A 56,538-nucleotide genomic window follows, 5' to 3' on the forward strand; every position below is an offset into this window, starting at 1 on the left:
GTGTCAAGCGCGCGGATCGCGCAAGAAAGCGCGAACAGTCTGAAGGGATTTCGCCAGCCGTTACAGTGAACGAAAAGGCTGGCTACTGAGTGGGGCGTCAAGGAGTCTGGTTTTTGTCCGGAGCCGTGAGGCCGGCCTGGATGCGCTGGTAAATCTCCTCGCGATGCACGGCAACGTCCTTGGGGGCGTTGATGCCGATTCGTACTTGCTGGCCGCTGACGCCCAGGATGGTGATCGTAATGTCATCACCGATGTTTATGCTTTCACCAACTTTTCGGGTGAGTATCAGCATGGACTTCTCCTTGATTACTTTTAAGGGCACATGTTTCAGACAGGGCACGTGTCGGATGTGTGTAGCTTACTGCTAAGCGCTTCCCTGTGACTGCCTCTTTTAGGACGCATAGAGGCGACATTAATTCCCATGGCGGCATCATACAGGTCTGCGGTACATCATTCGCATTGTTTAAGCCAACGTTTATGACGGCCAGAATAGACAGTGAATGATAAAGTTGCCTCTTTATCCTTAAAGGAGCAGGGCAGTGCGTAAAGTAGCGATGGCAATTGCGGTGTTGGCATTGGCCGGTTGCGGTGAAGGTAAACCGGTCGACGCCCCCAAGGCCAAGCCTGCCGTGACCGAGAGCCAGCCTCAAACCGGAGTGATTGCCGCTCAGGAGTGGGACGTATGGGTAGGCCCGCCAGACCACAAACTGCAGGCGCTCACCGACTTGACCGCCTGGCTGCTGGAACATGGTTTCAATTTTTATATCGTGAAGACAGACGGTAAGGACGAGGTACTGCTGGGCCCGTTCGCCAGCAAGGCCGAAGCTGAAGCCAAGCAGGCCCTGTTGACCGAAAAACTGGCACGCGCCAAGAAAAATGATACCGAGTCGCAGGTCATCGAGCACAAGATTGCGCAGTAACCGGCAGGTTGGGCGGCAGTCCCGCCCATTTTCAGCCGCAGGCTTTCAGGTTCACCGGGCCGACAAATTCGTTACCGCGCCCCATTACACACGCCACGGTCTGGTTGCGCTGACGCTCCCAAGGTTGCACGGGGTAGGTCTTGTTCCAGGCTTCATACAGCTGGCGGTCCTGTTTTGACAGGCGCAAGCCGTATTGTTTGCTCATATAGAAATACGTTCGGGCGATCATCCCGCGAATGGACGGGCGGGGCATGACCTTCTTGGCCTTGAAATCCACTTGGGTCAGGCATGAACCGTATTGCCCGCGTTGCGCCGGCAGCCATCCAAAACTGAAGTTGTTACGGTCGCCATTGACCTCGCCGATGCTCGGCACCAGGTTGTGCAGGTCCGCCTCGGCGCGCTTGAACACGTCGTCGTAGCGCGTACAGTTTTTGCGCCCACCGGTTTGCCAACACTGGCGCTGATGCCCGATCTGCCAGGCTGGAACGATGTGTTCCCATTCGATGCGTGCAGCGCGGTTGGCATTTTTGCGTGGGATGTAACCGCAGGCTTTCAAATCCACACGGTTGCCGTTGTATTTGCAGCCGCAGTAGAACTCCGTGGATTGTGGTGCGTAGAGCTTCCAGGCGACTTTCTTGGCCTCGCCGAATGTTCGAGGCGCCTGAGCATGAGCAGTAGCGGCAAAAAACAAGCAAAAAACAGCAATAAAACGGGCACTCATTGAATCAATCTTCCTTCGGCACAACCCAGAAAATCTGCACGCCGCCATCATCCCGATAGGCGAGGGTGACGTTGTCGTTCTCCGCGATTTCTTCCAGCAAGCGCTCCCATTCTTCCTCCGGCTCGTCCGGCAAACGGAAGATCAGGGCGGCCTTGGCTTTTTGGGCGTTGGTCGAATTGATGATTTTTTGCACACGAACGGCGAGGCGTGCATAGGCGTCAGGCGGGGTTGGCGCTGCAGAAGTAGACGTTGCCACGGAGTATTCCTTAGTGTGCTGTACGTGCATACAGTGTTTAACTGTTACGAATTTCGCAACTGCTTAATATTCAGGAAGTTCGTTTGACGGTCATTCAGGCAGAGGGCTGTAGCGAGGAGAATGTGTACCGGAGGGGCGAGCGGGGAGGTAGAGGCAGGCGAGCCCGCCTCTACAGGTGTCGCTAGCAATCAATATTCCCAGAACATCCGTTGCAACTCTTTGCTGTCCTGAGTCTTGGTCAGGGCAACCATTGCCAGAATTCGGGCTTTCTGTGGGTTGAGGTCATGTGCGGCAACCCAGTCGTACTTGTCGTCAGGCTGTTCGGCGTTACGCAGAACGAACCCGCCGGCATTCACGTGGGAAGAACGAATGATTTGCACGCCTTGCTTGCGCAGTTCCTGCAGGGCAGGGACTACTTTGGAAGACACCGAACCGTTACCGGTACCGGCATAGATGATGGCTTTGGCACCGGCCTGGGCCAGGGCCTTGACGGCGGTGTCGCTCACGTTGCCGTAGCCGTAGGCGATTTCCACGTCCGGCAGGCTTTTGATGGTCTTGATGTCGAACTCGGAATCCATGGTGTGGCGCTTGGCAGGCAGGCGGAACCAATAGGATTTGCCTTCAACGACCATGCCCAACGGGCCCCACGGGCTTTTGAACGCTTCGGTCTTGATGTTGATCATTTTGCTGACGTCGCGACCCGACTGGATTTCGTCGTTCATGGTGACCAGTACGCCCTTGCCGCGAGCGTCTTTGCTGCCGGCGACAGCCACGGCGTTGTACAGGTTGAGCATGCCGTCAGCCGACATGGCGGTACCTGGACGCATTGAGCCGACGACTACGATTGGCTTGTCGGTCTTTTCCACCAGGTTCAGGAAGTAAGCGGTTTCTTCGAGGGTGTCGGTACCGTGGGTGATTACGATGCCGTCCACGTCCTTGCTGTCAGCCAGTTCGGCAACGCGGCGACCCAACTGCAGCAGGTTTTCGTTGTTGATGCTTTCGGACGCAATTTGCATCACTTGCTCGCCGCGTACATTGGCGATCTGGCTAAGCTCAGGAACACCAGCGATCAATTGCTCGATACCGACTTTGGCCGCCTGGTAGGTGGCGCTGTTGGCGGCGCTGGCGCCGGCACCTGCAATGGTGCCGCCAGTGGCGAGAATCACCACGTTGGACAGTTTGGTCTTGGTTTCAACTTCCTTTGCCTGGGCGGCAACGGGGAACAGCAGCAGTAGGGCTAGAGCGCCCGGAACGAAGGTTTTCAGTGCAGATTTCATTATTTTTCTCTCTGGTTTTTGATGAGTGCGGTAGCAGGTTCATCTAGAACACCCGGGCGATTCTGAATGCCGCGAGGTGCTGAGAAAGAGCAGGATTTGTACCAGGCTGATGGTGGCCGAACATATAAATTAACGTGTTGATTTAAAACAACTTAAATTGATTTTTTAGAGGGGGATGAGGAGCGGTTGTCCGGCTTTCCGAACAGTGAGGGGCTATTGCGTTCGGTTGTCCGAAAACCATGATGGAATATTCATGGAGGCGTGTATGACGGTGGCGTCACTGCCTGTCGTTTTGGAGAGCGGTCGGGCAAAGGCAATGTTTAATCACATCAGCGGTACGATGAAAGGCCCGGGCCAGATGAAAGGCAGATTTCCGTCGTTGACAAATCTCGGCAAGGTTCTCATAGTTTGACTAACGCAAACGTTTGCGAGATGTTTCACGCAGCGCTCCCTGAGTATCGTGAAAGCTCGTATCAGCCACCCGGGTGGGAGGGCTGCCGAAGCGTTCTTCGGTGCAAGCGTTGCTTACAATAATCATAAGATCGGAGTGAACCCATGAAGCTGCCATTTGCTGGACGTCTTCTTGCTGTCGCTGTGCTTGCTGCCGCATCCGCTGCTCTACCTCTCTCCTCTGCATTCGCTGATGACGCCGCCGCCAAACCCAAGGTCGGCCTGGTGATGAAATCCCTTGCCAACGAATTTTTCGTGACCATGCAGGACGGCGCCAAGGAATACCAGAAGGCGCATTCCGCTGATTTCGACATGATCACCAACGGGATCAAGAACGAAACCGATACCAGTGCGCAGATCGATATCGTCAACCAGATGATCCTCGCCAAAGTAAACGCCATCGTGATCGCCCCCGCCGACTCCAAGGCATTGGTCACTGTGCTGAAGAAAGCCTCTGATGCTGGCATCAAGGTCGTCAACATCGACAACCGCCTTGATCCGGACGTACTGAAAAGCAAAAACCTCACTATCCCGTTTGTGGGCCCGGACAACCGCAAAGGCTCCAAGCTGGTGGGTGACTACCTGGCCAAGCAACTGACCTCGGGTGACAAGGTCGGCATCATCGAAGGCGTGCCGACCACCACCAACGCCCAGCAGCGCACCGCAGGCTACAAGGATGCGATGGACGCCGCCGGCATGAAGATCGTTTCCACCCAATCGGGTAACTGGGAAATCGACCAGGGCCAGAAAGTGGCCTCCGCCATGTTGAGCGAATACCCGGACCTCAAGGCGCTGCTGGCCGGTAACGACAACATGGCACTGGGCGCAGTCTCCGCGGTACGTGCGGCAGGCAAGGCCGGCAAAGTGCTGGTGGTGGGCTACGACAACATCGAAGCCATTAAACCTATGCTGCAGGACGGCCGTGTCCTGGCGACTGCCGACCAAGCCGCTGCTCAGCAAGCTGTGTTCGGTATCCAGAACGCGCTCAAGCTGGTCAAGGGTGAGCAAGTCGATGCCAAAGACGGCGTGATCGAAACCCCGGTCGAACTCGTCCTCAAGAAGTAATCCTGGTAGCACCCAACAGCGCCCGCTCGTCCTGAGCGGGCGCCTGGAGATTTTTCTTATGTCATCTTCCGCCCCGAACGCTGTCCTCTCGGTCAGCGGTATCGGCAAGACCTATGCCCAACCGGTTCTGTCCGACATCACCCTGACGCTCAATCGCGGGGAAGTGCTGGCGCTGACTGGTGAGAACGGCGCTGGTAAAAGCACGTTGTCGAAAATTATCGGCGGGCTGGTCACGCCGACCACCGGGCACATGCAGTTCAATGGCCAGGATTACCGCCCCGGCAGTCGCACCCAGGCTGAAGAGCTGGGCGTGCGCATGGTTATGCAGGAACTCAACCTGCTGCCAACGCTGACCGTGGCCGAAAACCTGTTTCTGGATAACCTGCCCAGAAACTGTGGCTGGATCAACCGCACGCAACTGCGCAAGGCTGCGATCGAGGCGATGGCCCAAGTCGGCCTCGACGCGATCGACCCGGACACCCTCGTCGGGAGCCTGGGCATCGGCCATCAACAAATGGTCGAAATCGCTCGCAACCTGATCGGCGACTGCCATTTACTGATCCTCGACGAACCCACGGCCATGCTCACCGCCCGTGAAGTCGAGATGCTGTTTGAGCAAATCACCCGCCTGCAGGCCCGGGGCGTGGCGATCATTTATATTTCACACCGGCTCGAAGAACTGGCTCGTGTCGCGCAGCGTATTGCGGTTTTACGCGACGGCAAGCTGGTCTGCGTCGAGCCGATGGCCAATTACAACAGTGAGCAACTGGTCACCTTGATGGTCGGTCGTGAGCTGGGTGAACAGATCGACCTGGGGCCACGCACCATTGGCGGTCCGGCCCTGACGGTGAAAGGGCTGACCCGCTCGGACAAGGTCCGCGATGTGTCCTTTGAAGTGCGTGCCGGGGAGATCTATGGCATCTCCGGCCTGATCGGCGCGGGCCGTACCGAATTGTTACGCCTGATTTTCGGTGCCGACCTGGCCGACAGTGGCACGGTGGCCCTGGGGTCGCCAGCGCAGGTGGTGAGTATCCGTTCGCCGGTGGACGCGGTGGCTCATGGCATTGCTCTGATTACCGAAGACCGCAAGGGTGAAGGCCTGCTGCTGACCCAATCCATCAGCGCCAATATCGCTCTGGGCAACATGCCGGAAATTTCCGGCGGCGGCGTGGTGAACAGCCGGGACGAAACTGCCCTGGCCAAGCGCCAGATTGATGCCATGCGCATCCGCAGCTCAAGCCCCGCACAGTTGGTGTCCGAGCTGTCGGGCGGCAACCAGCAGAAGGTCGTGATCGGCCGTTGGCTGGAGCGCGATTGCGCGGTGATGCTCTTTGACGAGCCAACCCGCGGTATCGACGTCGGCGCCAAGTTCGACATTTATGCGTTGCTCGGCGAATTGACGCGCCAGGGCAAAGCGCTGGTAGTGGTGTCCAGCGACCTGCGGGAGCTGATGCTGATCTGCGACCGCATCGGCGTGCTGTCTGCCGGGCGCCTGATCGAGACCTTCGAGCGCGACAGCTGGACCCAGGACGAGTTGCTCGCCGCCGCCTTTGCCGGCTATCAAAAACGTGACGCGCTGCTGAACGACGCAGCGCTTAGGGATACCCCATGAAAACAATAAACTCCCCGGGTAAAACCGGCGGCAACTTCTACGGCCTGGGTACTTATCTGGGACTGGCCGGTGCCTTGCTCGCAATGATTGCGCTGTTCTCGGTACTCAGCGATCACTTCCTGTCCTATGACACCTTCAGCACCCTGGCCAACCAGATTCCGGACCTGATGGTGCTGGCGGTCGGCATGACGTTCATCCTGATCATCGGCGGTATCGACCTGTCGGTGGGCTCGGTGCTGGCATTGGCCGCATCGGCAGTCAGCGTGGCGATTCTCAGCTGGGGTTGGAGCGTATTGCCAGCGGCGGTGCTGGGCATGGGCTGCGCAGCATTGGCGGGTACCATCACCGGTTCGATTACCGTGGCCTGGCGCATTCCGTCATTTATCGTATCCCTCGGCGTGCTGGAAATGGCCCGTGGCGTGGCTTACCAGATGACCGGTTCGCGCACCGCCTATATCGGTGATTCGTTTGCCTGGTTGTCCAACCCGGTTGCCTTCGGTATTTCGCCATCGTTTATCATTGCTTTGCTGGTCATCGTTGCCGCTCAGTTGGTGTTGACCCGTACTGTATTCGGCCGTTACCTGATCGGTATCGGCACTAACGAAGAGGCGGTGCGCCTGGCCGGGATCAATCCCAAACCCTACAAGATCCTGGTGTTCAGCCTGATGGGGCTGTTGGCCGGCGTGGCGGCACTGTTCCAGATTTCGCGCCTGGAAGCGGCGGACCCGAATGCCGGCTCCGGCCTTGAGTTGCAGGTGATCGCGGCGGTGGTGATCGGCGGTACCAGCCTGATGGGTGGGCGCGGCTCGGTCATCAGTACGTTCTTCGGTGTGTTGATTATTTCGGTGCTGGCGGCCGGCCTTGCGCAGATCGGTGCTACAGAGCCTACCAAACGCATCATCACCGGTGCCGTGATCGTGATTGCCGTGGTCCTCGACACCTACCGCAGCCAGCGCGCCAGTCGGCGGGGCTGAACCATGGCAACGATCAAGGATGTGGCGGCGCTCGCAGGTATTTCCTACACCACCGTGTCCCATGTGGTTAACAAGACGCGGCCGGTCAGCGAGCCTGTGCGGATCAAGGTTGAAGCAGCGATCAAGCAGTTGGACTATGTGCCAAGTGCGGTTGCGCGCTCGCTCAAAGCCAAGACCACTGCCACCATTGGCCTGCTGGTGCCCAATAGCCTTAACCCGTATTTTGCCGAACTGGCCCGGGGCATCGAGGATTACTGTGAGCGTAATGGTTATTGCGTGATCCTCTGCAACTCCGACGATAACGCTGAGAAGCAGCGCAGCTACTTGCGCGTATTGCTCGAGAAGCGCATCGACGGCTTGATCGTGACCTCGGTGGGTGGTGACGACAGTGGCCTTGCTGCGGGTTTGAGTGCGGTGCGCACGCCCATGGTCATTGTCGACCGTGCGCTGGATGGCATTGATGTCGACCTGGTGCGTATCGACCACGAGGAGGGCGCTTACCTGGCGACCCGGCACTTGCTTGAACTGGGTCACCGGGACATCGCCTGCATTGGTGGCCCCGGTCACACCCGTGTGGCGCAAATGCGGCTTGCGGGCTATCACCGCGCGCTGCGTGAGGCGGGCGTGGATGTAGCGGCCAGTCGCACCCTGGAAAGTGACTTCACCAGCACCGGTGGTTATGCCGCTGCGGTACAGTTGCTGTCGGAAAACCCGCCAAGTGCGATTTTCGCCAGTAACGACATGATCGGTTTCGGTGTATTACGTGCGGCAGCCGAGCGCAATATTCGTGTGCCGGGTGAGCTGTCGGTGATCGGTTTTGACGACATTCAAATGGGCCGCTACGTTTACCCCGCGCTGACCACGGTCGGGCAGTCAATCGTGCAATTGGGCGAGACGGCCGCCGAACTCTTATTGCGACGAATTGCGACACCCCAACTGCCGATCGATCAGCGCATCGTGACGCCAAGCATTGTTTTACGTGAGTCGACGGCGCCGTTTGCGGGTGTGTTCGCCCAATACCGCTGAACCGAATTGATGAGTACTGATGTATGCCAGCAAAAGTAGTGGTAATAGGCAGCTTGAACATGGATTTGGTCACCCGCGCCAGTCGCTTGCCGCGCGCCGGTGAAACCCTGATTGGCCAAACGTTTTCCACCGTCCCGGGCGGCAAGGGCGCCAATCAGGCGGTCGCTTCGGCGCGCCTGGGTGCTGATGTGGCGATGATTGGATGCGTCGGCACGGACGCCTACGGCACTCAATTGCGCGACGCATTGCTGGTGGAGGGCATTGATTGCCAGGCCGTCAGCTCGGTCGACGGCTTAAGCGGCGTGGCATTGATTGTGGTGGATGACAGCAGCCAGAACGCGATTGTAATCGTTGCGGGAAGCAACGGTGAGCTGACGCCCGCTTCGTTGCAGCTGGCCGATTCGGTGTTGCAGGCGGCCGATGTGATCGTCTGCCAATTGGAAGTACCCATGGACACCGTGGGCCATGCTCTCAAGCGCGGTCGTGAACTGGGCAAGACGGTGATCCTGAATCCAGCACCGGCCAGTGGCCCGTTGCCCGCGCAGTGGTACGCCTCGATCGACTATCTGATTCCCAACGAAAGCGAAGCCGGTGCATTAAGTGGCGTGACGGTCGATTCCCTCGACAGCGCCAAGGTCGCTGCGACGCAGTTGATCAAGGCGGGCGCCGGCAAAGTGATCATCACTCTGGGGGCGCAGGGCGCGCTGTTTGCCGATGGCAACGGCTTTGAGCACCTGGTGGCGCCAAAGGTCAAGGCAGTGGACACCACGGCTGCCGGTGACACCTTCGTGGGTGGTTTTGCCGCCGCGCTCGCCAACGGTAAAAGCGAAGCCGAGGCTATTCGCTTTGGTCAGGTCGCCGCAGCGCTGTCGGTCACTCGCGCCGGCGCGCAACCCTCTATCCCTGTATTGCAGGACGTTCAAGGTTTTATACCCTCATGAAAAAGACACCTCTGCTCAATATCGCCCTGTCGCGCGTGATCGCGTCCCTCGGTCATGGTGACATCCTGGTGATTGGCGATGCCGGCCTGCCGGTGCCGCCGGGCGTCGAGTTGATCGACCTGGCGCTGACCCAGGGCATTCCTGATTTCATCAGTACCCTACGCATTGTGCTGAGCGAAATGCAGGTGGAAAGCCACGTGTTGGCGGAAGAAATCCTGCTCAAGCAGCCACCTGCGCTCACGGCACTCAACACCCTGACTGACCAGGCTGCCCTCGGCGAGCGCCGCCTGCTCAGCCACGAAGAATTCAAGCAGCTCAGCCGCAAGGCCCGCGCCGTAGTGCGCACTGGCGAGTGCCAGCCTTATTGCAATATCGCGCTGGTGTCCGGCGTAACCTTCTAGAGTTTTCCTACGACAAGGAGTGTTTCATGCAACGTGGTCTTCCAACCCTGAAAAACCTGTTTCGGAGTGTCCTGCTTTTGTCCGCGCTCACAGCAGCCAGCGCCCAAGCGGCGGAAAAAATCGACCTGATCATCGATACCGACCCAGGTGCCGATGACGTAGTGGCCTTGTTGTTTGCCATGGCCTCTCCGGAGGAACTGAGCATTCGTGCGCTGACCACCGTTGCCGGTAACGTGCGCCTGGACAAGACTTCCCGCAACGCACGCCTGGCTCGTGAGTGGGCAGGGCGTGAGGAAATTCCTGTGTACGCAGGCGCGCCAAAACCGATGCTGCGCACGCCGATTTACGCTGAGAATATTCACGGCAAAGAAGGTATTTCCGGTGTCACCGTACACGAGCCAAAAAACGGCCTGGCTGAAGGCAATGCTGTCGACTACCTGATCAAAACGCTCAGCACTGCCAAGCCACACAGCATTACCATCGCCATGCTCGGCCCACAAACCAACCTGGCGCTGGCGTTGACCCAGGCCCCGGAAATCACCCAAGGCATCAAGGAAGTGGTGGTGATGGGCGGTGCGCACTTCAATGGCGGCAATATCACACCGGTGGCCGAATTCAATTTGTTCGCCGACCCTATCGCCGCTGAAATCGTGCTCAAAAGTGGCGTCAAGCTGACCTACCTGCCACTGGACGTGACCCACAAGGTGCTGACCAGCGAAGCGCGCCTGAAGAAAATCGCGGCGATTAACAACAACGCGAGCAAAGTGGTTGGCGACATTCTCAATGAATACGTCAAAGGCGACATGGAGCACTACGGCATCCCGGGCGGTCCGGTACACGACGCTACCGTCATTGCCTATCTGCTCAAGCCGGCACTGTTCAGTGGGCGTGAGGTTAACGTGGTGGTAGACAGTCGCGAAGGCCCGACCTTCGGCCAGACCATCGTCGATTGGTATGACGGCTTGAAGCAGCCGAAGAACGCGTTCTGGGTTGAGAACGGCGACGCCCAAGGCTTCTTCGATCTGCTGACCGAGCGCTTGGCGCGCCTGAAGTAATGTGTTTGCCGGTCGGCGCTCGCCGGCCGGTTCTTATTCGCGCTCGGGCTTGTGTGCGCCCATGTGATCGGCCGGGTATTTCTCGAATATCTGGCCGATGAAGGCTTGCGCGGCCTGAGTACCGAGTTCCTTGACCAGCAGGTCGATTCCGATGATTGCCAACTCCTCCGGGCTTCCGGGGCTGTAGGAGCTCTGTCCTTGAGGCCACTTGGCTTTAATGTCGGCTTGGAGGGTTACAGTGGTCATGGGGGGCTCGCGGGGTTTGAAGTGCTGGGCAGTGCGCTGGCACGCGGTTTTAGTCGCGGCAGTTAACCATTTTTGCAGGGTATTTGGCACTGCTACTTAGGCATGAGGCGCTTCGGGTTGAGGCAGGCGCTGTGCGACACTGTTGCTCAATTCAATTGCCGGGGAACACCAGGTGCAGATCGATTTGAACAACCCCGATAACGTCACGCTGGAGGCTGTCCGTCAGTTGCTCGCCAGTGCCAGTGATGACGAGCATACCCAGTTACGGGTGACCAAGGCCGGTATCGCGTATATCTCCTCCGGGAAGGCCGTAGGCGGTGTCGAGATCGATGGCTTGCTGTTTCGCCTGGAAACCTGGGCGAAAGGTTCGGGTTATGTCGGTAAAGTCGCGGCCAGTGATGAAGTCTGGGTCATGCAGATTTTCAATGCGCTCACGCAGAATTGGCCAAACCCACCGTTTGACTACATCGACATCTACTGACTGCGTTCATATCTGGTGACGATTGACTTGGCGAATGCACGCCCTGAGTCAGGCAGACTTGCCGTCGGGCGATTTACGTCTTGAAACCAAACGGCCAGATCGCTGTCGCACGATCTCTGTCCATTTTTTATCATAGGAGGCTTCATGCCTTGGAAGCTCGCATCATTCGGCACTTTGTTGGCAGCACTCGCGTTGGCGGGTTGCAGCACCCCGGGTGCCTCTGAGCCAGGCAAAGACGTCGCCGTTGCTGACGCAGGCCATAGCCGTTGTGAGTCGAAGGCTGCCGAATTCGCCATCGGCCAGAAAGCTTCGCCTCAACTGCTGGATCAGGCGCGTACCCGTGCCGGCGCGCAGAACGCGCGGATCCTCAAGCCCAACGACATGATCACGCTGGAATACCGCTCCGACCGCTTGAACCTGAACACCGACGACAACCTGGTGATTACGCGGGTCAACTGCGGCTGACAGCGTCCCGGCTTTTGCAGCGCCCATAAAAAACCCCGTCACATGGACGGGGTTTTTTTTAGCTCAGCGGAGAATTACTCGCCGCGAACCTGTGCAGCTTGCATACCCTTTTGGCCTTTCTCAGCCACGAAGGAAACGGTTTGGCCTTCTTTCAGGCTTTTGAAACCGTCGCTTTCGATAGCTTTGAAGTGTACGAACAGGTCGTCACCGCCACCTTGAGGAGTGATGAAGCCGAAGCCTTTTTCATCGTTGAACCATTTAACGGTGCCGGTTTGGCGATTAGACATGGTGTATCTCCAAGAAACATATATTTTCAGTAGTGCTGTGCTGCTCAGGCCAACTGGGCACACTTGGCTATCATAGTCGAAATGTTCGACTTGGGAGCCCCCCCAAGGCATTGTTTGCTACTCAATGGCGTTGCGTTTAGTGCCTTGTTCGGCTGAAAGCCCCGATCTACGGGGCTTTGGCGCGAAATATCAGCTGTTAAAAAAAGCCGTAAAAGCTGCGTAATTTGTGAGAAATGGCAGTTTTCAGGCTTTTTTTTCCGCTAAAAGGCTGCCTGATCAGTGGTCGGTCTTACTTTTTCTTCACGACTTTGCAGGACGAAATAGCCGTAACCGCTTTGTTTTTAAGCTCCTGCTTGGCGTTCTGGTTGGTCATGAGCTCCTTGATTTCAGCGGTGCTCAATTCCGCGTTGATCTTGTCGGCGCCGCATTCGCAATGGTCTTTGGCGGTTTTGGCGTCAACGCTCTGCTGAGCGGCTGAGGTGCAGTCTTTGACAAAGTTGTCCCGGTCGCCGGCCGAAGGCCAGTTCGATGGGGCTGCAGCCTGTGCGCCGAAGGAGAGGAAGGCCAGCGATGCAGAAAGCGCGAAGGTCGAGGAAAAACGCATAGTTAAAGGCTCCTGAAGTCTTGAGGACGAACGGCGATTCTCGGTGCGTTTGAGGCCTGTCGTACAGCTCAAGTTCACTTTTGCCGCTATAAACGCTGGAATTTGTATTTCCTAAGGCCGTGTCGGCGCGACGACCGTTCATCTGTGCTAGCATCCGCAACCTGGCTGTTTACAGGCGTGCCAATTGCCGCCTTGCCATGTTCTTTTTTAGTTCACTCCAGTCACTCTGGTTCGATTATCGGTTGGCCGAAAGGCTCCTGCCGCTGTAAGGCAGGCGTTCATCACTGAACGGCCTGGTGTTGGATCTTGTACTGGCTCATCCCAACCCACGTGACCTTTGGTAGGGGTCACCACTAGGAGAGGAGGCGCCATGCCAACTATTACTCTTCCCGATGGCAGTCAACGTTCATTCGATCATTCGGTTTCCGTAGCCGAGGTCGCCGCATCCATTGGTGCCGGCCTGGCCAAGGCCACTGTGGCCGGCAAGGTCGACGGCAAGCTGGTTGACGCCAGCGACCTGATCACCGCCGATGCCAGCCTGCAAATCATCACGCCTAAGGATCAAGAGGGGCTGGAGATCATTCGCCACTCTTGTGCGCACCTGATTGGCCACGCGGTCAAGCAGCTGTACCCGACCGCGAAGATGGTCATCGGCCCGGTCATTGACGAAGGCTTCTATTACGATATCGCCTACGAGCGTCCATTCACTCCGGACGACCTGGCTGCTATCGAGGCGCGCATGCACGCGCTGATCGAAAAAGATTACGACGTCATCAAGAAAGTCACGCCGCGCGCCGAAGTGATCGACGTATTTACTGCTCGTGGTGAAGACTACAAGCTGCGTCTGGTGGAAGACATGCCGGACGAACAGGCCATGGGCCTGTATTACCACGAAGAATACGTCGACATGTGCCGTGGCCCGCACGTGCCGAACACGCGCTTCCTCAAGTCGTTCAAGCTGACCAAGCTGTCCGGTGCCTACTGGCGCGGTGATGCGAAGAACGAGCAGCTGCAGCGGATCTATGGCACTGCCTGGGCTGACAAGAAGCAGCTGGCAGCCTACATCCAGCGCATCGAAGAAGCCGAAAAACGCGACCACCGCAAGATCGGCAAGCGCCTGAACCTGTTCCACCTCCAGGAAGAAGCGCCGGGCATGGTGTTCTGGCACCCGAACGGCTGGACCCTGTATCAGGTGCTCGAGCAGTACATGCGCAAGGTTCAGCGCGATAACGGCTACCTGGAAATCAAGACTCCGCAGGTCGTTGATCGCGGCCTGTGGGAGAAATCCGGGCACTGGGCCAACTACGCTGACAACATGTTCACCACCCAGTCGGAAAACCGCGACTACGCCATCAAGCCGATGAACTGCCCGTGCCACGTGCAGGTATTCAACCAAGGCCTGAAGAGCTACCGCGAGTTGCCGATGCGTCTGGCCGAATTCGGTGCCTGCCACCGTAATGAGCCGTCGGGTGCGCTGCACGGCATCATGCGTGTGCGTGGCTTCACTCAGGATGATGCCCACATCTTCTGCACCGAAGAGCAGATGCAGTCTGAATCCGCGGCGTTCATCAAGCTGACCATGGACGTTTATCGCGATTTCGGCTTCACCGAAGTCGAAATGAAGCTGTCCACTCGTCCGGAAAAACGCGTCGGGTCCGACGAGCTGTGGGATCGCGCCGAAGCTGCACTGGCCGCCGCGCTAGACAATGCGGGCCTTGCGTACGATTTGCAGCCGGGTGAGGGCGCCTTCTACGGTCCGAAAATCGAGTTCTCGCTGAAAGATTGTCTTGGTCGTGTGTGGCAATGTGGTACTTTGCAGCTCGATTTTAACCTGCCGATCCGTTTGGGGGCTGAATACGTCTCCGAAGACAACAGCCGTAAGCACCCGGTTATGCTGCACCGGGCGATTCTCGGCTCGTTCGAACGGTTTGTCGGGATCCTGATCGAGCACTACGAGGGTGCGTTCCCCGCGTGGCTGGCTCCGACTCAGGCAGTGATCATGAATATCACTGATAAACAGGCCGATTTTGCCGCTGAAGTTGAAAAAACTCTCAACGAAAGCGGATTTCGTGCCAAGTCCGACTTGAGAAATGAAAAGATCGGCTTTAAAATCCGCGAGCATACTTTGCTCAAGGTTCCCTATCTTTTGGTTATCGGAGATCGGGAAGTCGAGATGCAGACTGTCGCTGTGCGTACTCGTGAAGGTGCTGACCTGGGCTCGATGCCCGTCGCCCAGTTCGCTGAGTTCCTCGCGCAAGCGGTTTCCCGGCGTGGTCGCCCAGATTCGGAGTAATTATTATTAAGCGTGAACCGAGACAAGATAAACGAGCTGCACCGAAAGCGCCGATCAATGAGAATATCTCGGCACGCGAGGTTCGGTTAATTGGCGCTGATGGCGAGCAGATTGGCATCGTCTCTATTGATGAAGCGCTTCGTATTGCTGAAGAGTCCAAATTGGACCTGGTGGAAATTTCCGCCGACGCAATCCCACCTGTTTGTCGGGTGATGGACTACGGCAAATCGATCTTCGAGAAGAAGAAGCAGGTTGCCGCAGCGAAGAAGAACCAGAAGCAGATTCAAGTAAAAGAAATCAAGTTTCGTCCAGGGACGGAGGAAGGGGATTACCAGGTAAAACTGCGCAACCTGGTACGTTTCCTGAGTGATGGGGACAGGGCCAAGGTATCCTTGCGATTCCGCGGCCGTGAGATGGCCCACCAGGAGCTGGGGATGGAACTCCTCAAGCGGGTTGAAGCTGACCTGTTGGAGTATGGTTCTGTCGAGCAGCATCCTAAGATGGAAGGACGCCAGCTGATTATGGTCATCGCCCCGAAAAAGAAGAAGTAATCAACAGGGCACGGCAGGCCTTCTGATTATGTTTATCAACTGAATGCGGAGTATCCGAACATGCCAAAAATGAAAACTAAAAGTGGTGCTGCTAAGCGGTTTCTGAAAACTGCTAACGGTATCAAGCACAAGCACGCTTTCAAGAGCCACATCCTGACTAAAATGTCGACCAAGCGTAAGCGTCAACTGCGCGGTAGCAGCTTGCTGGCACCGTGTGACGTGGCAAAAGTCGAGCGCATGCTGCGCCTTCGTTAATTTAGTCAAGAATAGAGGAAGTAACTCATGGCTCGTGTAAAGCGTGGCGTCATTGCCCGTAAGCGTCACAAAAAAATTCTGAAACTTGCTAAAGGCTACTACGGCGCGCGTTCACGCGTATTCCGTGTCGCCAAGCAAGCGGTAATCAAGGCAGGCCAATACGCCTACCGTGACCGTCGTCAGAAAAAACGTCAGTTCCGCGCTCTGTGGATCGCTCGTATCAATGCTGGTGCACGTGTTAACGGTCTGTCCTACAGCCGTTTCATCGCTGGCCTGAAAAAAGCGTCCATCGAAATCGACCGTAAGGTTCTGGCTGAACTGGCCGTGAACGATAAAGCGGTGTTTGCTGCGATTGTCGAGAAAGCTAAAGCCACTTTGGCTTAAGTACCCCCGACAGTCACCCTGGGTTGCTCCTGCATCCCAAGGTGGTAAACGTCATAAATAGGGGAAGAGCCTTCAAGCTCTTCCCCTATTTTGTATCTGGAGTCTGTACATGGAAAACCTGGACGCGCTCGTCGCTCAAGCTCTTGAGGCTGTGCAAAGCGCTGAAGATATCAATGCCCTGGAGCAAATCCGGGTTCACTACCTTGGCAAAAAGGGTGAATTGACTCAGGTGATGAAGACCCTGGGGAATTTGCCGGCTGAAGAGCGTCCGCAAGTTGGCGCGCTGATCAACGTCGCCAAGGAGCGTGTCACAGAAGTTCTCAATGCGCGCAAGGCGTCGCTCGAGGAGGCCGATCTTGCGGCCAAGCTCGCCGCCGAGTCCATTGACGTAACCTTGCCTGGCCGTGGCCAGGCCTCGGGCGGTCTGCATCCGATCACCCGGACTCTGGAACGTATCGAGCAGTTCTTCACCCATATCGGCTACGGCATTGCCGAAGGCCCTGAGGTCGAAGACGACTATCACAACTTCGAGGCGCTCAACATCCCAGGCCATCACCCGGCCCGGTCGATGCACGACACCTTCTATTTCAACGCGAACATGCTGTTGCGCACCCATACCTCGCCGGTACAGGTCCGCACCATGGAAGCGAACAAGCCGCCGATCCGCATCGTCTGCCCAGGCCGTGTGTACCGTAGCGACTCGGATATCACCCACTCGCCGATGTTCCATCAGGTCGAAGGCCTGCTGGTTGATCGCGACATCAATTTCGCCGACCTCAAAGGCACCATCGAAGAATTCCTGCGGGTGTTCTTCGAGAAGGAGCTGGCGGTGCGTTTCCGTCCTTCGTTCTTCCCGTTCACCGAGCCATCCGCCGAAGTTGATATGGAGTGCGTGATGTGCAGCGGTAAAGGCTGCCGCGTCTGCAAACAGACGGGCTGGCTGGAAGTGATGGGCTGCGGCATGGTGCACCCCAACGTGCTGCGCATGTCCGGGATCGACCCGGAAGAGTTCTCGGGCTTTGCCTTCGGCATGGGCGTTGAGCGTCTGGCCATGCTGCGTTACGGCGTGAACGACTTACGTCTGTTCTTCGACAACGACTTGCGGTTCCTCGCGCAATTTCGCTAGTCGTAACGAATCTTTAGGAGAGCAGGATGAAATTCAGTGAACAATGGCTGCGTGGCTGGGTAAGCCCGCAGGTAGATCGCGACGAGCTGGTTGCTCGTCTGTCGATGGCCGGCCTTGAGGTCGATAGCGTAACGCCGGCCGCCGGTGTTTTCAGCGGCGTGGTCGTGGGCGAGGTGCTGAGCACCGAGCAGCACCCTGATGCTGATAAATTGCGCGTGTGTCAGGTCAGCAATGGCTCCGAAACCTTCCAGGTCGTATGCGGAGCGCCAAACGTGCGCCCGGGCCTGAAGATTCCGTTTGCCATGATCGGCGCCGAACTGCCAGGCGACTTCAAGATCAAGAAAGCCAAGCTGCGTGGCGTTGAGTCCAACGGCATGCTCTGCTCCCAGGCTGAACTGCAAGTGGGCGAGGGCAACGACGGCCTGATGGAACTGCCGGCCGACGCGCCAACAGGCCAGGACATTCGTGTTTACCTGGAGCTGGAAGACGCCAGCATCGAGGTCGACCTGACCCCGAACCGCGGCGATTGCCTGTCCCTCGCTGGCCTGGCCCGCGAAGTAGGCGCGCTGTACAACGCGCCAGTCACTCGTCCCGTGGTTGCCGCAGTAGCTGCCGTGCACGAGGAAGTACGCCCGATCGAAGTGCTGGCGCCAAACGCTTGCCCACGCTACCTCGGCCGCGTGATCCGTAACGTCGACCTTTCCAGGCCAACCCCGCTGTGGATGGTTGAGCGCCTGCGTCGCGCCGATGTGCGCAGCATCGACGCTGCCGTCGACATCACCAACTACGTGATGCTGGAGCTGGGTCAACCGTTGCACGCTTTCGATCTCGCCGAAATCAATGGCGGCATCCGCGTACGCATGGCCGAAGAAGGCGAGAAGCTGGTATTGCTCGACGGCCAGGGAGTCAGCCTGCGCGCTGATACCCTGGTCATCGCCGACCATTCCCGCGCCCTGGCGATTGCCGGCGTGATGGGTGGCGAGCACAGCGGTGTGTCCGCGACCACTCGCGATATTTTCCTCGAAAGCGCGTTCTTTGATCAGATCGCCATCGCCGGCAAGGCCCGCTCCTACGGCCTGCACACCGATGCCTCGCATCGCTACGAGCGTGGCGTGGACTGGAAGCTGGCCCGTGAAGCCATGGAGCGCGCCACTGGCCTGCTGCTGGAAATCACGGGTGGCGAAGCTGGCCCGATCACCGAAACCGTCAACGAACAGTACCTGCCGTCCGTTGCACCTATTACGCTGCGCGCCAAAAGCGTCGAGCAAATGCTTGGCCTGGTGATCGAGCCTGCTCAGATCGAGCAATTGCTGTCGGCGCTTGGCCTTGGCATTTCCGCTGGCGAGGAAGGGCGGTGGCACGTTGACGTGCCAAGCCATCGCTTCGATATCAGCCTGGAAGTTGATCTGATCGAAGAGCTGGCCCGTCTGTATGGCTATAACCGTCTGCCGGTACGCTACCCGCAAGCGCGCCTGGCACCGCAACCCAAGGCCGAAGCGCGTGCGCACCTGCCAGAGTTGCGTCGTCTGCTGGTTGCCCGAGGCTATCAGGAAGCAGTGACGTACAGCTTCATTGATCCGAAGCAGTTCGAGCTATTCAACCCAGGCGTTGAGCCGTTGCTGTTGGCTAACCCGATCTCCAACGACATGGCCGCCATGCGCTCGTCGCTGTGGCCAGGTTTGGTCAAGGCGCTTTCCCACAACCTGAACCGTCAGCAAGATCGCGTACGCATGTTCGAAAGCGGCCTGCGTTTCGTCGGCCAACTCGACGGCCTGAAGCAAGAGCCGATGCTGGCCGGTGTGGTTTGCGGTAGCCGTCTGCCGGAAGGCTGGGCGCAGGGCCGTGACGCCGTGGACTTCTTCGACGTTAAAGCTGACGTGGAAGCGGTATTGGGCTTTGCCGGCGCACTGAACGACTTCACGTTTGTGCCAGGCAGCCATCCAGCGTTGCACCCGGGCCAGACTGCGCGTATCGAGCGCGAAGGGCGCTTGGTGGGCTTCGTCGGTGCCATACACCCCGAGCTGTCGAAAACCCTCGGTCTCGACCGTCCTGTGTTCGTTTTTGAGCTGGTGCTGGCCGAAGTGGCGTCGGGCAAAATGCCTAAATTCAGCGAGTTGTCGCGCTTCCCTGAAGTACGTCGTGACCTGGCCCTGATCGCCGACCGTGACGTGGCCGCCACTGCTGTTCTGGATGTAATCCGTGAAAATGCAGGGGAATGGCTGACAGACCTCAGGCTATTTGACGTCTATCAGGGTAAAGGCATTGATCCGCATAGAAAAAGCCTTGCAGTTGGCTTGACCTGGCAGCATCCATCGCGCACTCTTAATGACGATGAGGTGAATACCACGACACAAAATATCCTCACCTCGCTCGAACAAAGGTTGAACGCCACGTTAAGGAAGTGACGTATGGGGGCTTTGACGAAAGCTGAGATGGCGGAACGTCTGTACGAAGAGTTGGGTCTGAACAAGCGCGAGGCCAAGGAATTGGTCGAGCTGTTTTTTGAAGAAATCAGGCACGCTCTGGAAGACAACGAACAGGTCAAATTGTCCGGTTTCGGCAATTTTGACCTGCGGGACAAACGCCAGCGGCCTGGCCGCAATCCAAAAACGGGAGAAGAAATCCCGATCACGGCTCGCCGTGTGGTCACCTTTCGTCCAGGGCAGAAGTTGAAGGCCCGAGTTGAGGCTTATGCTGGAACCAAGTCATAACGACGAGCTACCCGTCATCCCAGGCAAACGCTACTTCACCATTGGTGAAGTCAGCGAGCTCTGTGCGGTCAAACCGCACGTGTTGCGCTATTGGGAGCAGGAGTTTCCTCAACTCAACCCCGTCAAACGCACCGGGAACCGTCGGTATTATCAGCGCCAGGATGTGCTGATGATCCGGCAGATCCGTGCGTTACTGTACGATCAGGGGTTCACCATCAGCGGCGCGCGCCAGCGTATGTCCGGTGATGAAGCCAAAGACGACACCACCCAATACAAGCAATTGATCCGCCAAATGATCTCCGAACTCGAAGATGTGCTGGTGGTTTTGAAGAAATAACTCAGGCTTTTAAAATACTTCCACATTTCAAAAGCTTGCGGTATATTCCTGATCGCTTCGTTGCGAAGCGAACCCAGTAACACGCCTAGTCGGGGCGTAGCGCAGTCCGGTAGCGCACTAGCATGGGGTGCTAGGGGTCGAGTGTTCGAATCACTCCGTCCCGACCATATTCTTCTTTGAAAAAGCCCAATCTGAAAAGGTTGGGCTTTTTTATGTGTCACACTTTCAGCGGGGTTCAGCCAGCCGTGCGTTCGCGCTGTTTGAGGTAGTCCACAAACGGGGTGATATCCGGGCTGCAGAGCAAATGCGCGATCGCGCACACTTCGGTTTCCGGCCAGTCCCACCAGGCGGATTGCTCAAGGATCAGGCGCGTGGGTTCGTCAAAGCGCCAGCGGATATGTTTGGCGGGGTTGCCGCCCACAATGGCGTAAGGCGCTACATCCTTGGTGACGATCGAGCCGGCGGCAACGACCGCGCCATTGCCGATGGTCACGCCTGACAGAATCTTCGCATGCGAGCTGATCCAGCAGTCATTGCCGATGGTGACGTCACCTTTGCTACCGCCGAAGTCAGTAATGTGGGCGAGGCTTTTAACCTTGGCCGGGAACGGGTAGCAGCTGAGCCAGTCAGTACGATGGTGGCCCCCCAAATACACTTCGACATTGCCGGCAATGGAGGTGTAGGCGCCTACACGCAGGGTCGTGCCCTCATGCCAGTCATGAACGTTCAAGTCTCCGTAGGTGCCGATGCCAAAACTGTAATCGGGGTAACGGTTGCGCAGTTTTTGCGTAGAGCGCTCCAGCGGGGAGAGCGCGCGTAATGCCTTGCGCGCTTGATGTTCGCGCCATTTACGCAATAGCTTCATGGGGTGAGCCTTCTTGCAGAGATTGAAATCAGGCGACATCGTGATGAATGGGTGCCGTCTATGCAAGACGAAGGTAGAGCGGTTTATTTATTGTCTGAAAATAGTCGTCGAAGCCTGTCCCTTTTTTTCACCTCGCCTGTCATTCCAGGCAAGTGAATAAAATCGAGAGCTTCCCCTAATGCCCGCAGTCTCACCCTTGCGCTTGCGCCCGTTGCTGAACCTGAGCCTGATGCTGAGCCTCAGTGCCAGCCCGCTATTCGTCCCGCTCAGCTATGCCGAAGACAGCACAGAGCGCCGCAGCTACGAAGTGCCGGCCGGCAGTTTGAGCGCCGCATTGACCCGCTTTGCCGGGCTCGCTGGCGTCAACCTGTCCGTGGACCCGGCGCTGGTCAGCGGTCACAACAGCAGTGGCTTGTCCGGCAAGTACGCGGTGGAGGAGGGGTTTGCTCGCTTGTTGCAGGGCTCCGGCCTGCAGCTGCAACCGATGGGCGAGCAGGCGTACAGGTTGGTGCCGGTGCCGGAGGGTGGCAGCCTGCAACTGGCGCCCACGTCTATCCTCGGCATCACCGGGCAGGCCGATGGGGATACTTATGCCGGTGGCCAAGTGGCGCGCCGTGGTTCTCAAGACCTGCTCGGCTCGCGCGACTTTATGGAAACGCCGTTCAGCATGACCACCAACCCGGCGGGTGGGCGCTATGAGCAATTCACGATTCGCGGGTTCAGCCTGTTCAACAGTGATGTGGCCTACAACGGCCTCTATGGCGTGCTGCCGACCTACACCATCGACATGGAAATGGCCGAGCGGGTCGACATCCTTAAAGGCCCGAGCCAGTTGATCAACGGTATCTCGCCACGCGGTAGCGTCGGCGGCGGGATCAACGTGGTGCCCAAGCGCGCTACCGACAAGCACATCACCTCGTTGACCGGCACGTGGGCATCCGGCAGCCAGGCCGGTGGCGCGGTGGATGTGGGACGGCGCTTTGGTGAGGACAACAAATTTGGCATCCGTTTCAACGGCGTGAAGCAGTCCGGCGATACCGAATGGGATCACCAGAGTGTCGACCGTGAAATGGCCGTGTTGGGCCTGGATTTTCGCGGCGAGCGTTTGCGCCTTTCCACGGATATAGGCCACACCGAGCGCGACACCGACGCGCCGCAAGAACGTGTACAAGTCGGCGCCAATGCCAGGGTGCCGAGCGCCAACGATGTGCGTCACAACTACGCACAGCCCTGGAGCAAAGCCCGCACCGATGACACCATCGGCACTGTTAACGGCGAGTTCGACCTCAGTGACAACGTGATGCTCTATGGCGGTGTGGGCGCGCGTAAAAGCAACCACGACTTCTTGCGTCACGCGGTTTCCGTCACCAACAACGCCGGGGATTTCAGCGTATTGCCACGGGATTTCACCCGCGATGAAAACGTGCGCACCGCCACAGCCGGGGTGCGCAGTTGGTTGCATACCGGACCCGTTAGCCATGAGATCAACCTGGCGGCCAGCTACTTCTACATGGACTTTGAAAACGGCGGCGCCCGGTACGCGGCGGCGCCGAGCAACCTGTACAACCCGGAAGAAACCCCAACCCCTTCACGGCCAACTCGCCTGGATTCCAGGGTCTACACCGAGAACCGCTTCAGTGGCGTGGCGCTGTCCGACACCTTGGGCTTTTTCGAGGATCGTTTATTGCTCACTCTCGGCGCGCGCTGGCAGCGGGTGAAGGTCGATGACTGGACCGACAACGTCAAGGGCGACACGGCGTATGACGAGGAAAAAGTCTCGCCATCGGGCGGCATCCTCTTCAAAGCCACCGACAAACTGTCGCTATATGCCAACTACATGGAAGGCTTGAGCCAGGGCAAAATCGCGCCTTCGACCTCGATCAACGAAGATGAAATCTTCCCGCCATTTATCAGCCGACAGGTTGAAGTAGGCGCCAAATACGACGCCGGTGCCTTTGCCGTGACCGCTGCCGTGTTTCGTATCAAGCAGCCCGCCTACGAAACCAACGCGACCACACGGGTTTTCGGCCCCAACGGCAAACGCCAGAACGACGGCGTGGAGCTGAGCGTATTCGGCGAGCCGCTCAAAGGCTTTCGTCTGCTCGGCGGCGTGATGTATATCGACAGCGAACTGACGAACACCACCCACGGCACCTTTGACGGCAATCGCGCACCGGCCACGCCCAAATACAACGTCAACCTGGGCGCAGAATGGGATGTGCCGACGCTTGAGGGCCTGACCCTGACCAGCCGGGGCCTCTATTCCAGCTCACAGTACCTCGACACGTCCAACGTCAAGCAAATCGATGCGTGGACCCGCATCGACCTGGGCGCGCGATACGCTTTCAAGGTCGACGACAAGCACATCACCTTACGAGCGAATGTCGAGAACGTCGCCGATAAACGCTACTGGAGCTCTGCCGGGGCGTCTGACGACAGCGAACCGGGTTTGACGCTGTCGACGCCGCGTACCTACTTGCTCTCGGCCACGGTGGACTTCTAAGCACAGGGGCAATATGGGGAAGGCCAATGTGGGAGCTGGTTTGCCTGCGATACAGGCACCTCGGTCTGTCAGTAAGACCCAGTCGATGCTATCGCAGGCAAGCCAGCTCCCACACAAGCCAGCTCCCACATAGCCCAGGGCACACCCCAGACTCGCAACGTTAATAAGAATGTTTTTTGATTGCATCGCCGTGATATGGAATAGTACCCGCCGTTTTCCCAGGCCTCTCCCGCCTGGGTGTGTTAACGCCGAGGTCTTTGTCATGCGAATGCTGCGCTCCATCCCGACCCTTGCCGCCTGCCTCCTGGCATTCTCCTGCAGCGTATTGAACGCGGCTCCCATCGACCTCAACGACGGCCAGCATGCGGTGCACCTGCCGGATGCGCCCAAGCGCGTGGTGGTGCTGGAGTTTTCTTTCCTCGACAGCCTGGCTGCCGTTGACGTCACGCCAGTCGGGGCCGCCGACGATGGCGATGCCAACCGTGTATTGCCGCGTGTGCGCCAGGCCATCGGCCAATGGAAGTCAGTGGGCCTGCGTTCGCAACCCAGTATCGAGGAAATCGCCCGGCTCAAGCCGGACCTGATCGTCGCTGACCTCAATCGCCACCAGGCGCTCTACAGCGACTTGGCGAGCATCGCGCCAACCTTGCTCCTGCCATCACGCGGTGAGGATTACCAGGGCAGCCTGAAATCCGCCGAACTGATCGGCAAGGCCTTGGGCAAAAGCCCGCAGATGCAAGCGCGTATTGCGCAGAATCGTGAGCACCTGAAGGCGATTGCGCAGCAGATTCCCGCCGGTGCCAGCGTGCTCTTCGGCGTTGCACGTGAGGACAGCTTTTCCGTGCACGGCCCGGACTCCTACGCCGGCAGTGTGCTGGAGGCCATCGGCTTGAAAGTGCCGTCGGTACGCGCCAAGGCTGCGCCAACCGAGTTTGTCAGCCTGGAACAATTGCTCGCCCTGGACCCGGGTTGGTTGTTGGTGGGGCACTACCGTCGCCCCAGTATCGTTGATACCTGGAGCAAGCAGCCGCTGTGGCAAGTGCTCGGTGCGGTACGCAATCACCACGTGGCGCAAGTCGATGGCGACAGCTGGGCGCGTAATCGTGGCGTATTGGCCTCGGAGCAGATCGCAGAAGACGCCCTCGCCATTCTTAAAGGCGGCCATGCCGTATTGAGCCAATAACCGTGCAGCGCAGTTTCGCGGCGACAAGCATTGTGCTGCTGGGGGCCGTGTTGTTCTGGTTCTCGCTGTACAGCTGGTCGCCGTTTGTGATCTCCCCGACGGACGCATGGAATGGGCTGGTTCACCAAGGCCACGAAGGCGGCAATATGGCCTACATCGTCGCCCAGTTGCGGGTGCCGCGAGCCGTGTGCGCGGCGTTGGTCGGTGCCTGCCTGGGGCTGGCCGGTGCGCTGATGCAGGGCATCACCCGTAACCGTTTGGCGTCGCCTTCGCTGTTTGGCGTGACGGCGGGCGCAGCGTTGGGGCTGGCGTTGTTCTCGACCGGATTGGTTGCACCGCCGTTTGCCGGTGGTGCGTTGTTGATGACGTGCCTGGGCGGCGCGCTGGCGTGGATAACGGTATTCAGCCTGGGCGGCGCCTGGTCGCCAACCACCGCGCAAGGTCGGCTGGTATTGGCCGGTGTGGCCGTGGCGGCGCTGTGCGCGGCATTGACTCGGCTCACCGTGATTCTGGTCGAGGCGCAGGCGCAAAGCGTGTTGAACTGGCTGGCCGGTTCGCTGGCGAACGTCGGGGCGGCCCAGGTGCAATTGCTCTGGCCGTGCACGTTGATCGGCGGCCTGTGGGCGCTGTGGTGCGCCCCGCGCTTGAATCTGATCAACCTCGGCGAAGACGCTGCGCGCTCGTTGGGCGTGGGTATCGCCAGCCTGCGCTTGCAGGTGTTTCTGGCCAGTTTGTTACTGGTGGGCGCCAGCGTCTGCGCGGTCGGCCCCATCGGGTTTGTCGGGCTGATCGCGCCGAATATCATTCGGCAATTTCTCGGTAACGACTACCGCTGGCTGATTCCGTTGAGTGCGGCATTGGGCGCGGTGATCGTGCTCGGCGCCGACCTGCTCAGTCGCGCCGTGGCCTTTCCGGTGGAAACCCCGGCGGGCGTGGTGACCGCGCTGATCGGCGCGCCGTTCTTTTTGTTCCTTGCCAGGCGCGCCCTATGACCCGGCCACGATTGCGCTTATGGCTGCTGCTGGGCCTGTTGCTGGTGACGCTGTTGGTGAGCCTCAGCGCCGGTACGGTGTGGCTCAAGCCCGCAACCGTGCTGGATCGCCTGCTGGCTCACGACGCCCTCGATTTTGAAGTGTGGAACCACCGCCTGCCGCGCAGCCTGATCGCCATGCTTGCCGGGTGTGCGTTCGGTCTGGCGGGGGCGATTGTGCAGGGGGTGATTCGCAACCCGCTGGCCTCGCCGGAAATTCTCGGCGTAACGCAGGGTGCAGGGCTGGCGCTGACGGTGGCGATCATCAGCTGGCCGCAACTGCCGATTGCCTGGCTGCCGCTGGTAGCCTGCCTGGGCGGGGCGGGCGGCGCCTTGCTGCTGGCGTTGTACAACACCGGCGTGAGTTTTTCCGGGGTGCGTTTTGCGCTCTCGGGCGTGGCGATTGCGGTGACCTTGTCCAGCGTCACCGAGTTTTTAATCCTGTCCCACCCGCTGGATATCAACACCGCGTTGCTCGCACTGACCGGCAGCCTGTGGAGCCGCAATTGGCACCACGTGGTGTTGGTGCTGCCGTTTCTGCTGCTGATCCCGCTGGGCCTGTGCCTGGCCAAACCGCTGAACCTGATCGCCCTCGGCGACGAAGCCGCCCACAGCCTGGGCACCGCCCTTGGCCGCACGCGCTGGCTGGCGATGGCCTGCGCGGTGGTGCTCACCAGCCTGGGTGTCGGCGTGATCGGGCCGATTGGCTTTATCGGTTTGGTCGCGCCGCATATGGCGCGGCGGCTGGTGGGCGGGCATCACCACTATTTGCTGCCCGCCGCGATGCTGATTGGCGCGCTGCTGTTCGTGCTGGCCGACACCCTCGGGCGTACGTTGATCGCACCCAGCGAAATCCCGGCGGGCATTCTCACGGCGGTGATTGGTGCGCCGTATTTTCTTTGGTTGCTGGCACGGTTCAAGGGCTGATGACATGAGTATTCTTCAGGCACAACAGCTCGACATTGGCTACGGTGCGACGCGTATCGTGCAGGGGTTGTCGTTCGCGCCGCCAGCGGGTCGCGTCACCGCGCTGATCGGCCCCAACGGCTGCGGCAAGTCCACCTTGCTCAAGGCGTTTGCGCGCATCCTTAAACCCACCCAAGGTGCATTGACCCTCGATGGCCAGCCCTACGCCAGCCTGTCCGCCCGCCAGTTGGCCCGGCAAATTGCGTTCTTGCCCCAGGTGTTGCCAGTGCCGGAGGGCGTCAGTGTGCGCCAGTTGGTCGCTTACGGTCGCAGCCCGCACAACTCGCTGTGGGGGCGCCTGAGCGGCAACGATCAATCCCATGTGACCCAAGCCATGCAACGCCTGGAACTGGACAGCCTGGCCGACCGTGCGCTGGCGGATTTGTCCGGCGGTCAGCGCCAGCGCGCCTGGCTGGCCATGGTGTTGGCGCAAAACGCGCCAGTGGTGCTGCTCGACGAACCCACCACCTACCTCGACATCAGCCATCAGGTCGAGCTGCTCGACTTGATGGGCGAACTGGCCGCCGAAGGCAAAACCGTCATCACCGTACTGCATGACATCAACCAGGCCTGCCGCTATGCCGATCATCTGGCGGTGATGCAGGGCGGCAAACTGGTCGCCGATGGCGCGCCCGCCCAGGTGATCAGTGCCGAACTGATGCGCCAGGTGTTCGATGTGCACGTGCAGGTCATGCAGGAGCCGCTGGCCGGCACGCCCATGTGCCTGGTGGAAAAAAGCACCCGTACACGTGCCTGATGTGGGCAAAAATGCGCGAAGGGCTTGCTCCCTAATCGCGTTCTGTCCTGCAAAAACATTATTTATATGAATAAAGTTATTTATAAATAATGAAAGTAGAGAATATTAGCTTATGCCCAAATAGCATTATATTTTTAAAATCCATTCCGTTATGTTTGATCGCAACAGCCTACCCCTGACCTCGGATGGTACCCAGCGTGATTCAGATTCTGCGCGCCATAACCGGGTAACAACCCCGCGGCAGAATCGTTGGAACGGAGTTCAACGTATGTTGCCATTTCAAAGCCCTCGCTCGCCCCACACCTAGTTACAGATCGCTTACACCTCCCTGAAAACCGTGCACCCCGCGCCGTCCCGACGACAGCGTGACTGCCCGACTTCGCGATCCGGAAAGTTTGGAGTGGCCATGAAGCAAGTTTTACAACCCGCCGCTGCACTGGCGCTGGCCCTGTTTGCCGGCACCGCACAGGCTCAGGACGACAGCACCCTGTCCACCGTGGTGGTCACCGGCAACCGTGGCGCCGAACAGCGCACCGTCACCAGCAGCCCGGTGCCGATCGATGTGGTCAGCGCCAAGCAACTGCAAAACACCGGCAAGCCCGGCTTGATGGAAGCCTTGAGCGCGGTGATCCCGTCGCTGACCCTGCCGGAAAAAACCGGCTGGGACGCCAGCGGCATTGCCCGCGCACCCAACCTGCGTGGCCTGAGCGCCGCCGAAGTGCTGGTGCTGGTCAATGGCAAACGTCGCCACACCAGTGCCACCCTGAACATCAACGGCATCAATACGGGCGCGGCGCCGGCCGATCTCGACTTAATTCCCATCAGCGCCATCGACCACGTGGAAGTGCTGCGCGATGGCGCCGCCGCCCAATACGGTTCGGATGCCATCGCCGGGGTGATCAATGTGATCCTCAAGGCCGACACCAGCGGCACCGCAGTGACCAATATCGGCCAGGGTTACGACGGCAAGAAACAGACCGTGCAACAGAGCCTCAACAAGGGTTTTGAAATCGGCAACGGCGGCATCGTGCAACTGGCCCTGGATGCGCGCAGCCAGAATGACGACAACAAGGCCAGCGCCAACGGCTACACCTATGAGCAAGCCTACAACCAGGCCGGCAGGGCTACCTATGGCGGTTATGGTACGCCCAAGACCAACCTGCTGACCTTGGGCTACAACGCCGAGCTGCCGATCGATGACAGTCTCAGCCTGTATTCCTTCACCACTTACTCACGACGCAAAGCCGAGCAGGGGCAGAACTACCGCCTGCCCACCATCACCAACACCATTACTACCGGGCCGAACGGCTACCCGGCCGGTTATACGCCAACCTGGTCCATCGACGAGGATGATTTCCAGGCCGCATTCGGCGGCAAAGGCACCGTCGGCGCGTGGGACTGGGACTTGTCCACCACCTACGGGCGCAACGAAGCGGAGCAGGGCACCACCCACAACCAGAACCCGTCGCTGGGCGAGTACACGCCGAACAGCTTCACCTCCGGCACCTGGATTTCCACCGAGTTGACCACCAACCTCGACTTCAAACGCGGCTTCGACGTCGGCCTGCAAAAACCGTTGGACCTGTCCTACGGCTTCGAGCATCGACGCGACACCTATGAGGTGCAGGCCGGTGACTATGCGTCTTATGCCAACGGCGGTTATTGCGTGGCGCCGGGCAACTGCGCTTCATCCGGGGCCCAGGTCACCAATGGTATTTCATCGGACGAAGCCACCAGCGCCTCGCGCAACAGCCTGGCCAGCTATGTTGATGTGGGCTTCAACCCGCTACCGGATTGGTACGTGGGCACCGCCTTTCGTTATGAGCATTACAACGAAGGTGTGGGCGCTACCCGCAGCGGCAAGTTGACCACGCGCTACGATTTCACCCCGCAATTTGCCGTGCGCGCCACGGTCAGCAATGGCTTTCGCGCGCCGTCCCTGGCCAACAGCCTGTTCAGTGCGCGCTCCACCACCTATGGCGTGGTCGACGGGGTGTACCAGTCGATCAACTACGGCGTGTTGCCGGTGGATTCGGCGGCGGCCAAGGCCCTCGGCGCCCAAGAGCTGAAACCCGAGCGCTCGACCAATTTCAGCCTGGGTTTCACCCTCACGCCCACCGACCGTTTGAACTTCACGGCCGACGCCTACGTGATCAACCTGCGCGACCGCATCACCCTGACCGGTACCTTGCTCGGGCCTGAAGTCACCCAAGTGCTGCAGAACAACGGCATCAACTCAACCTCCGGCGGCCAATACTTCATCAATGGCGCCGACACCCGCACCAAAGGTGTTGATCTGGTCAGCAACTACAACCAGGACATCGGCCAGTACGGCACCTTGAAGTGGACGGCGGCGTTCAATTGGAACCAGACCCAGATCCTCAACTACAAGGCGTCCACCAACATCCTGGGCACTTCCTATGATCTGATGGACCGCCAGGCGCGCAACCTGATCACCGGCGTCCAGCCCAGCACCAAGCTGATTCTCGGTGGCGACTGGAGCATCGACCGCTTCAACCTCAACCTGGCCCTGACACGCTATGGCACCTACAAGGAAGTCAACGTCTCTGCCGACCGCAGCCTGGACCGAATCTACAGCGCCAAATGGATCACCGACCTCGACCTTGGCTACAACCTCACCAAAGCCCTGAACATCGCCGTCGGCGCCAAGAACCTGTTTGACCTCTACCCCAAGAAACAAGGCGTGCCTAGCAGCACCATGCTCGCCAGCTACGGCACCTATTCGCCCTACGGTTTTACCGGCGGGTACTACTACACCCGGCTGACTTACGCCTTCTAAGGCCGCTACCCGCGAGGAATAGAACATGCCCATTGTCGCCAAAACCTATGACCTGATCGATGAGGTCACCGACTACCCGGTTCGCCAGCGCCGTGTCTCCACGCCGATCAAGGCTCTACACGTGGTCCCGGCCCGACACCCCTGGCGCTGGGCGGGTTCGATCTTTGCCGCGCTGGTGTTGCTCGCCATCGTGCATTCCCTGGCCACCAACCCACGCTGGGAATGGGGGGTGTTCGGTCAATGGTTCTTCTCGCCGTCGGTGCTGCGCGGCCTGGGCCAGACGCTGTTGCTGACGCTGCTCAGCACGGTGTTCAGCATCATTCTCGGCACTGCGCTGGCCCTGGCGCGGCTGTCGGGCTCGCCGCTGCTGGCGGCATTGGCCTGGGGCTATATCTGGTTTTTCCGCTCGATGCCGGCGCTGCTGGTGCTGATCATCCTGTACAACTTTGCCTATCTGTATGACCACATTGTGCTCGGCGTGCCCTTCACCCGTGTGGTGTTCGCCGAATGGTCGACGGTGGATGTACTCAGCCAATTCACCGTGGCGGTGTTGGGCTTGAGCCTGATGCAAGCGGCGTACGCGGCGGAGATCATTCGCGGCGGCCTGATCGGCGTCGACGCCGGCCAGCACGAAGCCGCGGCAGCCTTGGGGTTGCCGGCCTCGCGACGCATCTTCCGCATCATCTTGCCCCAGGCCTTGCGCTCGATCCTGCCCTCGGGTTTCAACGAAATCATTGGTCTGGTCAAGGGCACGTCGATTGTCTACGTGCTGGCGTTGCCGGAGCTGTTCTACACCGTGCAGGTCATCTACAACCGCACGCAGGCGGTCATTCCGCTGCTGATCGTCGCCACCGTCTGGTACCTGATCATCACCACCGTGCTGACCAGCGCCCAGTACTACGTCGAGCGCTATTTCGCCCGAGGCACTGCGCGCGTGCTGCCGCCGACACCGCTGCAACGCATAGGCCGCTGGCTCAAGGAGAAAACCCATGAGTGAAGCACGCGCCGGGCGCATCCAGATCCAGGGCGTGGGTAAGCGCTTTGGCAACCAGCAGGTGTTGAAAGACATCGACCTGACCATCGACCCGGGCAAGGTCACGGTGATTCTCGGCCCCTCCGGCTCGGGCAAATCCACCTTGCTGCGCACCATCAACCACCTGGAGAAAATCGACAGCGGGCATATCACCATCGACGGTGAATACGTTGGCTACCGCCGCAAGGGCGACCTGCTCTACGAGCTCAAGGAACGCGAGATTCTCAAGCGGCGTATCGACGTAGGTTTCGTGTTCCAGAACTTCAACCTGTTCCCGCACCTCACGGCCTGGGAAAACATCGCCGAAGCACCGCTGGCGCACAAGCGCTGGAGCAAGGCCGAGGCTCAAGCCAAGGCATCCGCACTGCTGGCCAAGGTCGGCCTGGCGGACAAGCTCGATGCCTACCCGCGCCAGCTTTCCGGCGGCCAGCAACAACGTGTGGCCATCGCGCGGGCCCTGGCGCTGGACCCCAAGGTGTTGCTGTTCGATGAGCCTACCTCGGCCCTCGACCCGGAGCTGGTGGGCGAGGTGCTCGACGTGATCAAGGGCCTGACCCAATTGGGCGTGACCCTGGTGATCGTCACCCACGAGATCGGGTTTGCCCGCGAGGTAGCCGACCACGTGGTGTTTCTTTGCGACGGCCAACTGATCGAAGAGGGCCCGCCCGAACAGATTTTTCGCCAACCCCGACATCCCCGCACCGTGGCCTTTCTCGGCAAGGTGCTTTAGTTCAAGGAGTGACTGCTCATGTTCATCAATACCGCCCGTGTGGCTTTGCTGACGCTTGCCGTCAGTGCCGCGCACACGGCTTTCGCCGCCACGCAACCCGTTGACCTCAGCCCTGACCGCGCACGCATTCATGTGCCACGCAACGAGGCGGCCATCGCGCAAATCCCGCCGGGCTTCAAGTTCGCCCAGCCGGGCAAATTCACGGTGGCGGTGTCCGGTGTGGCCGGGCCACCGCTGGCACTGCTGGCCAATGACGACAAGACCACTATCGGCAGTGAGGCCGACACCGCGCAGCTGGTGGCCGACAGCCTCGGGCTGCAACTCAACGTGGTGCAGACCAGTTGGGAGGATTGGCCGCTGGGCGTGAGCTCGGGCAAATACGACGCGGTGATCAGTAACGTCACCGTGACCGAGGCGCGCAAGAAGCGCTTTGACTTCGCCACCTATCGCCAGGATGTGCTCGGGTTTTACGTCAAGAGCACCAGCAAAATCACCGAGATCAAACAGGCTTCGGACATTGCCGGGCTGAAGATCATCGTCGGCTCCGGCACCAACCAGGAAAAGGTCCTGCTGGCGTGGAACGAGGCCAACGAAAAGGCCGGCATCAAGCCTGCGCTGTTGCAGTACTTCGACGACCAGGCCGCCGCGCAATTGGCGGTGCAGTCGGGGCGCAGCGATGCGCTGTTCGGGCCTAACTCGGTGTACGCCTATTCGGCGGCGATTACAGGCGGCATCAAGCGAGTCGGTACGGTGAACGGTGGCTGGCCGTTGAAGGCGGATATCGCGGTAACTACGCGCAAGGACAACGGCCTGGTCCAGCCGATCCATACCGCCCTGGAGGGCGCGATTGCCGGCGGCCAATACGAACAGGTGCTGCAGCGTTGGGGCCTGGATGTGGAGCGCGTCGACACGTCGCTGATCAACCCACCGGGCTTGCCGGACTAGGAGAATCGACATGGGACTGACACGACGTGAAGCGTTGTCGAGCATCGCCGCCGTAGGGGGTGAGAAGGCCGTCAAGGACGCACTGGCGGTATTGGGTTTGGGGCCCTCGTCACATCGGCGGCCGCAACCGCTGAAACTCAAGGACGGCCTGGGGCAGGGCACCCGCGTGTTGGTGCTGGGCGCCGGGATTGCCGGGCTAGTCACCGCCCTGGAGCTGACCCGCGCCGGGTTCAGCGTGCAAGTGCTGGAAGCCCGTGAGCGCGTGGGCGGACGCACCTGGACACTGCGCCATGGTGATCGCGTTGACTACAAGGACGGCCGCACGCAAACCGTGGCGTTTGATCCGGGCCTGTATTTCAACGCAGGTCCCGCACGCATCCCCAGCCAGCACCGCACGATTCTCGACTATTGCAGCGAACTGGGTGTGCCGCTGGAAGTGCTGGTCAACAGCAGCCATGGCGCCCAGGTGCGCCCGGACCTGCAGCAGCCGGCGTTCACCGTCGGCCAGGCGATCAACGATGCGCGTGGGCACCTCTCCGGTTTGCTGGCCAAAGCCGTGCAGCGCGATGCGCTCGATGATGTACTGAGTAGCGAAGAACGCACGCGCTTGCTGGCCTTCTTGCAGGTCTACGGCGATTTGTCGCAAGAACTGGCCTATGAGGGCAGCCTGCGCGCCGGTCATCTGGATTCGCCTGCGCACCCCGGCGCATTGCCCGCCAGCCGCAGCCCGCTGGCGCTGGATCGCTTGCTGCATCCCGAGCTGTGGGGCGCATTACTGCATACTGAATTCCCTGAGTTCTCCGCGACCATGTTTCAACCGGTCGGCGGCATGGACCGCATTACCGACGCCTTCTACCAACGCGTCAGCGAGCACGTGCAGTTGGGCGCTCAAGTCCGGCAGATCCGTCAGCTGGAAGACGGCGTGGCGGTGACTTACCACGACCAACACAGCGGCCGCGAACAGGTGGTGCGCGCCGATTATTTGGTCTCGACATTACCGCTGCCGCTGCTGGCCAGGCTCGACACCGACTTCAGCGAACCGGTCAAAGCCGCGTTGCTCAGCACCCGCAGCGATCAGGCGACCAAAGTCGCGTGGCAGTCCCCGCGCTTCTGGGAGACCGACTATCGCACCTACGGCGGCCTGTCGTGGATAGAGCACCCGGCGCGCCTGCTGTGGTACCCGAGCAATGACCTCAACACCCGCGAAGGTGTGTTGGTGGCCGGTTACGTCACCGGGGAGGGCGCCGACGTGTTTGGCGCGCAACCGTTCAACCAGCAATACGCCACCTCCAAGGAGGCCGTGGAGCTGCTGCATCCGGGTTACTCCAAACACTTGCGCAACCCGCTGGCGGTGTCCTGGGAACAGATTCCCTACAGCGAAGGCCCGTGGCTGCAACGCGAACACTTCCCGGCCGAGGCCAGCGCCTTGTTGGAACACGCCCATGGCCGCGTGTACTTCGCCGGTGACGGTTTGGTGCAAAGCGGTGTGGGCATCTGGCAGGAGTCAGCAGCCAACTCGGCCCGCTTTGTGGTCGGTCAACTGGCTGAGCGGGTTACCCAACAACGACACATTGCGGTCGTGGCCGCGTCTTAAGGAGCAACACCATGAGCGACAGCATTCAACGCACCAGCGTCGGTGATTTTCCGATCTCGCAAACTGTCTCCGTGCCGGCCTCCGCCAGTCTGGTCTTTGTCAGCGGCACCTTGCCGGACCTTGCCGACCCGAACGCACCGGCCGGGACGCCGGCGGCCTACGGCAATACCGAAGTGCAGACGGTGTCGGTGTTCAACAAGCTGCGCAAGATCCTTCAGCAGCAGGACCTGGACCTGGGCGATATCGTGCAGTTACGGGTATTCCTGGTCGGCGCCGAAGAGACCGGCGGCAAGCTCGATTTCGCCGGTTTGCAGCGTGGTTATACGCAATTCTTCGGCACGCCCGAGCAGCCGAACAAACCGGCGCGCACCGCGTTGCAAGTGGTGGCGTTGCCGTTGCCGGGGGCGTTGGTGGAGGTGGAGGCGGTTGCCGCCAGGACGGTTTAGCACTCAGCGACTGCCCAGGTGTGCGAACAGTTTCTGCGGCTGCGGGATCAGCTGCGCCTGGCTGCTGCCCCCGCAGACTTTGGCGCTTCCCCCACGTAATCGACACTCAACGCGGTGATGTACTCAGGTGGGACAGGCCGCACGGCATGCCCATGGGCGAATTCACCCAAAATCATGTCATGAATCGGTCTTAAACCGTCGTTTTCATCAGGTTTCGATGCCTTGCCAGTGGTTATGATCAGTCAGCTTGCTGCTCTCTTCTTCCAATAATAAAGGAGCACAGATCTTGGACTGGTTGCACTATCTCATCGAAAATCTGCCGTTGCTGGGGACTCGAACCATCGAGCATTTGGGGCTGATTTCCATTGCTGTCGGGTTGGCAATCGTCACCGGCGTTCCCATCGGCATCGCCATTACCCAGAACAAACGCGTGGCCGATGCAGTGCTGTACGCCGCGTCGGTCCTCGTGACCATTCCTTCTGTCGCCATGTTCGGGGTGATGATTCCTCTGCTTTCTCCCTTCGGCTATGGCATCGGTCCGGTGCCGGCAGTCATCGCTGTGCTGCTGTATTCCCAGTTACCGATCATCCGCAACACTTACACCGCCATCGGTAATGTCGATTGCGCCCTCAGGGAAGCGGCACGGGGCATGGGCTTGAGCCCGCTCCAGCGTCTGCGCCTGGTTGAGATTCCCCTGGCGATACCGCTGATCATGGCCGGCATCCGCACCGCTGTGGTGTTGAATATTGGGGTGATGGCCATCGCTGCCTACATTGGTGCTGGAGGCCTGGGGACATTTATCAGTCGCGGTATTTCGCAATCGGATTCGCGGCAACTCGTGCTGGGGGCCGCGGCAGTGAGCCTGCTGGCGATTATTGCCGACTACTTGCTGCTCTGGTTGCAGAAATGCATAACGCCACGTGGCATGGCTTTGGCGCGCTGAACACGCTTTTCCTCTTTCATATCAGGAGCCTGCCTGCATGATCCAACTCGACTGCCTGACCAAGACATTCGATACCTCCAAAGGGCTGGTCACAGCGGCGGACAATATCTGCCTGGAAGTCCCCAGCGGCGAAATCTGCATCCTGCTGGGGCCGTCGGGGTGTGGCAAAACCACCACCCTGAAAATGATCAATCGCATCATCGAACCCACCTCTGGCAAGGTCTTGATCAACGGGCAGGATACTTCCGGGCTCAACACTCAGGAACTACGCCGCAATATCGGCTACGTGATTCAGCAGATTGGCCTGTTCCCGAACATGACCGTCGAAGAAAACATCTGCCTATTGCCCAAGCTGCTTGGTTGGGACGTGAAGCGCTATCGCGAACGTGCCCGCGAGTTACTGGACATGGTGGCACTGGACCCCAACCTGTTTCTCAAGCGTTATCCCTATGAACTGTCAGGTGGGCAGCAGCAGCGTATTGGCGTGGCCCGTGCCCTGGCAGCAGATCCGCCCTTGATGCTGATGGACGAACCCTTCGGGGCGATTGATCCGATCAACCGCGCGTTGATTCAGGACGAGTTTCTGCGTATGCAGCAGGCGCTGAACAAGACCATCCTGTTCGTCAGCCACGACATTGACGAAGCGGTGAAGATGGGTGATCGCATCGCCATTTTCCGAGACGGCAGGCTGGTGCAGTGCAGCATCCCGGACGACCTGCTGGCGGCGCCAGAAAATGCCTTTGTCGAGAGTTTTCTCGGATCAGACCGCGCCTTGAAGCGCCTGAACCTGGTACGTGTCAGCCAGGTCATGCTGGCCAATACACCGGTGCTTTTCCAGCACGACAGCCTGGAGCGCGCGCTCGGCGTCATGGATGAGCATTCCTACATAGCAATGACGTTAGTCAACAGCGCGCACCAACCGATTGGCATGGTGCTGCGCTCCACCGCAGTCGCCAAGCGTGGGCGTTGCGGCGACCATTACCTTGGGCTTGATGCGGTCGTCCATGTCAACGATGACCTGCGTAAAGTCGCCTCGCTGATGTTCGCCCACGATACAACCTGGATGCCTTGCGTGGACGACGATGGCCGCTTCTGTGGCGAGATCACGCAAAAAGGCATTACCCATCATTTGGGGGCTCGCTACAGGAATAGGCCTGAGGTGACGATATGCGCATAGCCGCGACCACGGATGCAGTTTACGCGGGCCTGCTCTGTTTGGTTTTTGTAGGCGGCGCGGTGGTCGGGCACCAGGGATTGTTTAACGCTTTCTACACGTATTGGCCGGACATTCGCTACCTGAGTATGCAACACCTGCAATTGACAGCGATGTCCGGTGGCCTGGCGGTCCTGGCCGCCATTCCTCTGGGCATCTGGTTAAGTCGGCCACGCTTGCGTCGTTACTCGCAAACAGCGATGCAACTGCTCAACATCGGCGCGACCCTACCGACCTTGGCTGTGTTGGCATTGTCCGTGGGGCTTCTCGGAATTGGCACCTTGCCCGCCGCGTTTGCGCTGTTCGTCGCGACCTTGCTGCCAATCACCCGCAATACCCATACCGGTTTGCTGGACGTGCCACAGCACCTGCTCGAGGCCGCCAGTGGCATGGGCCTGTCGCCCTTTCAGAGTTTGCTCAAAGTCGAGTTGCCCAATGCACTGCCCACGATGTTCGCTGGCATTCGCACTGCCCTTGCGATCAACGTGGGTACGGTGCCCCTGGCCTTCTTGATCGGCGGAGGCGGTCTGGGTGAATTGATATTTACCGGGATCGACTTGAACGAGCCGGTCATGATGTTGGCTGGCGCCATACCGACCGCCATGCTGGCAATTGCGGTAGACGCCATCGTCGCCGCGCTGGCAACCCTGGCAATTTCGCGCGGCGTCAATTCGCATCGCGCTGTTGCAGCACAACTTAAACCTACCCGCTGAGGATCGACCGATGAAACTCAAGTTGCTTCAGGCCATCGCCGCCTTATTGCTCGGCTCCATCGGCGTGATCGCTTCGGCGAATACGCTGACGGTAGGCGGTAAGAACTTCGTTGAGCAACAGTTGCTGACTAGCCTCACCGGGCAATATCTGGAAGGGCTGGGCTATCAGGTGAAACAGCGTGCCGGCATGGGTAGCAGTGTGCTGCGCAGCGCACTGGAAAACGGCCAGATCGATCTTTATTGGGAATACACCGGTACTGCATTGGTTAACTACAACAAGGTCAAGGAGCGTCTGTCTCCCGAGGACACCTATACACGGGTGAAGACACTCGATGCTGCCAAGGGCCTGGTCTGGCTTACGCCGTCAAAAGCCAATAACACTTATGCCTTGGCCATGCGTAGTGCCGATGCGCAGGAGCGAGGTATCACCACGCTGTCGCAACTGGCGGCCTTATTGAAAGCCAGCGGCGGCAAATCGTTAAGTATTGCCATGAACGCTGAGTTCTATTCCCGTGCCGACGGTTTTAAACCCCTGTCCGAGGCCTATGGCCTGGTGATCGAGCGCGACCGGATTCGGCGCATGGATTCTGGACTGACCTACGTGGCCCTGAAGGATAAACACGTCGACGTCGCCCTGGTCATGGCCACTGACGGTCGTATACCGGCTTTCAACTTTACTGTGTTGCAGGACGATCTCAACTTCTTTCCGGACTATGCGATTATTCCCGTAGTGCGTGAAGCGACGTTGGCGAAGAACCCTCAACTGGCCGAACAGATGAACCGTCTTTCGGCTCTGTTGGATGATCAAGTCATCGCTGGACTCAATGCCCAGGTCGATATTGAAGGTGTCGCGATCGAAACCGTCGCCAGCGATTTTCTCAAGCGCAACCGCTTGATCTGAGTACCGCTGCAAACACCACCGAATGCTTGCAAGTCGTTGCCCCTGTCAATGCTTCTGCCGTAACTGCCGGGGTGTCACCCCGAACATCTCGCGGTGGCAGCGCGCAAAGTGTGACGTGGTGGAGAAGCCACAGGCCAGGGCGACCTCCAGAATAGGCAGAGATGAACTGAGCAAAAGCTCCCGAGCCCTTTCCAGGCGCAGCTTCAAGTAGTACTGCGCCGGCGTCAGTTGCAATTGCTCACTGAACAGCCGCTGCATTTGCCGGTACGACAACCCAACCATGCGGGCAATGTCTTCGCAACTGAGCAGCCCTTCCAAATGGTTCTGCATCAGCGTGATCGCGCTGATCAGTTTCGGGTTATGAATGCCCAGTCGGCTTTCCAGTGACATACGCTGCTTGTCGTGGGAGCTGCGAATGCTTGGGTGTACACACTGCTCGGCTACCTGGTGCATCAGTGCATTGCCGTGCTGAAGGCCGATCAGGTGCAACATCATGTCCAGGCCGGCGACACCACCGGAACACGTCCAGATTCGTCCGTCCTGTTCAAACAATTCGCCCGTCACGGTCGCTTCCGAGTGTTCTTCGAGAAGGCTCTGGTGGCTCTCCCAGTGAATGGTGCAGCGTTTACGGTCCAGTAAGCCTGCACGAGCCAACAACAGGCTGCCGGTGGATATCGAACCGATCAGGCGCTTGCCGTTGTTGCGTTGGCGTAACCAGCTGCGCATACCCTCCGAGTCGAGTTGATGGGCGGCGATACCCGCCACCAGGAACAACGCATCGAGCGTGTCTGCTTCACGCAGTTTGATCGTAGGGGAAAATGGCAAATTATTGCTGGCGAGGACCTCGCCATCGTCCCGACTCAACAGGCCCCATTGATAAAGCGTAGTACCACTCATGCGGTTGGCGATGCGCAATGGCTCCAGCGCTGCGGCAAACGAAAGCATGGAAAATCCGGGAAAGAGCATGAAACCAAAGGTACGCGTTTCAGGTGTCATGAATCGGTCTTTTTACGTCGTTCTTATCGTATTGAAGCGGTTTTGACTGACGCATCATAAGCCCGTCGAACCCACTTCGACAGCGATGCGGACAAACAATAAATTCGCCTACTTCGAAGGATTTTTTCCATGCAGACAGAACAAGTTCAGGTCGTGAGCGACGGCATAAAAATTGATGCTGCCTATTTCTGGGATGACCACGCACTGCGCGCCGATGCGCCGCTGGTGATCGTCTGCTCGGGCTTCACTGGCCTGAAAAACATTCATCCGGAGCGTTTCGCGCGAGCCCTGACGCCGTATGGTTATTTCTGCTTTGGGTTCGATTATCGCGGCTTTGCCGACAGTGGTGGTACCCGGGAGAAAGTGCTGATCGAAGAACAGGTTCGTGATATTGCCAACGTGGTCGCGGTGGTTGCCGAACGCGCCCGCACTGAAGGGCGCAAGCTGGTCCTGGCTGGCTGGGGCATGGGTGGGGGCCTGGTTCTGGATGCCTATCGCCAGGCCGAGGGTTTGATCGACGGTCTGATCGCGATGAATGGTTTCTTCGACGCCGTACGGGTACAAAAAGCCCTGCGCGGCGGCGAAGGCTGGAAAGCATTCCGTGACTTCATGAACGCCGAGCGCCTGCGGCTGGCCAAGGGTGGCGACGCTAAAGGCATCGACCCGTTCGCTATTTATCCACTGGATGAAAAGTCCCGTGTCTATGTCGACACTGTATTACGCAAGAACCCGGACTATGGGGTGACTTCGGATTTTGAATTTGCTGATTCACTGATTGCTTTCACTCCTGAAGCGCATATCGACGAACGTTTTGCCGGCACACCGTTGCTGATCGCTCACGGTGCCGAGAACAATCTGCACCCAGTCGAAGAGGCACGCTCGCTGTTTGCGCGCTACCCAGGTCCGAAGTCCCTGTTCCTGCTACCTGATGCCGGTCACACCGAATGGATGTTGGATGAAGATCCTAAGTTCCAGGTGTTTTCCGCTCGCATTGCCCAGTGGTTGGACGAGCATTTCGCCTGAGTCGGGAATAGGCCCGGGGCTCAAGCTTCGGGCCGTATTTTTACCTGCAACCGTGGCCGAACGAGAGGCGAGTGATGAAAGCCCCACCTGACGAAGCCAGCACGTGCGCGCCTGCCGATCTGACACCGCGCCCTCCAACGTTTACCTTGCCCGCCGGGGCCGTGGACTGCCATGCGCACGTCTTTCTTGACCCGCGCGCTTTCCCTTTTCATCAGCCGCGCAGCTACACCCCACCACCCGCCTTGCTGGAAGCCTATTGCGCCATGCATCGCACTCTCGGCATTGCCCGTGGCGTATTGGTGCAGCCGAGTGTCTACGGTGATGACAATAGCGCCCAGGCAAACGCACTGGTGTCCTTGCGCGGACAAGGGCTTGATTACAGGGGCGTTGCCGTAGTGAGGGGGAATGTGACGGATGCCGAACTCGACCGGTTGGGGCGCATTGGGTTCTGCGGTGTGCGCCTGAACTTGCTGTTCGAGGGGGGGATCGCCTGGGCCGATGTCGTGCATCTGGCGTCGCGCCTGGCCGAGCGCAACTGGCATCTGCAATGCTTGATCGACATCTCTACATTTCCTCGGCTCACCCATCGCTTGGGTAACCTGGCGGTTCCGGTAGTGATCGATCACATGGGCCATTTTAATGCCGAGAAGGGCGCCGCTCATCCGAGCTTCCAAAACCTCCTGCGTCTGCTCGACACGGGTCGGGCCTGGGTCAAGTTGTCCGGTGCCTATCGCCTTACCCGTCAGAATCATCCGCCGTACTCCGATGTTCAGCCGTTGGCCGAAGCGCTGGTGCAAGCCAACCCGCAGCGCTTGGTTTGGGGGTCGGACTGGCCACACCCCCATATTCGGGGGGCGATGCCAAACGATGGCCACTTGCTTGATCTGCTGGCTGGCTGGGCACCGGACCAGGCCACACGCCAGGCGATTCTAGTGAGCAACCCCGAGGCTTTGTATGGCTTCGCGCCTGTTGGGCAAAAAAACGGTCATTGTCGATAACTGCCCGGCTGCATCGCAGCAGTGGTGTTAAGCAAGGGTTGTGTCAGTGACTTGGGCTTAAGGGGTATGCAAACGTTGAATACAGCGTTTTGGATGATCAATAGTTCTGATAACTATAAGAGGCCTACATAACTTGAAAAACCGCCGGGTAAATCGAGCCCTGACTTGATAATGCGCTGCGCCGGAGCTACCAGCCGCAGAAGGCCGACGGTGGCAAGGACGGTGGGCCGGTAAAGTTTGGCTGGAACATCCGGCAGAACATCAAAGCCTGAGTCCCAGCCAACCCCTTACTCCTCCAGCTGCAACGCCTGCTGCTTGAGCTTGCGCTTCTGCTCAAACGGCAACTTTTCATTATCCCCATACGGCGCGCTGTACCAGTTGCCATAACTCGGATTCGGCAGCAAAAACCAGCGTTGCCCCAGCCAGCTCACATAGGGCTCCACCGCCTTGCGTTGGGCGGCGAGGGTGTTGTGTTCGGCTTGCACGAAATCCCCCAGCGAGTCACCTGCCATCAGCAATACACGGGCATGGCTGGCGACCCACTGGCGGCGGCAAGTCTTGCCGTAACCGGCGCTTTCGCAATGACCGGTGGGTGTGCTGGCGGCCAGGACTTGTTCGTCGCTGCTCACTGGGAAGCCGCGCAGGCGCAGGTTGGCGACGGTGGCTGCGACCTGGCTGTGTTCGCGATTAGTGAGGTAGTAAACCTTGATGCCTTTTTGCCGGGCGGCTTGCAGGAACGCCACCGCTCCCGGCAATGCCTGGGCCCTGGCCTGGTCGACCCAGGTGTTCCATCGGTCGTAGGAATACACTTGGTTATTGATGATGTCACGTGCATTGAGCGGCACGTTGTCCAGCAGCGTTTCGTCGATATCGACCACCACGGCCGCAGGTAGCCCGTTCAAGTTGCGTGGCGGGAAGGGCAGGGCATCCCAGGTTGGGTCCGCCAGGGCCACATCGAGCTGGCGGGTGGCGTTGGCGAACAGTTGACGGTAGATCAACTCGTGCTCAATGGAGGTTTGGGTCCAGAGCACGGCGTCGAGTTGGTCGTTGGTCGGTGGGGTCTGCTGGCAGCCCGACAGGGCAGTGGTCAGCAGGCAGACACTGGCGAATAACAGCTTACGCATGGGCAAGTCTCGAAGAGGAAGGCGCATTGGCAGCACCTTAGCCTAATCGCCCCCACAATCAAGGCGCGCACACCAGCGCCTGACGCTCATAGTTCAGCGCTTTGTTCTGCGGCGGCAGCGCATAGGTTGCGCTGCATTGCTGCTCGCCCCACTTGATGATCAACGTGCCCTGATCCTGTTCCACCAACGCCAGCGCATTCCCATTCGGATCAGCAATCGCCAGTTGCTTGCCATTGGCGTCCTCCAGCGAAGCCCCAAACGACAGCGGCTTATGCTGCGCATCAAACAACTCAAACAGCACCCGCCGTCCAGTGCTGCCACTGTAATGCGCCACTACGACGGCGCCGCGGCGCGGTACCAGTTGCTGGGTGGCGTTGGTAATTTCCACATCGCCACCCAGGTCACGGGTGTCCAGGCTGATCCAGTTCACCCGGTAAGGTTGGGCCGTTGGGATCACTGCATAGCCGTTGTAGCCGGTTTCGACGCCGCTGTAGCTGCTGATCTTCGCCCCGGCGATGCCCGGCACCTCGGCCAGAGCGAAGGTCTCACTGACGGTTTGTCCCAGGTTGACGCCGCCCGCATGGGCCACCACTGAACCGGCAAGGTTGAGGTTCTGCGAGTTGTAGCCCTGGCCCTGGCTGTAGCCAACGCTGACATCCGCCACTGAGGTGCGGCTGTTGATATTCACCGAACCGGAATCACCGCTGGTGTCGCTATGGCCCGCCTGTACCGAATAGAACGTGTCGCTGGCATCGGCGACGTAGCCGTTGATACCCGCTTGCGTCGTGGTGTCGCCATGCTGATGGCTGGTGGTGACAAACGCCCGGGGGGCGCGGGCCTGGCTGCCCAGCGGGAACGAGATGGACAGGTTCACCTGCGTGTCACTGCTGGGCTCGCCCCAGGTGACGATTTGCTTGGTGCGCGTCACGCCAACGTTGTAGCTCAGGTCGCCCCAGTTGCCGGTGTAGCCGGCGGATAGACTCTGCGACCCGCCGCGGTTCCAGTAACGCTGGTCGCTGGCATTCACATACAGGCTGCCGAGCGCATTGTTGCGCCCCAGGCTCTGGTTGATGGTCAGGTCGGTGCGGGTTTTCGAATGCCCGGTGCGCACGCGCACGTCTTCGCTCCTGTCTTCCACATGGTCGGTGAGCGTGCGGTAGCCCTCGGTGGAGTAGCGGTAGGCGGCCAGGGTGAAGTTGGTGTCGGTGCCGGCAAAGGTCTTGGCGTACAACGCACGCACGCTGCTGCCCTGGGTGGTTTGCCCTCGCGCCTTGCTGGACGAATGGGTGGTATCCAGGGAGAAGGCGCCGAACGAGGTGTTCTTGCCGGCGCCGATCGACAGGGCGCTGTAGTCGTCACTGGCTTGCAGGCCGACAATGCCGCTGAGGTTGCTGGTCAAGCCGTACGCCAGGGTGCTGCTGATAAATTGCGGGCTCGCCAGGCCATCGGCGTTGCTTTTGAAGGTGCCCGCCGAGACGCTGTATTTGACCTGGCCTTCACGGACCATGATCGGCAGGCTGGAAAATGCCTGCATCGTCACACGACGGCTGCCGTCGGCTTCGATAACGGTGATTTGCAGGTCGCCGTTGGAGCCGCTGGGGTAGATGTCGTTGATCTCGAACGGGCCGGGCGCAACGTTGGCGGTGTAGAGGATGTAGTCGTTCTGGCGGATCTCTACGGTGGCATTGGTCTGCGCCACACCACGAATTACCGGCGCGTAGCCGCGTTCGCTGTCGGCCCGCATGCCGTCATCGGAGGCGAGTTTCAGGCCGCGATAACGCACGCTGTCGAACAAGTCGGTGTCGGAGAAGATCTCACCGGCGCTGAACTGGCCCTTGATCGCGGTCACGTCATGCTGCAAGTAGGTGCGGTTGCTGGTGAAGGTGTTCGAGCGCCCGGTGCCGTTACTCATGTTCGATTCGTTGCGCAAGCGCCAGGCACCCAGGTTGATGCCGTTGCGCAGGCCGAGGTTATTGGCGATGCGGGTTTTATAGTCACCGGCCGTGCGGCTGCTGTTGAGCTGGTAGTTGATGAACGCAGCGGGTACGCCGTCGTCCCACAACTGCGGGTCAACATAACCGCGCAGGCCGCGCTGCATGGCCACTTGCGGAATGCTTGCGAGCAGGCGCAGGCGGCTGCTGTCGTAGCGCACACTGGCGTCTTCAATCATCTCGGCGAGGGCGTAGCATTCCTGTGGCTGCTGCGGGTCGAGTTTGCCTTCGGCCTGCAAACGGGTCATGTCGATACCCAACTGCTTGAGCAGGTCGAGGGTGAGACAGGCCTCGACGCGACCGTTTTTCGGGTTGCGCTTGAAATCGATATCGCGCCGGCCCACCAGTACCTCGTTGCTGTACAGATCCACCCGGTAATTACCCGGCAGTACGCTGTTGGCCGAGAGCAATTGCTGCAAGTCGACCGGCGACTGCGAGCCTTGCAGGAAGGTGGTGTTGAAGGTTTCCGCAGCCTCATCGGCCATGACCCACACGGGCAGGCTGGCGGCGATCGCAAGCGACAGCGTCTTCAACTTCAGTGCGCCCCGTGCGGGCCTGTTGCTGGAAAGAAAAGACATGCGAAGACCTGTGACATCCCTGATTGGCGAACAGCCGGGCACGCAAACACGCACGCGAAGTGAGCCTGTGGGTTAGAGAAAAGGCTTAGGGTTTGAGGCGCGCTTCAGTAGCGTGCGAAGCGACGCCTGACAAAGCGGCGGTGTAGTGGTTCTGCGCGCCGTAGTCATTGATGCTGGAAAACGACAACTGCACTGGGCCGCTGGCGATTGGCGCGCTGAGCGGGAACTGTTTTTCCTCGCCGGGCGCAATCATGGTGGAGTCGCTGGCCAGTTGCGCCTGCACTTTGATGTCGGCCATGGACACGTGGTACAGCGTCGGGTTTTTCACCTGCAACAGCGTTTGGCTGCCGTGTTTGGCCAGCGTCCATTCAAGCTGTGCAGGCGCTTGCAGCGCGCTGCCGGTGAGGCCGGCAGGGCGGTAAAAAATCTTGATGCGTTGGCGGATGGCCAACTGCAAGGTGTTCTCGGTTTCGCTGGCCTTGGGGATTTCCTGCACGTTAAGCCACACCACCGACTCACGGTCCGTGGGCATGCCGGTGCCTTCGTACAGAATGCGCAGCAGTTGTTGTTCCTTGGCGAATACCCGCGCCAGTGGCGGGGTGACGGCAAATGGTGCACGGCTGCCGCTGGAATCGTTCATGTCGACCCAGGATTGAATCAACACATCCTGGTTACCGTTGCGCACGGTGATGTTGGCTTCCTTGTGGTCGCCATCGAATACGATACGGGTGGCATTCAGTGAAATGCTGGCGGCGGCCTGGGTAGCCATAAGCATGCCCAGCAGCCCCAGGCATGCGGCGATAGAACGAGGCAGCATGAGGGTTATCCGGTGTAGTCAAAGAAGAATGGCGAGGCCGTATGGCCTCGCACGTTCGGTGCTCGGGGCGCCGAGTTATTCGTATTGCAGGATGAACGGCAGGGTCGCGTCACCGCGACCGGCGGTGGATGCATTGGCTGCAGCGGTAGTGACGTAGGCGGCTGCGAAGCTCAGGGTGGCGTCGCCGCCTGCGGTGCCGGCGCCGTGCATGGTGCTTTCAATGCGCGCGGTGCTTGGCGAGCTGAGGTCGATCAGACCGCCATTGCTGTCGAGCAGGGCGATACCCACGTTTTGCGCGGTAGCCGAACCTGGGTTCAGGGCCAGAACTTTTTTGCCGGTGACCAGGCCCGAACCGCCGTTGTTGGCGTCAAAGATCATCGCGACTTTGGTGCCCTGGTTGCAGTTGACGTTCAGGTTGAAGTCTTTGGCGGTGACACGACCTGCTGTTGGGTTTTCCGCGGTGCCCATGTCTTTGATCGACACGTTGCCCATGTCCACCGAAATGGTGCGGTCGGAGTTGGCGCCGTCGACCGAGCACGCGTCGTTGTTGATCACGCCGGTGAAGGTGATTTTACCGCTGCCGCCCAGGGTTGGCGTCGGTGCAGGATCATCGGCAAAGGCACTGCCGGAAGCGGCGATAATGGCCGAGGCGATAACAGCCAGGGAAAACTTCTTCATGATGATGTCCGTTAGTGTTAGTTGGAAAATGCGGTTGTTGAACTGCGAGGAAAGAGTAAGCGGCGAGGCGGCGGGAGCGAATAAGACGATTCTTATAAGCGCGGAGGCGGGTAGGTTAGTTGCGCTTTTGAAGGGGCGGGAGGCCAGCAAATAAAGGGCGAAGCCATTGTCCAGGAATGGCTTGCAAGTGAGTGGTTAGTTGAAAATGTTACGCGCCAGGCAATAGGCAAGAAGGTCCTGGTCACTGCTCACTTCAAGTTTGCGCATGGCCGATATTTTTTGCGCACTGATGGTCTTGGAACTTCGGTTCTGGCTGCGCGCAATATCACTCACGCTCATGCCGGAAATAAATAAGCGCAGGATCTCGAACTCTTTGGGCGACAAGCTGGTGAAGCGCTCGTCGATGGCCGTCAGGGTCTCGATCACTGAGGTCTTGGGCGGTTCCAGGCTGCGATAGGCGCTCTGCTGCGCAATCGCCTTGAGCGCCAATTGAATCTCGGTGTGCAACTGGCTTTTCTGGATGATGCCGACCACACCCAGCTCCTGCAGGCGAGTGAGGATCAGGTGGTTGGAAATCATCGTCAGGATCAGGATTTGTACCTGCGGGAAATGCCGTTTGAGGTATTCCACCAGCTTCAGGCCATCGCCGTATGGCGAGTCGCCCGGCATGTTGTAATCGGTGATCACAATGTCGGCGCCCTGGCGCTGCAACAGTTCGATCAGGCCGGCCGAACACACGGCCTCGCCGACGACTTGAAAGCGCGTGTCGCGCTCCACCAGTTCGCGAACGCCAAGCAACACGATCGGGTGATCGTCCGCGATTACTACGTTGAATTTTTTCATAAAGGGCCGTCCGTAGTGCCAGTTCAAGTAAGTCAAGAGTGCCCGGGCTGGAGAGTCTCCAGAACGGCCGACAGACGCTGCATCACAGCCTTCACCTTGAGCTCAAGCGTAGTGTCGAGGCTGCCGCGGTTAAGCGCGCTTTCCAATTCGATGCAGGCCTGGGCCAGGCTCAGCGCCTGCACTGCGCCCAGGGCGCCCGCGGTCGAATGCAGCAATTGGCCGAGGCCGTGGGCATCACGCTGCGCCAGCGCCACGCCGATGCGCTGCAAGTCATGCTGCACGCTGCTGATGAACAGCGGGCGCATCTTGTCCGACAGCTGCACGCTGTCGTCGAATACCGCCGCGACGGGCTCGATCGGCGGCTTGACCTTGCACAGCTTGACCAACTGGCCGCGCAGGGTTTGCAGGCTCAAGGGTTTGACGATCCAGGCATTCATACCCACTGCCAGGCAACGCACACCTTCCTCGCGCATCGCATTGGCGGTCACGCCAATAATCGGCAATTGCGGGTCATGCTCGCGCAAGGTCCTGGCCAGTTCATAGCCATTCATCAGCGGCATATTCACGTCGGTCAGCACCAGGTCGAAGGCCTGCGGTTGCCACAGTTGCAGCGCCTGTTCGCCGTTGGCGGCCAGGCTCACCGAGCAACCGAGCGCTTCCAGCTGTTCCTTGATGATTGCCTGGTTGACCGGGTTGTCCTCGGCCACCAGGATGCGCAGCCCCAACTGCCCGGCGCTTTGGGGGCGTGCTGCCGCAGGTTGCTCATGCTTGCCGTGCTGCGCCAGTGATACGGTGGCGGCGATGCTGCGTATGTCGTGCAGATCCACCACCCAGCCTTGCGCCGTGTGCAGCGGCGGGCTGTGCGCGCCCGGCAGGCAGAGCACACGTTGACCGGCCCATGGTTTGGCGGACTCGTTGGGCAACAGGTCCACCAGCACCGCCTGGCGGCTGTCCTTTTCATGACTGGTCGCTGCCAGAGCGGCCGCAATGCCCAGGCGGTTCAGCCAGTCACTCATCGACTGCGCCAATTCGCGCACCGGTGCCTGCACATACACCGGCGTCGGGCTCGGGTCGATCTGCGGCAGATTGGTCAGCGTGCCGCAACATCGTGGCAGGCGCATTTTCAGGGTAAAGCTGCTGCCCAGGCCTGGCTCGCTGACCACGCGGATTTCGCCGTCCATCATTTGCGCCAGCCACCGGCAAATCGGCAGGCCCAGCCCGGCGCCGCCTTCGCTCGCGGTGTCCGGGGCCTGGTAGAAAAGATCGAACAGCTTGGCTTGCTGCGCCTCGGGAATGCCGACGCCGGAGTCGGTGACTTGCCATTCCAGGTCAACGTTGTCGGCATCAAACTCCATGACCCTGGCGCGGATCACCACGCGCCCGACATCCGTGAACTTGATGGCGTTGCTCACCAGGTTATTGAGGATCTGGCGGATGCGCATCGGGTCGCCCATCACGCAGTCCGGCAACTGCGGGTCGATGCAACTGTACAGTTGCAAACCCTTGCGCTGGGCGGAGGCCGCGTAGGTGTGAAGGGTGTCTTCGAGCAGGTCCAGCGGGCAGAAATCCACGGCTTCTATCGCCATTTGCCCGGACTCGATTTTCGACACATCCAGCACATCGCTGATCAGTTGAAACAGCGTGCCGGACGACCGCTGGATGGTGTGCAGGTAGGTTTTCTGGTGCGCGTCCAAGTCGGTGAGGCCGAGCAATTCCAGGGTGCCGAGCACGCCATACAGGGGCGTGCGGATTTCATGGCTCATGGTCGCCAGGAACAGTGTCTTGGCCTTGTTGGCCGCATCGGCGGCGTGGCGCGCTTCTTCCAGCGCCTGGGCATCTTCGATATGTCGGGTGATGTCGTTGAACGCATACAGGCGCACGTTCTCGGCCTGATAGCGGGTCGACACAAAGCCGATTTGCAGGTGCCGGCCTTCGATTTCCAGGTGCGTCTCGCCACTTTCGGCGCTGTCGTGGGCACCGGCCATGGCTGCCACCAGGCGTGCGGTGCCCGGCCATTGTTGGGCACGCTGGTTTTCGATCAACACTTTGCCGTCGCTGCGTCGCACCACGCATAAGCCGGTGGGCGCGGTGTCGATGATCACGCGGCTGAACGCCACGCTTTCGGCAATGTGTTCGTGGGCCAGGCGCGCCGGGGTGATGACCTGGCGCCGATACCAGCGGCTGCCGGCCCAGCCCAGGCCAATCAGGCTGGCAAAGAGTAGGGCCAGGGTGCTCAGCGGCCACAACGCGGAGTGGAAGAAGTGCGAGTAGTTAAGTCCATAGACCGCGCTCCAGGGCTGGTCACCTGCTTGGGTTATCTTGAATTCGAAGCCATTCGCGGTGATGTGCATACCATCGCTGAGTGGCGCTCCGGTTTCTGGCCCGATCAACCGCGTGCCGTCGGGGGCAATCAGCGTGAAGCGATCAAACGCCGAGTGGTCGAGGGCACGCTGCACATCGTCGGCCAGGGCCAGGTCGAGCAAGGTACCGATCACCACCTGGCTCTGGCCATCGAGTGGCAGGCCGATGTACGCCAGCAAGTGTTCGGGTTCAGGACCTGCCTGCCAATACACGCGATCCTGCTCCAACGGTTGCGGCGTTTGCTCCAGGGTGTTTTGCACCGCGTTGACCACCGCCACCAGGTTGCCGGTTTCCTCGGTACTTTCCCGCCGCTGGTAACCCACGGATGGAATGGTGATGGTGTAGTTCGTCTGCCGATTGAGCAAAAAGGTCTGCGGCGCCTCGTACGGTGACGAGGACCAGAAGGCGCTGTAGTAGCTGGTCAGGTGCGCGCCCAGGGCAAAGATCTGCGGCCTGGCGGCGGCGCTGACTTGCTGCTCATCGAACTTGACGCTGAACGGCACTGAAAACGAATACTTCTGGCCTTCATAGAGCGTACGGCGGTTGTCGACCATGCGGCTTTTCAGGCTGACCTGAACGTTGGTGGCACGCAGCAGTTCGGCCTGGATCCCCGGATGCGTCAGGCTCCTGAGGTACGACTCTTGCTCCTGCAGGTTTTCCATCAGCCGCGCGAAGTGAAAACGCGTAGCGCCGTAGCGCGTTTCGATCCCCCGTTGCAGTGACCAGTAATTGGTGAGGACCAGCAGCAACGCGATCCCAATCAGCACCATCAAGCCTTTGTTCAGGCGCAATGAGCTGCGGGTAAAGGCTTCGAGGATCGCGTTGTTGTGCTTCATCAGGGGTTTCCGCAGGCGCAGGATAAATCGGCACTGGATGGAGCTTACTCCTTACTATGGAACAGATAATCCGTGGCCACCAGCTAGTGAGATGTCGCGGGGCCATCATTGTTCAGTAATTGCTGAAATTGGTCCGAAGAGACCGCATGGGAAATCAGGAAACCCTGTACCTGGTTGCAGTCGATTTTGCGCAGCAGGGCTAATTGCTGGGGTGTCTCCACGCCTTCGGCGACCACGGTCAGGCCGAGTTTGCGGCCCAGCGCGATGATGCTCGCCAATGCCTGGGCGATGCCTTCGTTGTCGTGACTGCCCTGGACCAGCGCCTGGTCGATCTTGAGCTCGGTAAACGGCGTGGACACCAGGTTCAGGTACGAGCTGTAGCCCTTGCCGAAATCATCCTGGGACAGGCCGAAGCCCTTGATGCGCAGGCGGCATGCACCGGCATAGAAATTACTGATGTCCTGCGGCACCGAGCACTCCATCAATTCGAAACAGATCATTCCCGGGATGCCATCGTGGTGCAGCACGAACTCCAGTAAACGGTCAGCCAGGTCGTGACTGTTGAGCAGGTGGGTGGGCAGGTTGATGGATACCGGGATTTCATAGCCGCGCTGGCGCCAATGCTCTTGGGCGTGGATGGCCTGTTTGAGCACTAGCCACAACAGGCGTTCCTCCAGTTCAAATGCCTTGATCGCCGGCAGGAACGCGGCAGGCAGCATCACGCCTTGCTCCGGGTGCATCCAGCGCACCAGGGCTTCGGCGGCGACGATTCGGCCGTTGGCCAAGGATTTTTTCGGTTGGAACCAGGCCTGGAACTGGCCGCTGCTCATGGCCTGCACCAGCGTGTGACGGTCGATGTCCATGTGTTCGGGCAATTCGGGGGAGGGCTTGCGCACCTTGTTCCTGAGCTGTTCCACCAGGCTGCGCAAGGCATCGGCAGCGACCGGTTTGGAGATCAGCCCGATTACTTCTACGTCGAGGTTTTTCGCCACCAGGCTTGCCGCCATCAACATGCGCCGCGACGCCGCACTCATGATCGCCAGCGCTGGTTTGCAGCGCAGGCTGGCCAGGCACTGAATAAACTGCACGCCGTCCATGCCGGGCATCAGCAGGTCGGTCAGAACTAGGTCGAAATCGCGCTGGCGCAGTCGCTCCAGCGCTTCTTTGCCGTCTTCGGCGGTTTCGAGCATGAAATCCCCCAACTCACTGAGCAAGTGCTGCAGATAGATGTGCTGCAGGGGATGGTCCTCAACAATCAAAATACTAAGAGGCTTCATGAGTGTTCCGTGCATAAGGCGCCAGGGAGTTGAATAGAGCCCGCAACGCAAAGGGTTTGACCAGGCAGTGGTTCATGCCGGCGGCCAGGCACAGGTCGGCCTCGCCGCGCATGGCGTTGGCGGTGGCCCCGATAATCGGCAACGGTGAGCCCAGGCGGCGCAGTTCGCGCGCCAGTTCATAGCCGTTGATGTGGGGCATGTTCACATCTGTCAACACCACGTCGAAGTTGCCGGCGGTGTACAGCTGCAACGCTGCCTGACCATCGGCCGCCAGCTCCACGGTGCAGCCGAGTTCTTCGAGTTGGTCACGCAATATCAACTGGTTGATGATGTTGTCTTCAGCCACCAGCAGGTGCAGGTTGAGTTTATTCAGGTCGCGCTGGCGCGTTTGTTCATCGGCACGGGCCACCCATAACCCCTGCGCCTGGCTCACCGCCTGATGAATCGCACCCAGATGGTTGAGGTTGACGTGCCAGGCGCCGGCTTCGGCTTCCACGGCGGTACAGGTGTTGCTGCTCACGTGAATCACCGGCCCCGGCCACTCGGGCACCAGCAACGGGTCAACACTGCCGGGATGCACTTGCAGCAGCAGATGGTTGTCCGGCAGCGTCGGCAGGCCGGTCTGGGCCCGCGCGCCCCAGCGGCGCAACCAGCCGCTGACGGAATTCGCCAACTCCGGGATCGGCGAGGCCACGTAAATGGTCTCGGCCAGCAACGGGGTCATCGGCGTGGTGGGCGCTTCTTCCAGCGGCAGGATCAGGCTGAAACTGCTGCCCAGGCCGAGTTCGCTGACCATACGGATATTGCCGTTCATCAATTCCGTAAGGCGCTGGCAGATCGGCAGGCCCAGGCCGGTGCCGGCGACTACGTTGGTGTTGCCTTCACTCTGGTAAAACGGCTCGAAAATCATCGCCTGGTCTTCCTGGGCGATGCCTTTGCCGGTGTCCGAGACTTGCCACAGCAGGCTGGAGCGTTCGCCGTCGCGGCCAAGCACTTTGACCCGCAGTACCACGCGCCCGTAGTCGGTGAATTTCACTGCATTGTTGAGCAGGTTGTTGAGAATCTGGCGGATGCGCGTCACGTCGCCGATCAGCCGTTCCGGCAACTTCGGGTCGAAGCAGGCATACAGTTGCAGGCCTTTGCCTTGGGCGGCTGCGGCATAGCCCTGGATGATTTCGTGCACCAGGTCCAGCGGTGAGAATTCGCTCAACTCAAGTGCCAGTTGCCCGGCCTCGATCTTCGACACATCCAGCACATCGCAGATCAATTGCAGCAAGGTCGAGGACGAGCCTTCGATGGCATGCAGGTAGTCTTTCTGTTGGCTGTCGAGTTGGGTGCGCGCCAGCAGTTCCAGGGTACCCAGTACGCCATACAGCGGCGTGCGGATTTCATGGCTCATGGTCGCCAGGAATAACGTCTTTGCGGCGTTGGCGGCATCTGCCGAATGCCGCGCTTCTTCAAGCGCCGCCTCAACTTGCTTGCGCGCGCTGATATCGCTGAACGCGCAAAACAGCACGTCCTCGCCTTTATAGCGGGTCGGTGCACTGCTCAGGTACAGGTGGCGGCCGTCGATGGTTTCAAAGTAGTCACTGCGTTCGGACGGGCCGTTGGCAAAGGCTTGTTCGATCCAGCCGGCGCGCAATGCTTCGCGCTCCGGGCCGTTGCCCAGCCACTGCTGAGCCAGAGTGTTTTCCAGCACCACCTGGCCGTCGGTGCGGCGCAGTACGCAGAGGGCGACGGGCGCGGTCTGGATCACATCACGGCCGAATGCCTCGCTTTCGATCAGCGCCTGGATGCGATGGATCGAGGGAATGATAAAACGCTGGTCGACACGGCGCATCACCAACCCGATCAGCATCAGGCTGAACAGACAGAACAACAGCGAACCGAGCAGCTGTTTCCATAAGCCGGTGACCACCGCGCGCAGGTCGATGGAGTACATCAGTTGCCACTCCGAAGACTTCAAGTGCTTGCGAATTACCAGGTGGTCGGGCAAGAGCCCGCTGCCGACAAAACCGAAGAAGCTCTCTTCGTCGGGCTTGAGGTGTTGCCGGCTCAGTGGGGTATCAGGGCTGTTGGTAAAGACCAGCATGCCTTGGGAGTTGAGCATCATGAACTCCCCGGCGCTCTGGTCGCTGAGGGTCGAGGACACCTCGCGGCTCTCCATCTCAAGGCCGAGCCAGCCGGAATTGGCATCGCGGTCGTCCAGGCGGATGAAGATGTACAGGTGCGAGTGGTGTTCGGTGTTGTCGCTCAGCCACAGCTCGTTGAGCGTGGCCGGGTCGCTGTGTTGCAGGGCCTTGAGGCGGTTGAGCATGCACTTGGAAATCGGCAATACCTGTGCGGTCGCGTCGTACAGCCGCGTCACCTGCGGGATGGGGTCGGGGCTCACATAGAGCAGGTTGAGTTGCTTGGCCTTGAGGTAGTCGCGCATGCGCGCGGTCAGCCAGATACTCCACTGGTTGCCGGGCGTATTGCCCAGCTCCAGGTGTTGTTCTTCCTGCGAGGAAGGGTAAAGCCTGGACTGCTTGCGCACCGCCGACAGGCTCAGGCTTTCAAGCAAGGCCTGGCGGTTGGTGAAAAAGGTATGGGCTTCGGCGATGGCGCTGCTCATGTAGCCGCGGCGCTGGGAAATGTCGTTGTTGAAGGTGGACAGCAGAAAGGTATAGACCCCGCTCAGGATGCCGACGAGCAACACGGTCGCAAAAATACGAAGCAGCCTTCTGGCTGCTTCGGGTCGGGAGAGGACGGGGTTCATCTGGAGCAGATAACTTTTCAATCGCATCGGCAGACTTTAAGCGCGGGCCGTTGCGCGTGGCATAAGACGATCCTTAAAAATCATCTACTTGTAATACATATCCACCACCACGGCGGCGTCGAACGCGCCGGGTTTTGGCAGGGTGCGCCATTTCAGGTCGGCGCGGAATTCATCGTGGCTCTGGCCCAGCCCCATCAGTTGCTGCAGGGTGAACCAATCGTTGAACGGCAATGGCTGCTCGCTCTCGGCGCGGGACAACGAGATGCCCACCGAATTGTTGTTATCCGGCACCAGCAAACCGTTGATCACGCTGCCGCCCCCCGATGTGCTGGCGAAGCGTGCGCTGACGGTGTAGGGCGTGTCGCAGCCCTTGCGCAGGTTCAAACTGAAGTTCGCGCTGCTGGCGACTTCACCGATCGACGCCTTGCGCGACGGTGTGGGGAATTTGACCACGTTGGGGGTGATGGTCAGTTCGGGGGTGCAAGGCACGAAGCGGATGCCGTTCATGCCGGTGACCACGTAGTTGAAGTTGCTGTTGGGCCTTGAGTTGAGCCCGCGCACGCCGTCCAGTTGGAATACGCGGTAGGAGGTCAATGTACTGGCTTGGCCACTCGGTGGCGTGGGGTCGTACTTCTCGATGAAGACACTGAAGTTGAGGGTAAAGCGCGCCTTGTCCCAACCGACGCAGTTGGAGGTGCAGCCCCGGTCGGAAAAGAACCCGGTGCCGACCTTGCCAGTGCTTTGGGTAATCGGCTGATTGTTATAGCGAATGCCAACACGAATGCCCGTGCCGATACTCACGCCGGCCGGGTTGACATAGAAATACACCTCTTCGCGGCCGACGCTGTAGTCGTCCTTGCAGATCACATTGGTCGAGCGTGGGCCCGACTCCCAGATAATACTGCCGTTGGGGGCATCGGCGGCGACGGCCAGTGCGGTGCCCAGCGCTTCCTGGGTGATGATCGAGCCGGTGCCGTCCTCACGGCAAGCCAGCGCATGGCTGGTGGCGGGCAGGGCCGCGCAGACCCACAGCAGTATTGGTAAGCAGCGTTTGGTGAGTGACATAGGTGTAAATACCCCGCGATCTATCACTTGAGCGCCGCGCTATGGCGGGCCTGCAAGCCGATATCGGTGATTTCGGTGAAATGGAGGGTGGTGCCCTTGGGCAAGGCGCTCGGTGCGGTCAGGGTTTTGCTCT

54 protein-coding genes, 1 tRNA gene and 1 pseudogene (1 of these 56 only partly in view) are annotated in these 56,538 nt (G+C 59.6%); 37 read left to right on the plus strand and 19 right to left on the minus strand.

Annotated elements, in window-relative coordinates; genetic code table 11:
• Positions 1-97: 97 nt before the first annotated feature.
• Positions 98-292, minus strand: coding sequence for a carbon storage regulator CsrA (gene csrA, locus ACI77D_RS04340; RefSeq protein WP_003192511.1), 195 nt, complete (start codon positions 290-292; stop codon positions 98-100).
• A 262-nt stretch (positions 293-554) separates the two neighbouring features.
• Between csrA and ACI77D_RS04345 the strand changes: the two genes are divergently transcribed.
• Positions 555-920: an SPOR domain-containing protein gene (locus tag ACI77D_RS04345; RefSeq protein ID WP_407016150.1), complete on the plus strand. Its 366-nt coding sequence runs from the start codon at positions 555-557 to the stop codon at positions 918-920.
• Positions 921-951: 31 nt separating this feature from the next.
• Here the strand turns inward: ACI77D_RS04345 and ACI77D_RS04350 are convergent, their stop codons facing one another.
• The 3 genes from ACI77D_RS04350 to ACI77D_RS04360 form a co-directional block, all read right to left on the minus strand.
• On the minus strand, positions 952-1,641 hold the full coding sequence (locus tag ACI77D_RS04350) for an endonuclease (protein WP_407016120.1): 690 nt from the start codon (positions 1,639-1,641) through the stop codon (positions 952-954).
• 4 nt (positions 1,642-1,645) lie between these two features.
• Entirely contained in the window at positions 1,646-1,897 is a 252-nt protein-coding gene (locus tag ACI77D_RS04355; RefSeq protein ID WP_208604440.1) for a DUF1654 domain-containing protein, read from the minus strand.
• 188 nt (positions 1,898-2,085) lie between these two features.
• Positions 2,086-3,174, minus strand: a complete 1,089-nt coding sequence (locus tag ACI77D_RS04360; protein ID WP_064453228.1) for an asparaginase — start codon at positions 3,172-3,174, stop codon at positions 2,086-2,088.
• 555 nt (positions 3,175-3,729) lie between these two features.
• Here ACI77D_RS04360 and ACI77D_RS04365 point away from each other — a divergent pair.
• From ACI77D_RS04365 to ACI77D_RS04395, 7 genes are read left to right on the plus strand one after another with little or no spacing between them, the layout of a single operon-like run.
• Positions 3,730-4,689 (plus strand): sugar ABC transporter substrate-binding protein, encoded by a 960-nt coding sequence (locus ACI77D_RS04365; RefSeq protein ID WP_128587341.1) that lies wholly within the window; start codon positions 3,730-3,732, stop codon positions 4,687-4,689.
• Positions 4,690-4,747: 58 nt separating this feature from the next.
• Positions 4,748-6,301 (plus strand): sugar ABC transporter ATP-binding protein, encoded by a 1,554-nt coding sequence (locus tag ACI77D_RS04370; protein WP_407016121.1) that lies wholly within the window; start codon positions 4,748-4,750, stop codon positions 6,299-6,301.
• Complete coding sequence (locus tag ACI77D_RS04375) at positions 6,298-7,275, plus strand: ABC transporter permease (protein ID WP_064453225.1); 978 nt, start codon at positions 6,298-6,300, stop codon at positions 7,273-7,275. The genes ACI77D_RS04370 and ACI77D_RS04375 overlap by 4 nt, the downstream gene beginning before the upstream one ends.
• 3 nt (positions 7,276-7,278) lie before the next feature.
• Positions 7,279-8,301, plus strand: coding sequence for a LacI family DNA-binding transcriptional regulator (locus ACI77D_RS04380; RefSeq protein ID WP_064453224.1), 1,023 nt, complete (start codon positions 7,279-7,281; stop codon positions 8,299-8,301).
• Positions 8,302-8,324: 23 nt separating this feature from the next.
• Positions 8,325-9,242 carry a ribokinase gene (rbsK, locus tag ACI77D_RS04385; RefSeq protein WP_407016122.1) on the plus strand — a complete coding sequence of 306 codons (918 nt, stop codon included), beginning with the start codon at positions 8,325-8,327 and terminating at the stop codon, positions 9,240-9,242.
• Complete coding sequence (rbsD, locus tag ACI77D_RS04390; RefSeq protein WP_064453222.1) at positions 9,239-9,643, plus strand: D-ribose pyranase; 405 nt, start codon at positions 9,239-9,241, stop codon at positions 9,641-9,643. The genes rbsK and rbsD overlap by 4 nt, the downstream gene beginning before the upstream one ends.
• A 26-nt stretch (positions 9,644-9,669) precedes the next feature.
• Positions 9,670-10,698: a nucleoside hydrolase gene (locus ACI77D_RS04395; RefSeq protein ID WP_064453221.1), complete on the plus strand. Its 1,029-nt coding sequence runs from the start codon at positions 9,670-9,672 to the stop codon at positions 10,696-10,698.
• Between the two features lie 33 nt (positions 10,699-10,731).
• Here ACI77D_RS04395 and ACI77D_RS04400 read toward each other — a convergent pair whose 3' ends face one another.
• Positions 10,732-10,944, minus strand: coding sequence for a hypothetical protein (locus tag ACI77D_RS04400; RefSeq protein ID WP_064453220.1), 213 nt, complete (start codon positions 10,942-10,944; stop codon positions 10,732-10,734).
• Between the two features lie 172 nt (positions 10,945-11,116).
• Here ACI77D_RS04400 and ACI77D_RS04405 point away from each other — a divergent pair, with 172 nt between their 5' ends.
• Positions 11,117-11,425: a hypothetical protein gene (locus ACI77D_RS04405; RefSeq protein ID WP_221295241.1), complete on the plus strand. Its 309-nt coding sequence runs from the start codon at positions 11,117-11,119 to the stop codon at positions 11,423-11,425.
• Between the two features lie 144 nt (positions 11,426-11,569).
• A complete protein-coding gene (locus ACI77D_RS04410; protein WP_064453219.1) occupies positions 11,570-11,890 on the plus strand; it encodes an I78 family peptidase inhibitor in 321 nt (106 codons plus the stop codon).
• A gap of 74 nt (positions 11,891-11,964) precedes the next feature.
• On the opposite strand, the gene ACI77D_RS04415 is transcribed toward ACI77D_RS04410, so the two are convergent.
• Both ACI77D_RS04415 and ACI77D_RS04420 read right to left on the minus strand, forming a co-directional pair.
• Positions 11,965-12,177, minus strand: a complete 213-nt coding sequence (locus ACI77D_RS04415) for a cold-shock protein (protein WP_003234260.1) — start codon at positions 12,175-12,177, stop codon at positions 11,965-11,967.
• 289 nt (positions 12,178-12,466) lie between these two features.
• Positions 12,467-12,781 carry a hypothetical protein gene (locus ACI77D_RS04420; RefSeq protein ID WP_407016123.1) on the minus strand — a complete coding sequence of 105 codons (315 nt, stop codon included), beginning with the start codon at positions 12,779-12,781 and terminating at the stop codon, positions 12,467-12,469.
• Between the two features lie 370 nt (positions 12,782-13,151).
• Here ACI77D_RS04420 and thrS point away from each other — a divergent pair, with 370 nt between their 5' ends.
• The 9 genes from thrS to ACI77D_RS04465 all read left to right on the plus strand — a co-directional run bounded on the left by thrS (position 13,152) and on the right by ACI77D_RS04465 (position 20,605).
• On the plus strand, positions 13,152-15,074 hold the full coding sequence (gene thrS, locus ACI77D_RS04425) for a threonine--tRNA ligase (RefSeq protein ID WP_053257053.1): 1,923 nt from the start codon (positions 13,152-13,154) through the stop codon (positions 15,072-15,074).
• The gene (gene infC, locus ACI77D_RS04430; RefSeq protein WP_064453217.1) at positions 15,074-15,625 is read left to right on the plus strand and encodes a translation initiation factor IF-3; all 552 of its coding nucleotides are present in this window, start codon (positions 15,074-15,076) and stop codon (positions 15,623-15,625) included. The genes thrS and infC overlap by 1 nt, the downstream gene beginning before the upstream one ends.
• Before the next feature lie 60 nt (positions 15,626-15,685).
• Positions 15,686-15,880: a 50S ribosomal protein L35 gene (rpmI, locus tag ACI77D_RS04435; protein WP_008145659.1), complete on the plus strand. Its 195-nt coding sequence runs from the start codon at positions 15,686-15,688 to the stop codon at positions 15,878-15,880.
• Positions 15,881-15,907: 27 nt separating this feature from the next.
• A complete protein-coding gene (gene rplT / locus ACI77D_RS04440) occupies positions 15,908-16,264 on the plus strand; it encodes a 50S ribosomal protein L20 (RefSeq protein ID WP_053257052.1) in 357 nt (118 codons plus the stop codon).
• Between the two features lie 109 nt (positions 16,265-16,373).
• Entirely contained in the window at positions 16,374-17,390 is a 1,017-nt protein-coding gene (pheS, locus tag ACI77D_RS04445; protein WP_034099107.1) for a phenylalanine--tRNA ligase subunit alpha, read from the plus strand.
• Between the two features lie 26 nt (positions 17,391-17,416).
• Complete coding sequence (gene pheT / locus ACI77D_RS04450; RefSeq protein ID WP_407016124.1) at positions 17,417-19,795, plus strand: phenylalanine--tRNA ligase subunit beta; 2,379 nt, start codon at positions 17,417-17,419, stop codon at positions 19,793-19,795.
• Between the two features lie 3 nt (positions 19,796-19,798).
• A complete protein-coding gene (gene ihfA, locus ACI77D_RS04455; RefSeq protein WP_002553164.1) occupies positions 19,799-20,101 on the plus strand; it encodes an integration host factor subunit alpha in 303 nt (100 codons plus the stop codon).
• Positions 20,082-20,438, plus strand: coding sequence for a MerR family transcriptional regulator (locus ACI77D_RS04460; RefSeq protein ID WP_003174972.1), 357 nt, complete (start codon positions 20,082-20,084; stop codon positions 20,436-20,438). Before ihfA ends, ACI77D_RS04460 begins: the two co-directional genes overlap by 20 nt.
• Before the next feature lie 90 nt (positions 20,439-20,528).
• Positions 20,529-20,605: transfer RNA gene (locus tag ACI77D_RS04465), tRNA-Pro, on the plus strand.
• 68 nt (positions 20,606-20,673) lie between these two features.
• Here the strand turns inward: ACI77D_RS04465 and ACI77D_RS04470 are convergent.
• Positions 20,674-21,303 (minus strand): CatB-related O-acetyltransferase, encoded by a 630-nt coding sequence (locus ACI77D_RS04470; protein WP_407016125.1) that lies wholly within the window; start codon positions 21,301-21,303, stop codon positions 20,674-20,676.
• Between the two features lie 178 nt (positions 21,304-21,481).
• On the opposite strand from ACI77D_RS04470, the gene ACI77D_RS04475 reads away from it, so the two are divergent.
• From ACI77D_RS04475 to ACI77D_RS04545, 15 genes are all read left to right on the plus strand, one after another.
• A complete protein-coding gene (locus ACI77D_RS04475; protein ID WP_407016126.1) occupies positions 21,482-23,806 on the plus strand; it encodes a TonB-dependent siderophore receptor in 2,325 nt (774 codons plus the stop codon).
• Between the two features lie 268 nt (positions 23,807-24,074).
• The gene (locus ACI77D_RS04480; RefSeq protein ID WP_407016151.1) at positions 24,075-24,989 is read left to right on the plus strand and encodes a Fe(3+) dicitrate ABC transporter substrate-binding protein FecB; all 915 of its coding nucleotides are present in this window, start codon (positions 24,075-24,077) and stop codon (positions 24,987-24,989) included.
• 2 nt (positions 24,990-24,991) lie between these two features.
• Entirely contained in the window at positions 24,992-25,981 is a 990-nt protein-coding gene (fecC, locus tag ACI77D_RS04485) for an iron-dicitrate ABC transporter permease FecC (RefSeq protein WP_221295209.1), read from the plus strand.
• A complete protein-coding gene (locus ACI77D_RS04490; RefSeq protein ID WP_407016127.1) occupies positions 25,978-26,946 on the plus strand; it encodes an iron chelate uptake ABC transporter family permease subunit in 969 nt (322 codons plus the stop codon). The genes fecC and ACI77D_RS04490 overlap by 4 nt, the downstream gene beginning before the upstream one ends.
• A 4-nt stretch (positions 26,947-26,950) precedes the next feature.
• The gene (gene fecE / locus ACI77D_RS04495; protein ID WP_259763606.1) at positions 26,951-27,742 is read left to right on the plus strand and encodes a Fe(3+) dicitrate ABC transporter ATP-binding protein FecE; all 792 of its coding nucleotides are present in this window, start codon (positions 26,951-26,953) and stop codon (positions 27,740-27,742) included.
• A gap of 406 nt (positions 27,743-28,148) precedes the next feature.
• A complete protein-coding gene (locus ACI77D_RS04500) occupies positions 28,149-30,542 on the plus strand; it encodes a TonB-dependent receptor plug domain-containing protein (RefSeq protein ID WP_407016128.1) in 2,394 nt (797 codons plus the stop codon).
• 25 nt (positions 30,543-30,567) lie between these two features.
• Positions 30,568-31,539, plus strand: a complete 972-nt coding sequence (locus tag ACI77D_RS04505) for an amino acid ABC transporter permease (RefSeq protein WP_064453136.1) — start codon at positions 30,568-30,570, stop codon at positions 31,537-31,539.
• Positions 31,532-32,305, plus strand: a complete 774-nt coding sequence (locus ACI77D_RS04510; protein ID WP_064453135.1) for an amino acid ABC transporter ATP-binding protein — start codon at positions 31,532-31,534, stop codon at positions 32,303-32,305. Before ACI77D_RS04505 ends, ACI77D_RS04510 begins: the two co-directional genes overlap by 8 nt.
• A gap of 18 nt (positions 32,306-32,323) precedes the next feature.
• Positions 32,324-33,250, plus strand: coding sequence for an ABC transporter substrate-binding protein (locus ACI77D_RS04515; protein WP_064453134.1), 927 nt, complete (start codon positions 32,324-32,326; stop codon positions 33,248-33,250).
• Positions 33,251-33,260: 10 nt separating this feature from the next.
• Complete coding sequence (locus ACI77D_RS04520; protein WP_407016129.1) at positions 33,261-34,844, plus strand: flavin monoamine oxidase family protein; 1,584 nt, start codon at positions 33,261-33,263, stop codon at positions 34,842-34,844.
• 11 nt (positions 34,845-34,855) lie between these two features.
• Positions 34,856-35,290, plus strand: a complete 435-nt coding sequence (locus ACI77D_RS04525) for a RidA family protein (protein WP_064453132.1) — start codon at positions 34,856-34,858, stop codon at positions 35,288-35,290.
• A 286-nt stretch (positions 35,291-35,576) separates the two neighbouring features.
• Positions 35,577-36,233, plus strand: coding sequence for an ABC transporter permease (locus ACI77D_RS04530; RefSeq protein WP_407016130.1), 657 nt, complete (start codon positions 35,577-35,579; stop codon positions 36,231-36,233).
• Positions 36,234-36,270: 37 nt separating this feature from the next.
• On the plus strand, positions 36,271-37,410 hold the full coding sequence (locus tag ACI77D_RS04535) for an ABC transporter ATP-binding protein (RefSeq protein ID WP_064453130.1): 1,140 nt from the start codon (positions 36,271-36,273) through the stop codon (positions 37,408-37,410).
• Entirely contained in the window at positions 37,401-38,159 is a 759-nt protein-coding gene (locus ACI77D_RS04540; RefSeq protein ID WP_064453129.1) for an ABC transporter permease, read from the plus strand. The genes ACI77D_RS04535 and ACI77D_RS04540 overlap by 10 nt, the downstream gene beginning before the upstream one ends.
• Positions 38,160-38,169: 10 nt before the next feature.
• Positions 38,170-39,060, plus strand: coding sequence for a glycine betaine ABC transporter substrate-binding protein (locus ACI77D_RS04545; protein WP_064453128.1), 891 nt, complete (start codon positions 38,170-38,172; stop codon positions 39,058-39,060).
• 45 nt (positions 39,061-39,105) lie between these two features.
• On the opposite strand, the gene ACI77D_RS04550 is transcribed toward ACI77D_RS04545, so the two are convergent.
• Positions 39,106-40,056, minus strand: a complete 951-nt coding sequence (locus tag ACI77D_RS04550) for a GlxA family transcriptional regulator (protein WP_064453127.1) — start codon at positions 40,054-40,056, stop codon at positions 39,106-39,108.
• Positions 40,057-40,185: 129 nt separating this feature from the next.
• Between ACI77D_RS04550 and ACI77D_RS04555 the strand changes: the two genes are divergently transcribed.
• The 3 genes and pseudogenes from ACI77D_RS04555 to ACI77D_RS04565 form a co-directional block, all read left to right on the plus strand.
• Positions 40,186-41,079 (plus strand): alpha/beta hydrolase, encoded by an 894-nt coding sequence (locus ACI77D_RS04555; protein ID WP_064453126.1) that lies wholly within the window; start codon positions 40,186-40,188, stop codon positions 41,077-41,079.
• Positions 41,080-41,153: 74 nt separating this feature from the next.
• Entirely contained in the window at positions 41,154-42,077 is a 924-nt protein-coding gene (locus ACI77D_RS04560) for an amidohydrolase family protein (RefSeq protein ID WP_407016131.1), read from the plus strand.
• A gap of 188 nt (positions 42,078-42,265) precedes the next feature.
• Positions 42,266-42,349, plus strand: a pseudogene (locus ACI77D_RS04565) (type VI secretion system tube protein Hcp); the annotation flags it as partial.
• Between the two features lie 15 nt (positions 42,350-42,364).
• On the opposite strand, the gene ACI77D_RS04570 reads toward ACI77D_RS04565, so the two are convergent.
• The 10 genes from ACI77D_RS04570 to ACI77D_RS04615 all read right to left on the minus strand — a co-directional run.
• The gene (locus tag ACI77D_RS04570) at positions 42,365-43,201 is read right to left on the minus strand and encodes a 5'-nucleotidase, lipoprotein e(P4) family (RefSeq protein WP_407016132.1); all 837 of its coding nucleotides are present in this window, start codon (positions 43,199-43,201) and stop codon (positions 42,365-42,367) included.
• 58 nt (positions 43,202-43,259) lie between these two features.
• A complete protein-coding gene (locus ACI77D_RS04575) occupies positions 43,260-45,770 on the minus strand; it encodes a fimbria/pilus outer membrane usher protein (protein ID WP_407016133.1) in 2,511 nt (836 codons plus the stop codon).
• Positions 45,771-45,855: 85 nt separating this feature from the next.
• Complete coding sequence (locus tag ACI77D_RS04580; RefSeq protein WP_407016134.1) at positions 45,856-46,587, minus strand: molecular chaperone; 732 nt, start codon at positions 46,585-46,587, stop codon at positions 45,856-45,858.
• 75 nt (positions 46,588-46,662) lie between these two features.
• Entirely contained in the window at positions 46,663-47,265 is a 603-nt protein-coding gene (locus ACI77D_RS04585; protein WP_064453121.1) for a fimbrial protein, read from the minus strand.
• 195 nt (positions 47,266-47,460) lie between these two features.
• On the minus strand, positions 47,461-48,108 hold the full coding sequence (locus tag ACI77D_RS04590; protein WP_053257033.1) for a response regulator: 648 nt from the start codon (positions 48,106-48,108) through the stop codon (positions 47,461-47,463).
• Between the two features lie 32 nt (positions 48,109-48,140).
• Entirely contained in the window at positions 48,141-51,305 is a 3,165-nt protein-coding gene (locus tag ACI77D_RS04595; protein ID WP_407016135.1) for a response regulator, read from the minus strand.
• 83 nt (positions 51,306-51,388) lie between these two features.
• Positions 51,389-52,582, minus strand: a complete 1,194-nt coding sequence (locus ACI77D_RS04600; RefSeq protein WP_053257031.1) for an EAL domain-containing protein — start codon at positions 52,580-52,582, stop codon at positions 51,389-51,391.
• Positions 52,569-55,367 (minus strand): ATP-binding protein, encoded by a 2,799-nt coding sequence (locus tag ACI77D_RS04605; protein WP_407016136.1) that lies wholly within the window; start codon positions 55,365-55,367, stop codon positions 52,569-52,571. Before ACI77D_RS04605 ends, ACI77D_RS04600 begins: the two co-directional genes overlap by 14 nt.
• A gap of 57 nt (positions 55,368-55,424) precedes the next feature.
• Entirely contained in the window at positions 55,425-56,405 is a 981-nt protein-coding gene (locus tag ACI77D_RS04610) for a fimbrial protein (protein ID WP_064453118.1), read from the minus strand.
• Between the two features lie 23 nt (positions 56,406-56,428).
• A protein-coding gene (locus ACI77D_RS04615; RefSeq protein WP_259746293.1) for a molecular chaperone crosses the window boundary here: on the minus strand, positions 56,429-56,538 show its 3' portion. It continues 577 nt past the right edge of the window; 110 of the gene's 687 nt are visible here — the last part of the coding sequence; its start codon lies beyond the right edge, outside the window — the gene reads right to left on this strand; the stop codon is at positions 56,429-56,431.

It is taken from the genome of Pseudomonas sp. O39 (assembly GCF_045447295.1).
Taxonomy (GTDB): domain Bacteria; phylum Pseudomonadota; class Gammaproteobacteria; order Pseudomonadales; family Pseudomonadaceae; genus Aquipseudomonas; species Aquipseudomonas antarctica_A.

What these genes read in the sequence shown, in the direction of transcription:
- csrA (WP_003192511.1), bottom strand. Translation starts at nt 292, where the DNA reads ATGCTGATACTCACCCGAAAAGTTGGTGAAAGCATAAACATCGGTGAT.
- ACI77D_RS04345 (WP_407016150.1), top strand. Translation starts at nt 555, where the DNA reads ATGGCAATTGCGGTGTTGGCATTGGCCGGTTGCGGTGAAGGTAAACCG.
- ACI77D_RS04350 (WP_407016120.1), bottom strand. Translation starts at nt 1,641, where the DNA reads ATGAGTGCCCGTTTTATTGCTGTTTTTTGCTTGTTTTTTGCCGCTACT.
- ACI77D_RS04360 (WP_064453228.1), bottom strand. Translation starts at nt 3,174, where the DNA reads ATGAAATCTGCACTGAAAACCTTCGTTCCGGGCGCTCTAGCCCTACTG.
- ACI77D_RS04365 (WP_128587341.1), top strand. Translation starts at nt 3,730, where the DNA reads ATGAAGCTGCCATTTGCTGGACGTCTTCTTGCTGTCGCTGTGCTTGCT.
- ACI77D_RS04370 (WP_407016121.1), top strand. Translation starts at nt 4,748, where the DNA reads ATGTCATCTTCCGCCCCGAACGCTGTCCTCTCGGTCAGCGGTATCGGC.
- ACI77D_RS04375 (WP_064453225.1), top strand. Translation starts at nt 6,298, where the DNA reads ATGAAAACAATAAACTCCCCGGGTAAAACCGGCGGCAACTTCTACGGC.
- ACI77D_RS04380 (WP_064453224.1), top strand. Translation starts at nt 7,279, where the DNA reads ATGGCAACGATCAAGGATGTGGCGGCGCTCGCAGGTATTTCCTACACC.
- rbsK (WP_407016122.1), top strand. Translation starts at nt 8,325, where the DNA reads ATGCCAGCAAAAGTAGTGGTAATAGGCAGCTTGAACATGGATTTGGTC.
- rbsD (WP_064453222.1), top strand. Translation starts at nt 9,239, where the DNA reads ATGAAAAAGACACCTCTGCTCAATATCGCCCTGTCGCGCGTGATCGCG.
- ACI77D_RS04395 (WP_064453221.1), top strand. Translation starts at nt 9,670, where the DNA reads ATGCAACGTGGTCTTCCAACCCTGAAAAACCTGTTTCGGAGTGTCCTG.
- ACI77D_RS04400 (WP_064453220.1), bottom strand. Translation starts at nt 10,944, where the DNA reads ATGACCACTGTAACCCTCCAAGCCGACATTAAAGCCAAGTGGCCTCAA.
- ACI77D_RS04410 (WP_064453219.1), top strand. Translation starts at nt 11,570, where the DNA reads ATGCCTTGGAAGCTCGCATCATTCGGCACTTTGTTGGCAGCACTCGCG.
- ACI77D_RS04415 (WP_003234260.1), bottom strand. Translation starts at nt 12,177, where the DNA reads ATGTCTAATCGCCAAACCGGCACCGTTAAATGGTTCAACGATGAAAAA.
- ACI77D_RS04420 (WP_407016123.1), bottom strand. Translation starts at nt 12,781, where the DNA reads ATGCGTTTTTCCTCGACCTTCGCGCTTTCTGCATCGCTGGCCTTCCTC.
- thrS (WP_053257053.1), top strand. Translation starts at nt 13,152, where the DNA reads ATGCCAACTATTACTCTTCCCGATGGCAGTCAACGTTCATTCGATCAT.
- rpmI (WP_008145659.1), top strand. Translation starts at nt 15,686, where the DNA reads ATGCCAAAAATGAAAACTAAAAGTGGTGCTGCTAAGCGGTTTCTGAAA.
- rplT (WP_053257052.1), top strand. Translation starts at nt 15,908, where the DNA reads ATGGCTCGTGTAAAGCGTGGCGTCATTGCCCGTAAGCGTCACAAAAAA.
- pheS (WP_034099107.1), top strand. Translation starts at nt 16,374, where the DNA reads ATGGAAAACCTGGACGCGCTCGTCGCTCAAGCTCTTGAGGCTGTGCAA.
- pheT (WP_407016124.1), top strand. Translation starts at nt 17,417, where the DNA reads ATGAAATTCAGTGAACAATGGCTGCGTGGCTGGGTAAGCCCGCAGGTA.
- ihfA (WP_002553164.1), top strand. Translation starts at nt 19,799, where the DNA reads ATGGGGGCTTTGACGAAAGCTGAGATGGCGGAACGTCTGTACGAAGAG.
- ACI77D_RS04460 (WP_003174972.1), top strand. Translation starts at nt 20,082, where the DNA reads ATGCTGGAACCAAGTCATAACGACGAGCTACCCGTCATCCCAGGCAAA.
- ACI77D_RS04470 (WP_407016125.1), bottom strand. Translation starts at nt 21,303, where the DNA reads ATGAAGCTATTGCGTAAATGGCGCGAACATCAAGCGCGCAAGGCATTA.
- ACI77D_RS04475 (WP_407016126.1), top strand. Translation starts at nt 21,482, where the DNA reads ATGCCCGCAGTCTCACCCTTGCGCTTGCGCCCGTTGCTGAACCTGAGC.
- ACI77D_RS04480 (WP_407016151.1), top strand. Translation starts at nt 24,075, where the DNA reads ATGCTGCGCTCCATCCCGACCCTTGCCGCCTGCCTCCTGGCATTCTCC.
- ACI77D_RS04490 (WP_407016127.1), top strand. Translation starts at nt 25,978, where the DNA reads ATGACCCGGCCACGATTGCGCTTATGGCTGCTGCTGGGCCTGTTGCTG.
- fecE (WP_259763606.1), top strand. Translation starts at nt 26,951, where the DNA reads ATGAGTATTCTTCAGGCACAACAGCTCGACATTGGCTACGGTGCGACG.
- ACI77D_RS04500 (WP_407016128.1), top strand. Translation starts at nt 28,149, where the DNA reads ATGAAGCAAGTTTTACAACCCGCCGCTGCACTGGCGCTGGCCCTGTTT.
- ACI77D_RS04505 (WP_064453136.1), top strand. Translation starts at nt 30,568, where the DNA reads ATGCCCATTGTCGCCAAAACCTATGACCTGATCGATGAGGTCACCGAC.
- ACI77D_RS04510 (WP_064453135.1), top strand. Translation starts at nt 31,532, where the DNA reads ATGAGTGAAGCACGCGCCGGGCGCATCCAGATCCAGGGCGTGGGTAAG.
- ACI77D_RS04515 (WP_064453134.1), top strand. Translation starts at nt 32,324, where the DNA reads ATGTTCATCAATACCGCCCGTGTGGCTTTGCTGACGCTTGCCGTCAGT.
- ACI77D_RS04520 (WP_407016129.1), top strand. Translation starts at nt 33,261, where the DNA reads ATGGGACTGACACGACGTGAAGCGTTGTCGAGCATCGCCGCCGTAGGG.
- ACI77D_RS04525 (WP_064453132.1), top strand. Translation starts at nt 34,856, where the DNA reads ATGAGCGACAGCATTCAACGCACCAGCGTCGGTGATTTTCCGATCTCG.
- ACI77D_RS04535 (WP_064453130.1), top strand. Translation starts at nt 36,271, where the DNA reads ATGATCCAACTCGACTGCCTGACCAAGACATTCGATACCTCCAAAGGG.
- ACI77D_RS04540 (WP_064453129.1), top strand. Translation starts at nt 37,401, where the DNA reads ATGCGCATAGCCGCGACCACGGATGCAGTTTACGCGGGCCTGCTCTGT.
- ACI77D_RS04545 (WP_064453128.1), top strand. Translation starts at nt 38,170, where the DNA reads ATGAAACTCAAGTTGCTTCAGGCCATCGCCGCCTTATTGCTCGGCTCC.
- ACI77D_RS04550 (WP_064453127.1), bottom strand. Translation starts at nt 40,056, where the DNA reads ATGACACCTGAAACGCGTACCTTTGGTTTCATGCTCTTTCCCGGATTT.
- ACI77D_RS04555 (WP_064453126.1), top strand. Translation starts at nt 40,186, where the DNA reads ATGCAGACAGAACAAGTTCAGGTCGTGAGCGACGGCATAAAAATTGAT.
- ACI77D_RS04560 (WP_407016131.1), top strand. Translation starts at nt 41,154, where the DNA reads ATGAAAGCCCCACCTGACGAAGCCAGCACGTGCGCGCCTGCCGATCTG.
- ACI77D_RS04570 (WP_407016132.1), bottom strand. Translation starts at nt 43,201, where the DNA reads ATGCGTAAGCTGTTATTCGCCAGTGTCTGCCTGCTGACCACTGCCCTG.
- ACI77D_RS04575 (WP_407016133.1), bottom strand. Translation starts at nt 45,770, where the DNA reads ATGTCTTTTCTTTCCAGCAACAGGCCCGCACGGGGCGCACTGAAGTTG.
- ACI77D_RS04580 (WP_407016134.1), bottom strand. Translation starts at nt 46,587, where the DNA reads ATGCTGCCTCGTTCTATCGCCGCATGCCTGGGGCTGCTGGGCATGCTT.
- ACI77D_RS04585 (WP_064453121.1), bottom strand. Translation starts at nt 47,265, where the DNA reads ATGAAGAAGTTTTCCCTGGCTGTTATCGCCTCGGCCATTATCGCCGCT.
- ACI77D_RS04590 (WP_053257033.1), bottom strand. Translation starts at nt 48,108, where the DNA reads ATGAAAAAATTCAACGTAGTAATCGCGGACGATCACCCGATCGTGTTG.
- ACI77D_RS04595 (WP_407016135.1), bottom strand. Translation starts at nt 51,305, where the DNA reads ATGAAGCACAACAACGCGATCCTCGAAGCCTTTACCCGCAGCTCATTG.
- ACI77D_RS04600 (WP_053257031.1), bottom strand. Translation starts at nt 52,582, where the DNA reads ATGAAGCCTCTTAGTATTTTGATTGTTGAGGACCATCCCCTGCAGCAC.
- ACI77D_RS04605 (WP_407016136.1), bottom strand. Translation starts at nt 55,367, where the DNA reads ATGCGATTGAAAAGTTATCTGCTCCAGATGAACCCCGTCCTCTCCCGA.
- ACI77D_RS04610 (WP_064453118.1), bottom strand. Translation starts at nt 56,405, where the DNA reads ATGTCACTCACCAAACGCTGCTTACCAATACTGCTGTGGGTCTGCGCG.